This window comes from Streptomyces cellostaticus (genome assembly GCF_001513965.1).
GTDB classification, from domain to species: Bacteria; Actinomycetota; Actinomycetes; order Streptomycetales; family Streptomycetaceae; genus Streptomyces; species Streptomyces cellostaticus.
In genome coordinates this window covers 167,210-223,410 of sequence record NZ_KQ948027.1, presented here as the reverse complement: position 1 = coordinate 223,410, position 56,201 = coordinate 167,210, and the positions used below count along the sequence as shown (strand labels likewise).

The following is a 56,201-nucleotide window of genomic DNA, read 5'->3' as shown; positions in this document are numbered from 1 at the left end:
TGATGGGCGAGTTGGACTCGGAGCGGGGCTTCACTCAGGCCCTTCGCTCCCAGGCGCACGAGGCGGCGAACCGCCTCCACACGGTGGTCTCGCTGATCGAGCTGGGCCGGGCCGGGGAGGCCGTGGAGTTCGCGACGGCGGAACTGGAGCTGGCCCAGGCGCTGACCGACCAGGTGGTGGCGGCGGTGAGCGAGCCGGTGCTGGCCGCTCTGCTGCTGGGCAAGACGGCACAGGCCAATGAGCGGGGCGTCGAGCTGGTGGTGTCGGCCGACAGCCGGCTGGACGACGGCGTGCTCCCGCCCGAGCTGTCGGCGAGGGACCTGGTGACCGTCCTCGGCAATCTGATCGACAACGCGGTGGATGCGGCGCAGGGCAGTGTCGGAGCGCGGGTCACCGTGACGGCGTACACCTCGGCGTCCGAACTGGTGCTGCGCGTGTCGGACACCGGGCCCGGTGTCGACCCCGCCCATGCCGACCTGGTATTCCAGCGGGGGTTCTCGACGAAGCCGGCGGGGCCCGGCGGGCGGGGCCTGGGCCTGGCCCTGGTCCGGCAGGCGGTCACCCGGCTCGACGGGACCTTGACGGTGGCGGAGTCCGAACAGGACGGTGCGGGCGGAGCGGTGTTCGAGGTGCGGTTGCCGTTGCGCACGGTGGTCGGGCCCGCCGCGGGGCCGGGAGGCGACGTATGACGGGTTCTGATGCGCAGCCCATCCGGGTCCTCGTGGTGGAGGACGATCCGGTGGCGGCCGCCGCGCATGTGATGTACGTCGGACGGGTGCCGGGCTTCGTGCCGGTCGGCAAGGCGCACACGGGCGCGGAGGCACGCCGCATCCTGGACCGTACGGCCGTGGATCTCCTCTTGCTGGACCTGCACCTGCCGGATGTGCACGGGCTGCAGTTCGCGCGGTCGCTGCGGGCAGCGGGGTATCACGCGGACGTGATAGCGGTGACGTCGGCCCGGGACCTGGCGGTGGTGCGTGAAGGGGTCTCCCTGGGGGTCGTCCAGTACGTGCTGAAGCCGTTCACTTTCGCGACGCTGCGCGATCGGCTGGTGCGGTACGCCGAGTTCCATGCGGCGGTGGGGGAGGCGAGCGGCCAGGACGAGGTGGACCGGGCGCTGGCTTCACTGCGTGCGCCGGGGCCTGCGGCGCTTCCGAAGGGGTTGAGCGCGCCGACGCTGGAGCGGGTTACGGGGACGCTTCGGGAGGCGTCGGAGGGGCTCACGGCGGCAGGGGTGGCTGAGGCGGTGGGGATTTCCCGGATTACGGCCCGGCGGTATCTGGAGCATCTGGTGGAGGCGGGGCGGGCTGAGCGGAAGCCGGTGTACGGGCAGGTGGGGAGGCCGGAGTTGGTCTATCGGTGGGTTCGGGGGGTGGAGCGGGGGCGGTGATCTCGTCGGCCAGAGCGCGGGCCTCGGCGGCTTCGGTGTGGGCGTTGCCATGAGCGTAGGCGTCGGCGGCCTCCAGCCAGCAGGCACGGGCCTCGGCGAGGCGGTCGGCCTGCTTGTGGGCGAAGGCCACGGTGACGAGAGCCTCCCCGAATCCGTACCAGTCCTCGAACTCACGGAAGATCTCCAAGGCCTGGCCGCACGCCTCGATCGCCTCCTGCCCCCGGAGGGTCAGGAGCAGGGCGACGCCGAGTCTGCTCCACGCACTGGCTTCGCGATGGCGATTCCCGGCGGCCTGGCACACGTCGCGGGCACGGCTGACGACCTCGATCGCCTCCTCCGCCCGGCCCGCCATGATCAGGAGATGGCCGATGTTGTGCAACGCCACGGCCTCATTGACGTGGTCCCCGACAGCCTGGAAGAGATCGCAGGCTCGGCTGTGAGCATCGAACGCCTCCGCGATCTGCCCCACGCTCAGCAGGGCGACGCCGAGGCTGTTCAGGGCCGAGGCTTCGCCGTCGCGATTCCCGGCGGCCCGGCACACGTCGCGGGCGCGGCTGCTGACCTCGATCGCCTCCTCCATGTGGCCCGCCTCCAGCAGGACAACGCTGAGGTTGGTCCACGCGTGGGCCTCTCGGGCACCGTCCCCGGCAAGGTGCGCGGCCTCCAGAGCGGCCCGGGCAACGGTGAGCCAGTCGTCGAAGTACCGCCGCTGCGAGAAATACACCGCCAGACGCAGCGAAAGCCGCACCGCCATGTCCGCGTACCGCTTCTCCCGCCCCCACAGCACCGCCGCCACCAGCCCCGCCCGCTCCCCGTCCAGCCACGCCAGGGCCTGCCCGCGGTCCGCGAGCTGTTCCGTCTCCGGCAGCCCCGGCAGCCGCTGCACCCGCTTGTCGGCGGCATACGCCCAGTGGCAGTAGAACCGCAGCACCCGTTCCCGCGCTGCTTCCCCCTCCTCCCGCAAGCCCGCGTCCAGAGCCACCACACCCGAACCGAACGCCCGCACCAGATCATGCATACGCCACCGTCCACGCCCGCTGCCCCGCTCGACGAGGTGGGTGCGGGCCAGCGCCCTCAGGTCCCGCAGCGGAGGGACCTCGGACCCGGCCAGAGCGGCAGCCACCTCGTCGCTCACCTCGGGCCCCGGCACGAGGGCGAGCAGACACAGCAACCGGGCCTGTTCCGCGGGAAGGCGACGGTAGGAGAGGTCGAAGGCGGCACGAACACTGCGCTCACCGTCGTTGAGGGAGGCGAGGCGGTCGTGCGACGCAGCGAGCTCGGCGACGAGTTCTGCCACCGGCTGATCCGGGTCCTCCGCCAACAGCGCCGCCGCGATCTGCAAGGCCAGCGGCAGGTGCCCGCACAGGGCCGCAAGCCGCCCGGCTCCCCCGGGATCGTCGGTGACGCGAGTGTCGCCGGGAGCGGCGATTCTCAGGGCGCGGTCGAGGAGGGCGCAGGAGGCCTCGGGGGTGAGCTGCTCCAAGGGCACGAGCCGGGCGCCGAGCTGGGGGAGACGATCCCGGGACGTGACGAGGACCCGGTGCCGTGTGCCGCCCGGGAGCAGGGGACGTACCTGATCCGGTGACGACGCGTTGTCAGCCAGGATCAGGACCGGATCTCGCTCGGCCAGCGTCGACCGGTAGAGCACCGCCCGCTCGTCCGCTGTGTCCGGGATGTGCTTCGGTTCGACTCCGAGCGCCCGGAGCAGCGACTGGAGCGCCTGGTCGGCGGTAACGGGAGCATCGTCGTAACCGTGGAGGTCCACGAAGAGCTCCCCACCCGGGAACCACCCTTTCTTCCGGGCGGCATAGGACGCCTCGACCGCCAGCGCGGTCTTGCCGATGCCGCCCAGCCCCGACACAGCGGTGACGAGCACGGCCTGCGGCTCGCCGGAGCCACCCGCCGGGTCGAGAGCATCCCGCAACCGCGCCAACTCGTCGTCCCGGCCGGTGAATCCCGCCGTCTTCGCGGGCAGCGCGTTCAGAGCCGTCGGCGCGGGCGCCTGCCGGTGGTACTCCACCTTCTTCCCGATGACCGGTCCCCTGAACTCACCGTCCGGGAAGTGGATGTGGTCGTTCACCCCGCATCGTTCCCCGATCCGAAGGGCACCGCGTACAGCACGATGTGCACCCCCAGGCCCGCCACCGTGAGCGCCTCTGCCACGGAGAGAAACAGCAGCCCCGCCGAGGTGTCGCCCCCGCCCCAGTACACGACGAGCGCACTCAACGGCACGACACAGAACGCAAGCAGGTCGACCAGACACTGCACGACCTTCCGCGAGACCCGTCGCGCATCTCCCCGATGCGCGACCTCCCACCGGAAGACCTCGGCCCCCTCCACCTGCACCATCGTGGCGAGCCGCGGCCCCAGCTCCCGCCGCACGTAGGCTCCGATGGCCGAGATCTTCTGATCGTTGACCAGATACGTCCACCCGAGCACGACACACACCGGCGGCAACGCCAGCAGCATCTCCGTCTGCTTGGCCTGCGCAGCGGCGGCGATCACCGCGGCCACGACAGTGAGTGTGACGTACAGCAGATTGTCCCGGAACCCGATCCGGGTCTTCTGCTCGTCCTTGATCGTCTGGTACTCGGCGAGCAGCAACTGCCCCACCGTTACGTCGCGTTCCGCCACTACGCCCCCTTCCCCCGGCAGTACCTTATGAGTGTGCCGGAGACGAAGCCCACTGTTCTGGTCCTGACCGCACTTGCGCTGGAATATGCGGCGGTGCGTGCGCACATCGAGGAGCGGGAGGAGCGATCCCACCCCGACAACGGGACCATCGTGGAGGTGGGGCGTCTGCGGGGTACGTCGTGGCGGGTCGCCGCGGCCGAGCTGGGCGAGGGCGCCAGGAACACCGCGGCCCTCACTTCATCGCTCATCGGCTGGCTGCGGCCTCAGGCCGTCCTCTTCGTGGGGATCGCCGGCAGTCTGAAGGACGACATCGGAATCGGTGACGTCGTGGTGGGCACGAAGGTGTACGGCATCCACGGCGGCAAGCAGACTCCGCAGGGGCTGCTGGTGCGCCCCGAGGCGTGGTTCGGCTCCAACGCGCTGGTACAGGCGGCACGTTCGGCGGTACGGGACATGCCGGACGTACGGGTGCACTTCAAGCCGATCGCCACGGGGGACGTGGTCCTCGCCGACGCCGAGTCCGAGATCGCACGGCATGTCCGCGAGCACTACAACGATGCTGCGGCCTTCGAGATGGAGGGGTCCGGGGCCGCCCACGCGGCACATCTGGAGGGGCGGGAGGCCCTCGTCGTACGGGGCATCAGCGACCGTGCGAACGCCGAGAAGGCGGTGGCCGACGCGGGCGGTTCTCAGCAACGGGCGGCTGCACAGGCGGCAGCGGTGGCGGTGGCCGCGCTGCACAAGTACCGGCCCCGGGGCAGGAGTTCCGACGACTCCGAGGAGGGGCCCCAAGGACGGTACGGGGGCGACCACATCGACTTCCGGGGCGGGATCTTCCATGGGCCCGTCATCGGGAAGCAGACCGGAAACCGGTAAAGGCCCGGTCCCCCGCGCCAGTGCCACGCTGCCACCCCGGCCCATCGGCTTCACGGGCCGGACGGAGGAACTACGCCGCCTGCTCCCCTGCCTGGCCCGTTCCTCGGACGACACGGCACCGCCCATCCTGATCTCGGCGCTCACCGGCATGGGCGGTATCGGCAAGACCGCTCTGGCGCTGGAGGCGGCACACCAGGCGTGCGGGAAGGGCTGGTTCCCGGGCGGGACGCTCTTCGTGGACCTGCGAGGGTACGACGACGATCCGGTCACCGCGGACCAGGCGGTCCTGGCGCTGCTGGACGCGCTCGGCGTGCAAGGCCCGGAACTGCCGTCCACGCCTGCCCGCCAGTACGACGCCTACCGCGGGCTTCTGGCCGAGCGACAGGACCGCACGCTGCTGATCCTGGACAATGCCTCGGACGCCACGCAGTTCGTACCGCTTCTTCCGGGCACGGATCACCATCGGGTCCTGATCACGTCACGAGACCGCCCGGACGCCCTTCCTGTCCGGCTCATCGACCTCGAAACGATGGACCCCGCCGACTCCGTCGAGCTCCTGACCCAAGCGCTGCGAGACGCCGACGACCGCGACGAGCGGCCGGCGCGGGAGCCGGAGGCACTGTGCGAACTCGCCCGGCTCTGCGGGCATCTGCCCTTGGCGCTCCAGATCGCCGCCGCGATGCTCCGCCGCCGGCGGCACAGAGGCATCGCCTCGCTGGTGACCGACATCGAGCAGGCAGGGGACACGACCGCCGTCCTTGACAACGGCAGTCCCTGCACGGATCTCTACGGCCGTTCGCTCGTCCTGCGCGCCGTCCTGGAGACGTCGTACCGCCGTCTGCCGCCCGATCAGGCCCGCGTCCTGCGCCTGCTCACGTTCGCTCCAGGCCCGGACATCGGCACGGAAGCCGTGGCCGCGCTGATCGACCGGAGGCCGGAGACGGCCGTGGAACTCCTGGAGGACCTGGCTGCCGCGAGCCTCGTGTCGCCCATGGGGGCGAACCGCGCGCTGCGGTGGCGGTTGCACGACCTGGTGCGAGCGTTCGGGGCGCAGGTCGTGGCCGAAGACGCGCGGCTGCTGGAGGAGGGGAAGGCGGCGCGGGAGCGAGTTCTGGCGTACTACGCGGTGTTCACCTGGGCGGCCGACCACCGCTTGCGGTGGATGCCGAGGATGCAGGCACCGCCGCTGCGAGCGGAGGCGTTGGCGTGGTTGGACAAGGAGCGGGCAGGGCTGGTGGCGGCCGCGCAATGGGCGCGGGACGAACGGTACGCGCCCGTGGCAGGGAAGCTGGCGTTGTACTTGGCGGTATACCTGGAGTGGCGGCGCCATTTCGACGACTGGGTCACCGTCGCCCGGAGCGCCCAGCAGGCCGCATGCCACATCGGCGACCACAGCGACGAGGCCACCTCGTACCGATACCTTGGCATTGCCCTGCGGGAGACGGGCCAGGCCGAGGAGGCGATCGAGGCCCTCACCCGGGCCCGTGACCTGTCCCGGGTCTCGGGTGACAGCCGCTCTGAGGCCAACGCGCCGAATGACCTGGGGAACGCTCTGCGGGATCGGGGCCGGTTGGCGGAGGCGGTCGACGCCCTCGACCGTGCCCGCGTCCTCTATGAGGCCGACGGGGTACGCGACGGCGAGGCCATGGCGTTGAACAACCTCAGCGGCGCCCTGCTGGACGAGGGCCGGGCGCAGGAGGCCGTCGACGCCCTCACGCGAGCCCGCGACTTGTACCAGGCCGCCGGGGACGGTCACCGCGTAGGCACTGCTTGGCACAATCTCGGCGTTGCCCTGTGGAAGGTGGGCCGTGCGCAGGAGGCGATCGATGCGTACGGCAAGTCGCTGGAGATCTGCCGGGAGTTCGAGGACTGGTACGGGGCAGGCCTGAGTCTCGAAAACCTGGCCAACGCCCATCAGGATGCCCAGCGTCCCGCCGAAGCCCGCACCGCCTATCTTCAAGCCGCCGAAGCCTTCACCCGAGCCGAAGCCCCGGACAAAGCCGCAAGCGCTCAATCCCGCGCAGACTCATTGACCTGACTAGACCACTCCTCCTACGTTCACACGGCAGCCATCTCCACGCCACGCCACAACGAAGTGCGCCCGCAGGAGGTCATGCCCGTGCGCCCCACCGCCGCCACGCTCGTCGCCCTCACTCTCGCCGCAACGACCCTCACCGCCTGCGGCAACGGCTCCGGCAGCAGTCCGAACACCCTCAAGGTCTCCTACAAGGAGTCGACCGACAACTCCGTCAAGGTGATGGACAGCTACCTCGCCGGCATCAAGAAGCAGTTCGAGAAGAAGTACCCCGGCAAGAAGGTGGAGCTCGTCCCCATCAAGGCCCCGGACTCGGAGTACTACACCAAGCTCCAGCAGATGCTCCGCTCTCCCAGGACCGCCCCGGACCTGGTCTACGAGGACACCTTCCTGATCAACTCGGACATCACGAGCGGGTACTTGAAGCCCCTCGACCCGTATCTCGCCAAGTGGCCGGACTGGCAGCAGTTCATCGACACCGCCAAGAACGCCGCGAAGGGCGAGGACGGGAAGACGTACGGCGTCCCGGACGGCACCGACACCCGGGGCCTGTGGTTCGACAGGCGCGTCTTCGAGAAGGCCGGTCTGCCCGCCGACTGGCAGCCCAGGACCTGGGACGACATCCTCGCCGCCGCCCGGACCATCAAGCAGAAGGTCCCCGGCGTCACCCCCCTGAACGTCTACACCGGCAAACCCGTCGGCGAGGGCGCCACCATGCAGGGCTTCGAGATGCTGCTGTACGGCACGAACGACGGGAGGACGGACCCGCTCTACGACGCCGCCACCAAGAAGTGGGTCAGCGGGAGCCAGGCCTTCAAGGACTCCCTCTCCTTCGTGGAGACCGTCTACCGGGAGAAGCTCGGCCCGGACGTCTCCGACGCCCTCGACCCCAACTTCAGCACCGCCATCCGCGGCGAACTGCTCCCGAAGGGCAAGCTCGGCATCGACCTCGACGGCTCCTGGCTGCCGCAGGACTGGCTGTCGGGCAGCGGGCACGAGTGGAAGGACTGGTCCAAGCAGCTCGGGCTGGCCTACATGCCCACCCAGCACGGCCAGGCCCCGGGCAAGGTCAGCATGTCCGGCGGCTGGACCTGGTCCGTCCCGGCCAAGGCGGCCCACCCCGACCTCGCCTTCGACTTCATCAGGACCATGCAGACGAAGGACAACGCCCGGAAGTGGTATATCGCCAACTCCGGGATCGCCGTACGGAAGGACGTGGCGGCAGACCCCGCCTATGCCACCGCCCAGCCCGGCATCAAGTTCTTCACCGATCTGGTCGCCAGTACGCACTACCGGCCCGCCTACCCCGCGTACCCGAAGGTGTCGACCGCCATCCAGGAGGCCATGGAGGGCGTGACCACCGGTGACCAGTCCGCCGAGAAGGCGGCGAGCGGCTACGACGCCACGCTCAAGGACGTCACCGACAACCATGTGATCCAGAAGTGAGGCTCCCTCGGCTCCATCGGCGGATCACCAGGGCCCTTCCTCTCACCCCCGCCCTGGTCCTCCTGCTCCTCTTCCTCGCCGGCCCCATCGCCTACTGTGTCTACATCGCCTTCACCGACCTCCAGCTCACCGGCCAGGCGCACTCCTCCTTCGTCGGCTTCGACAATTTCCGCAGGGCCTTCCGGGACGACGCGTTCCTGAACGCCGTCTGGCTGACCCTGGTGTTCACCGTGCTGTCCTCGCTCGTCGGGCAGAACACCCTGGGGCTGGCCCTCGCGGCGCTGATGAAGCGGGCCTCCAAGCCCGTGCGTACCGTCACCGGCGGAGTCGTCATCACCGCCTGGGTGCTGCCCGAAGTCGTCGCCGGCTTTCTGCTCTACGCCTTCTTCCGGCGCGAGGGGACGCTGAACGCCATCCTGGAGCGACTCCATCTGCCCGCCCAGAACTGGCTGTTCACCCTCCCCGTCCTCGCCGTCTCCTTCGCCAACGTCTGGCGGGGTACGGCGTTCTCGATGCTCGTCTACTCCGCCGCGCTGGACGAGATACCGAGCGAGATCACGGAGGCCGCCGAGGTGGACGGGGCGGGCGGGTGGCGGCGGATGTGGCACATCACCCTGCCGATGATCCGCCGGTCCATCGGCACCAACCTCATGCTCAACACCCTGCAGACGCTCTCCGTGTTCGGGCTGATCTGGGTGATGACCAGGGGCGGGCCCGGCGACAAGAGCCAGACCCTGCCGCTGTTCATGTATGAACAGGCCTTCCAGAACAGCATGATCGGGTACGGCACCGCCGTCGCCCTGCTCCTGCTGCTCGTCGGCTCCCTGTTCTCCGTCGTCTATCTGCGTCTGCTGCGGACGGAGGTGTAGGAGCAGCCATGCCCCGAGAACGTGCCTCGCGTCGCCTCGCCGCCGATGCCGGGCTGATCGCCGTGGCCCTCGCCTTCGCGCTGCCCCTCGCGTGGGTGCTGCTGTCCTCCGTGGACGCGCACCCCGACCTGAAGGTCAAGGTGCCCGACGGGTTCACCTTCGGCAACTTCGACGCGGTCCTCACCCCGGACATCGTCTACACCCCGCTGCTCAACAGCCTGATCCTGTGCGGGGGAGCCACCGCGCTGACCGTCGTCTGTGCGGCCCTCGCCGCCTATCCCCTGTCCCGGTTCCGGTCCCGGCTCAACCGGCCGTTCCTGCTGACGATCCTGTTCGCGACGAGTCTGCCGATCACCGCGATCATGGTGCCGGTGTACGCGCTGTTCGTGCGGGTGAACCTGATCGACACCCTGCAGGGGACGTTCTTCTTCTTCGCCGCGTCCCAACTGCCCTTCGCCATCTGGCTGATGAAGAACTTCATGGACGGGGTGCCGAAGGAGCTGGAGGAGGCGGCCTGGACGGACGGGGCATCCTCCTTCCAGTCCCTCGTCCGGATCGTGCTGCCGCTGATGGGGCCGGGCCTCGCCGTCGTCACCGTGTTCTCGTTCGTGATGATGTGGGGGAACTTCTTCGTCCCCTTCATGCTCCTGCTCACGCCGGACCAGATGCCGGCCTCGGTCAGCATCAACGAGTTCTTCGGCAACCGGGGCATGGTGGCGTACGGGCAGCTCGCCGCGTTCTCCGTGATCTACTCGACGCCGGTGATCCTTTTGTATGTGCTCGTGGCGCGGCGGCTGGGGGGTGGGTTCGCGCTGGGTGGCGCGGTCAAGGGATGACGGACGGGGGTGATCTGTCCGTTACCTACCGAACGGCCGGAACGTACCGAACGGCCGGAACCGTACGTTCCTACAATTAGTGATCCTGTCAGAACGGCCCGTAGTCATCCCCCCGGCGCACCCCTAGCTTGTGCGGAGTGCGCCAACCCTCAGCCCAGCCGAACCCCTCGGCTCCCCCGTTCAACGCCCCGGCCGCCCGCAGGCTCCGCGCCGCGCTCGGCATGGGGCCCGAGCACGTCGCCTACGGGCTGCGTGCCTCGTACGGGATGCCGTATGTCACCCCCGATCTCGTGACCGCCTGGGAGCGCGGTACCGCCGCGCCCAGCAACCCCGAGCTCACCGCGCTCGCGGGTGTGCTGTGGTGTTCGCCGGGCGAGCTCATCGGCCGGCCGAGGACCCTGCGCGAGCACCGGATCGCCCGTGCGCTCGCGCCCGAGGACGTCGCCCGTGCCCTCGGGATCGATCTGCGCAGCTATCTGCGCATGGAGGAGAGCGGCGACTGGCGCGGCAACGACCGGCAGGCGGCCTCGCTCGCGGAGATCCTGGATCTGCGGCTGCCCGACTTCGTCGCCGTCACCGGCCGCGAGGAGCGGCTCGCCGAGCTGCTGCGCAGCGCCGTCACCACCCGCTGGCAGGCCTATGTGCGGCCGGTCGCGAAGATCGCGCCGGTGGAGCGGGAGCGGCTGGAGCAGGTGCTCCAGGAGCTGCACCAGGACTACCAGGGGCAGATGGTGGCCAGCCTCAGTTGGGGCGGGAACAGCGCGGCCAGCGCCGCCGGTGACGCCGGCCGCGACTTCCTCGACCAGATCGTCGAGTACTTCTGGGAGAGGCTGGAGGAGGACAGGCCCTAGAAGACCGACTCCGCCTCGTCCATCCGGTCCTTCGGGACCGTCTTCAGCTCGGTGACCGCTTCCGCGAGCGGCACCATCTGGACGTCGGTGCCGCGCAGCGCGGTCATCTTGCCGAAGTCGCCGCGGTGCGCGGCCTCGACGGCGTGCCAGCCGAAGCGGGTGGCGAGGACGCGGTCGTAGGCGGTCGGGACGCCGCCGCGCTGGACGTGGCCGAGGATGACCGGCTTGGCCTCCTTGCCGAGGCGCCGCTCCAGCTCGTAGGCGAGCGCGGTGCCGATGCCCTGGAAGCGCTCGTGGCCGTACTGGTCGATCGCGCCCTTGCCGTAGTCCATGGTGCCCTCGGCGGGGTGGGCGCCCTCGGCGACGCAGACGACCGCGAACTTCTTGCCCCGGGAGAACCGCTCCTCGACCATCTTGACCAGGTCGGCGGGGTCGAAGGGGCGCTCGGGCAGGCAGATGCCGTGGGCGCCGGCGGCCATGCCGGACTCCAGGGCGATCCAGCCGGCGTGCCGGCCCATGACCTCGACGACCATCACGCGCTGGTGGGACTCGGCCGTGGTCTTCAGGCGGTCCATCGCCTCGGTGGCGACGCCGACCGCGGTGTCGAAACCGAAGGTGCGGTCCGTGGAGGAGATGTCGTTGTCGATGGTCTTGGGGACGCCGACGACCGGCAGACCCGCGTCGGAGAGCATGCGGGCAGCCGTCAGGGTGCCCTCGCCGCCGATCGGGATCAGCGCGTCGATGCCGAACTCCTCGACCATGTCGGCGGCGCCTTCACAGGCCTCGCGCAGCCGGTCGCGCTCCAGGCGGGAGGAGCCGAGGATGGTGCCGCCGCGGGCGAGGATGCCGCTGACCGCGTCCAGGTCGAGGGAGCGGTAGTGGCGGTCGAGCAGACCCCGGTAGCCGTCCTCGAAACCGATGACCTCGTCGCCGTACTGCGCCACCGCCCGGTGCACGACCGACCGGATCACGGCGTTCAGGCCGGGGCAGTCGCCGCCTGCGGTGAGAACTCCGATGCGCATCGTGCTGTGTCTCCTGCTCGCTGTCGGTGCCGGTGAGCCAGTGCGATTGTTTCACGTCCGCCGGGGCGGTGAAGTCCTGACGGGCGCCTTATCCGGCACCAGGGGTATTGTCAAGAGGGTTCTGCTCACCTTGGTGGGCGATTTTTATGCCGCAGACGAGACATCGCAGTCGAGACATCGATGACGAGACACAGGGAACGGAGTGCACACGTGACGCGCAGCGTGTACGTGACCGGGATCGACCGCGGCGACGGCCGTCAGGTCGTCGAGCTGGGAGTCATGGAGCTCCTGACCCGGCAGGTCGACCGGGTGGGCGTGTTCCGTCCGCTCGTGCACCACGCGCCCGATCGGCTGTTCGAGCTGTTGCGGGCCCGGTACCGCCTCTCCCAGGATCCGGCGACCGTCTACGGCATGGACTACCACGAGGCGTCCGCGCTCCAGGCCGAGCAGGGCACGGACGAGCTGGTCTCCACGCTGGTCGACCGGTTCCACCTGGTGGCCCGGGACTACGACGTCGTCCTCGTCCTCGGCACGGACTTCGCCGACACCCAGCTGCCCGACGAGCTGTCCCTGAACGCGCGCCTCGCCAACGAGTTCGGCGCCTCCGTGATCCCGGTGGTGGGCGGCCGTAAGCAGACGGCCGAGTCCGTGCTGGCCGAGACGCGCAACGCCTACCGGGCGTACGACGGGCTGGGCTGCGACGTGCTGGCCATGGTCGCCAACCGGGTGGCCCGCGAGGACCGCGACGAGATCGCCGAGCGGCTCGGCAACCGCCTGCCGGTGCCCACGTACGTGCTGCCCGACGAGCCGGCGCTGTCCGCGCCGACGGTCGCCCAGATCGCCCAGACCCTCGACGCCAAGGTGCTGCTCGGCGACGACTCCGGGCTCGCCCGGGACGCGCTGGGCTTCGTCTTCGGCGGTGCGATGCTGCCGAACTTCCTGGGCGCCCTGACCCCGGGCTGCCTGGTCGTGACCCCGGGCGACCGCGCCGACCTGGTCGTCGGCTCGCTGGCCGCGCACAGTGCCGGCACCCCGCCGATAGCCGGCGTGCTGCTGACCCTGAACGAGGTGCCGCGCGAGGAGATCCTCACGCTGGCCGCCCGGCTCGCACCGGGCACCCCGGTGATCTCGGTGTCCGGCACCAGCTTCCCCACCGCCGAGCAGCTCTTCGCCCTGGAGGGGAAGATGACGGCGGCCACCCCGCGCAAGGCGGAGACCGCGCTCGGTCTGTTCGAGCGGTACACCGACACCGCCGACCTGGCCCGCCGGGTCTCGGCACCGAGCAGTGACCGGGTCACCCCGATGATGTTCGAGCACAAGCTCCTCGAGCAGGCCCGCTCGGACCGGCGAAGGGTCGTTCTCCCGGAGGGCACCGAGGAGCGGGTGCTGCACGCGGCCGAGGTGCTGCTGCGCCGCGGGGTGTGCGACCTGACCCTGCTCGGCCCGGTCGACCAGATCCGCAAGAAGGCCGCCGACCTGGGCATCGACCTCGGCGACAGCCAGCTGATCGACCCGGCCACCAGCGAGCTGCGGGACGCCTTCGCCGAGCAGTACGCCCGGCTGCGCGCCCACAAGGGCGTGACGGTGGAGCTGGCCTACGACGTCGTCTCCGACGTGAACTACTTCGGCACGCTGATGGTCCAGGAGGGTCTGGCCGACGGCATGGTGTCGGGCTCGGTGCACTCGACCGCGGCCACCATCCGGCCCGCCTTCGAGATCATCAAGACGAAGCCGGACTCCTCGATCGTCTCCTCCGTCTTCTTCATGTGCCTGGCCGACAAGGTGCTGGTCTACGGCGACTGCGCGGTCAACCCGGACCCGAACGCCCAGCAGCTGGCGGACATCGCCATCCAGTCGGCGGGCACGGCGGCGCAGTTCGGCGTGGAGCCGCGGATCGCGATGCTGTCCTACTCCACCGGTACGTCGGGCTCGGGCGCCGACGTCGACAAGGTGCGCGAGGCCACCGAGCTGGCGCGCTCGCGCCGGCCGGACCTGAAGATCGAGGGGCCGATCCAGTACGACGCCGCCGTCGAGCCGTCCATCGCCGCGACCAAGCTGCCGGACTCCGATGTCGCCGGGCAGGCCAGCGTGCTGATCTTCCCCGACCTCAACACCGGCAACAACACCTACAAGGCCGTGCAGCGCTCGGCCGGCGCGATCGCCGTCGGGCCGGTCCTGCAGGGGTTGCGCAAGCCGGTCAACGACCTGTCCCGGGGCGCACTCGTCCAGGACATCGTCTCCACCGTCGCCATCACGGCGATCCAGGCCCAGAACCCGAGCGAGAAGGCGTCCGAGCAGTGACCTCCCCCACCCGTGTCCTCGTCCTCAACTCCGGCTCCTCGTCGGTGAAGTACCAGCTGCTGGACATGCGGGACAGCAGCCGGCTGGCCGTGGGTCTGGTCGAGCGCATCGGCGAGCAGACCTCCCGGCTCAAGCACACCTGCGTCGGCACGGGCGACACCCGTGAGCACACCGGTCCGATCGCCGACCACGACGCGGCCCTCAAGGCGGTCGCCGAGGAGCTGGCCCGCGACGGCCTCGGCCTGGACTCGCCGGCACTGGCCGCGATCGGGCACCGGGTGGTGCACGGCGGCATGTTCTTCACCGAGCCCACCGTCATCGACGACGAGGTGCTCGCCGAGATCGAGCGGCTGATCCCGGTCGCGCCGCTGCACAACCCGGCCAACCTCACCGGCATCCGCACCGCGCAGGCGCTGCGCCCCGATCTGCCGCAGGTCGCGGTCTTCGACACGGCGTTCCACACGACCATGCCGGAGTCCGCGGCGCGCTACGCGATCGACCCGAAGATCGCGGACCGGCACCGCATCCGCCGCTACGGTTTCCACGGCACCTCGCACGCGTACGTCTCCCGCGAGACCGCGCGGCTGCTGGGCAAGGACCCCTCGGAGGTGAACGTGATCGTGCTGCACCTCGGCAACGGCGCCTCGGCGTCGGCGGTCGAGGGCGGCCGGTGCGTGGACACCTCCATGGGACTGACGCCGTTGGAGGGACTGGTGATGGGAACACGGTCCGGCGACCTGGATCCCGCCGTCATCTTCCATTTGGCGCGTGTTGGCGGAATGTCCATGGACGAGATCGACACTCTTCTCAACAAGAGGAGCGGTCTGTTCGGCCTGTGCGGGGACAATGACATGCGGGAGATCCGCCGCCGGATCGACGAGGGCGACGAAGAGGCCGAGCTCGCCTTCGGCATTTACATTCACCGGCTCAAGAAGTACATCGGCGCCTATTACGCGGTGCTCGGCCGGGTGGACGCGGTCGCGTTCACGGCCGGGGTCGGCGAGAACGCGGCGCCGGTGCGCCAGGCGGCGATCGCGGGCCTGGAGGGGCTGGGCCTGGCGGTCGACGGCGAGCTGAACGCCGTACGCGGCGAGAAGCCGCGGCTGATCTCGCCCGCGTCCGCGCGGGTGGCGGTCGCCGTGGTGCCGACCGATGAGGAACTGGAGATCGCCACACAGACGTACGCGCTGGTCGGGCAGTAACAATATGCGGCTCCGCCACGTGGCAGCTGAAGCAATACACGGCAGTAACACGCTTGAGCGCATGTCCGCCCATTTGTATCTTCCGCCAGACGGAATATTCCGCAGCGAAACAAACCGATAGGATCGCCCCATGCGCCGTTCGAAAATCGTCTGTACTCTCGGCCCCGCGGTCGACTCCCACGAGATGCTCGTCGCCATGCTCGACGCGGGCATGAATGTGGCCCGGTTCAACTTCAGCCACGGCACCCACGCCGAGCACCAGGCGCGGTACGACCGCGTCCGGGCCGCCGCCAAGGAGACCGGCCGGGCCATCGGTGTCCTCGCCGACCTGCAGGGCCCGAAGATCCGTCTGGAGACCTTCGCCGAGGGTCCCGTCGAGCTGGAGCGCGGTGACGAGTTCGTCATCACGACCGAGGACGTACCGGGCGACAAGCAGATCTGCGGTACGACGTACAAGGGGCTGCCGGGCGATGTCTCGCGCGGCGACCAGATCCTGATCAACGACGGCAACGTCGAGCTGAAGGTCCTGGACGTCGAGGGCCCGCGGGTGAAGACGATCGTCATCGAGGGCGGTGTCGTCTCCGACCACAAGGGCATCAACCTGCCCGGCGCGGCCGTGAACGTGCCCGCGCTGTCCGAGAAGGACATCGAGGACCTGCGCTTCGCCCTCCGCATGGGCTGCGACATGGTCGCGCTGTCCTTCGTCCGGGACGCCAAGGACGTGCAGGACGTCCACCGCGTGATGGACGAGGAGGGCCGCCGGGTCCCGGTGATCGCCAAGGTGGAGAAGCCGCAGGCGGTCGAGAACATGGAGGAAGTCGTCGCGGCGTTCGACGCCGTCATGGTGGCCCGCGGTGACCTCGCCGTCGAGTACCCGCTGGAGAAGGTCCCCATGGTGCAGAAGCGCCTGGTGGAGATGTGCCGGCGCAACGCCAAGCCGGTGATCGTGGCGACCCAGATGATGGAGTCGATGATCACCAACTCCCGCCCGACCCGCGCCGAGGCCTCCGACGTGGCCAACGCGATCCTGGACGGCGCCGACGCGGTCATGCTGTCGGCCGAGTCGAGCGTGGGCGCCTACCCGGTCGAGACGGTCAAGACGATGTCGAAGATCGTCACCGCGGCCGAGCAGGAGCTGCTCTCCAAGGGCCTGCAGCCGCTCGTGCCGGGCAAGAAGCCGCGCACGCAGGGTGGTTCGGTGGCCCGCGCGGCCTGCGAGATCGCCGACTTCCTCGGCGGCCGGGGCCTGATCGCCTTCACCCAGTCCGGTGACACCGCGCGCCGCCTGTCCCGCTACCGCGCGACCCAGCCGATCATCGCCTTCACCACGGACGAGGGCACCCGCAACCAGCTCACCCTCAGCTGGGGTGTGGAGTCGCACATCGTGCCGTTCGTGAACACCACCGACGAGATGGTCGACCTGGTGGACCAGGAGATCGCCAAGCTGGGCCGCTTCGAGGCGGGCGACACCGTCATCATCACCGCCGGCTCGCCCCCCGGGGTCCCCGGCACCACCAACATGCTCCGCGTCCACCACCTGGGTGGCGGCGACGGCAACTGACCGGCCCCACAAGGCCTTTGTACGGCGCTGAGGGCGCCCCCTGGAACCAGGGGGCGCCCTCAGTCTGTTGCGGCTCCCGAACGGGCTTGTGCGGCCGCTCAGTCGGTGGTGTACACGTGCATGCCGGGCACGTGCAGCGATCCGCCGAACTGGGCTGCCTGGACCACCTTCACGTGGGTGAAGTAGATCAGCGGGATGTTGAGCGGGGGCGGGCTGTCCGGGCTGAACGTCACCGGGATCAGGCCGAACAGGTTGCCCGAGATGCTCTGGGTGTACATCACGGTGTCGCCGTCGCGGATCGTGGACGTCGAGCCCTTGGACGCCTGCACGTGGTAGACCTTGCCGGACTGCTTGTCGTTGACCGTCTGGTGCAGGTCACCTATGTCGGTCCCGCCGGAGATGACGTACTTCAGCACCTTCTTCTTGGTGCCGTCGGCCGTCTTCACCTCGACGATGCCCTGGTAATCGGCGCCCTTCAGGGTCAGCGAGCTGGCGTTCAGGTACCAGGGGTCGTCCGCCACCGGCACCTTGTTGTCGACACCGCTCTCGTCGTCCGTGGCGGCCGGACAGTCGGCCGCGGACGTCGTGGAGCTCGCGGAGGGGCTGGGCGTGGCCGACCCGGCCGTGTCCTTGACCGTCTTGGTGGTGTCCTCGGCGGTCTTGGAAACCGTGTCGGTGGTGTCCTTCACGGTGTCCGTGGCCTTCTCGGCGGCCTTGGTGACGGTGTCCTTGACGGTGTCGGAGGATCCGGCCTTGCCGGTGGATCCGTCCTTGCCGGAGGAGGACGACGTACCCGACGAGGACGACGGGGACGCGGACGGCGTCGGACTCGCGGACGTGCCGGAGTCCTTGCTGCCGCCGGTGAGGATGTCACCGATCGTGGTCCCGATGGTGTCCAGCAGGCCGCCACCGCTGCTCTGGGTCGCCGACGGGGTCGGCGTGGCCGTGTCTCCGCTGCCGGAGTCCGACGAACCCGAGCCGGAGCCCGAGCCGGAGGACGGCGTCGGCTTGGGCGTGGCCTTGTCGCCGGAACCTGAATCCGGCGAAGAGGTCTTGCCCGAATCCGTCGTGGTGTCCTTGGCGTCCTTGCCGTCGGCCGAGGCCGTGGGGGTCGGCGTGGGCGTGCCGGTGGACTCGCTCGCGGACGGCGAGGGCGAGGCCGAGGCGTCCTTGGAGCCGTCCAGCGTCTTGACGCAGTCCTTGTACTCCGCGGCCTTCTGGCTGTTGGACGTCGACGTGCCACCGTTGTCGGCGAGGGCGAGGCTCGATGTGAAGCCCATGCCCATGAGGACCGCCGTGGGCATCGCCACGGAGGCTATCGCCTTGCCGGCCGGCATGTGGAACCTGGTGAACAGCGGCTTCTTGGGTGCCGCGTGGCGTGGCCCGGTTCTGATACGGGACCCGTCCACGTCGGTCCCGCAGGCCACCTCGTCAGCCGGCACTGTGCCTCCCGTTCGCCTCGTTGGCCGGGCTCGTTCCTGACAGGTCGTACGACTTGCTCACCCCGTCCGCGGCCTGCGGCGGCAGCGGTGCGGCTTCGGGGGCGGCGCCCTCACCCGGGCCGGGCCCGGCCGGCGGCTCCGGCTGCGGCGGCGCGCCCGGCACCCACGCCACGGCCATCGCTCCGCCGACGAGGGCGAGCAGGAAGCCCATGATGAAGCCGCCGAAGTTGGACACGGGGAGGGACACCAGCGCCAGCAGGATCGCGGCGACTCCCGCGAACGTGCGTACGTGCTTCTGGAACCAGAGGCTGATGCCCAGCACGATGAGCAGCACGCCGATGATCAGGGATCCCGCTCCCGCTGTGGTCGCCATCGCCAGGGTCAGGTGACCCACCTGGAGGTGGAAGTACGGGAAGTAGATGATCGGAAGGCCGCTGAGCAGGACGTACAGACCGGCCCAGAACGGACGGTCGCCCCGCCAGGCGCGGAACTGCTGCCTCCGGCGGGTGAACTGGCCGGATGCGGCGGCAGGGGTCTCGGCGCTCATCGAAAACAGCTCCCTGGTGCGGCGTTGCTGTGGTGGTGATGTGTGCCGCGCGTGAAGACGCGGCCGAAGTGGGGACGGGCGGGGGCGCCACCGGCTCCCCCGCCCGTCAGCGAGTGACTAGTAGCACTCGATTCCTGCGCCGCTGCCCTTGTGCAGCGACATGTGCAGACCGCTGAGCTTGAAGGTTCCGGCGGTGGTCGCCCACGCCGTCTGCTTCACATTGCTCAGGTCCGCCGAGTCCGCCTGCTGGGCGAAGCCGAACGGGTTGGCCTGCTCACCGTTGCCCTTCATGCCCGGACCCTTGCTGGCGTCCTTGGCGGCCACACCGATGTCGATGTTGTGGAAGGTGGCGTCGGCCTGCAGGTCCTCGACGTCGATGTACAGGTTGTCGGCGTGGACCTGCTTGTCCTGGTCGGAGCTGTCACCCGCCTCCAGCCGCAGCGTGACATCCCCGAGGATCGGGATGTCCGGGGTGACGACCGACTGGCACATCTTCTGGATCCGGGCCGACTTGAAGGCCGAGACCGCGACAGGGTGAAGCGCCTTGCCGCCGGACATGGTGTAGCCCTGGTCGATCGCCCCGTACTGCGAGAAGCCCTCGCCGTGGAGCGTCTGCGCCGTCACCTTGAACGACTGACCCGAAACACTGAACGAAGCGGCGAGAGCGCCCTGTGCGAGGGCCACACCTATACACGCCGTGGCGGCAACGCTGGGCACCATGACCACAGCGAACCGCTTCCATCTGGTCCCGCCACGCACCTGGGACTCCATATTTCCTCCTTCTCGGACGTACATCTCCTGGCCCGGACTCGCCCCAGTCGGCGGCTCAGCCAGGCAGGGATGGGAGAAGTGCTACGTCCTCGGGAAGGAGAGCGCCTGCACTCGGAGGCACGAACCGCGCCCGAATCACCGGCGATCACCCCCGAGCGACAACCACTGGTCGCGCCTGACACGCATCACGCACAACCTTCTGGACAGGCTTCGCCGTACGGCGAAGACCCCCCTGCCCTAGAGCCGGCGCCACTGCCGCCGGCTCTGCTCGGTGGGGACCCTGAGTCTCCCGTGACCCGACCGGTTGCCGGGGTGCGGGAATGGACCGAGCGTCGCCGATCGTGGTGCATTCTCGCGCCGGACACAAGGGGGTTCGTTACTCGCTAGTAACGGCCGGATAACCGAACAACGACCCAGCGGTCTCGGTGCAGCACACTCGGTGGCGTCCAGGGGCAGAGCAAAGCCGTTGATCCCTGGACGAAACCAGACAGATCAACGGCTCTGATTTACTCCGAGTAACAGCGACCGCGATTACCAAGATTTGGTAAAGCGCAGTCGCCCTGACGTCTCGTCGGCAAATCTTTCACCCCGGCAACACAAGCCGTGGCGTTTAGCGACTGGTCAGAACAACGCCCGCGCCAGCGCCCGGCGCGCCCCAACCACCCGCGGATCCTCGGGGCCCACGACCTCGAACAGCTCCAGCAGCCGGCGCCGCACCGTGTCCCGGTCGTCACCCGCCGTGCGCTGCACGGTCTCGATGAGCCGCCCGAAGGCGTCCTCGACATGACCGCCCACCAGGTCGAGGTCGGCGGCGGCGATCTGCGCGTCGACGTCGGCCGGCTTCTCGGCCGCCTCCTTGCGCACCTGCTGCGGGTCCGCGCCCTGCACCCGCTGGAGCAACTCCGCCTGCGCGAGACCCAGCTTGGCCTCCGTGTTGGCCGGGTCGTCACTCAGCACGTTCTGGTACGCCTGGACGGCACCGCCCAGGTCTCCCGCGTCCAGCGCCTGGACGGCGGCCTCCAGCAGGGCGTCGTACGGTCCGGCCGGCACCGCCTCCTGCACGTCGCCGCCCGGCTGCGCGTCCGGGTCGACGGTCAGGCCGGTCAGACCGAAACGCTCCTCGGCGACCTGCACCAGCTGGTCCAGGGTCTGCCGGATCTGCTGTTCGCCGGCGGCCCCCTGGAAGAGCGGCAGCGCCTGCCCGGCGACAACGGCGAAGACAGCCGGGATCCCCTGCACCCCGAACTGCTGCATCAACATCTGGTTGGCGTCGACGTCGATCTTGGCGAGCAGGAAGCGCCCGTTGTACTCGACGGCCAGCCGCTCCAGGACCGGGCTCAGCTGCTTGCAGGGCTGACACCACTCGGCCCAGAAGTCGATGACGACGGGCACTTCGGCGGAGCGCTGCAGGACATCGCGCTCGAATCCCGCCTCATCGACGTCGATGACGAGATCGGCCGGGGAGACGGCCCCCGCCCCGCCCTGCCGGGCGGTTTCGGCGCGCGTCTGCTCGGCCTTGGCCTTGGCGTCCTGGGCCGCCTTCACCGCGGCGAGGTCGACGACGCCGCTCATGGACATGTTCCGTGGCTGCATGCGTCTATCCTCCCCCGATCCCGCGCATGAAGGAAAAAGCGTGGATGGCGCCGGGTCCCCACCCCACGCCGGTGGTCGTCGCTCGCGTACGTCCCTCGCGAGCTTTCGCTACGACCCGTAGCGTAATGCCATGCGGGGTCCCCGCGACACCACACCCCGGTGATCTCCCTCACGACGCCACAGGAACGGCCGGTTTATGGTCATGGGATGCAGAGCCGCACCCCCGCCAGCCGTACCGGACGCCCGCGCAGCGCGGCCGCGGACGCCGCGATCCTGGCGGCCACGCGCCAGGCGCTGGTGGAGCTGGGCTGGTCCAGGCTCACGCTGGGAGACGTGGCGACACGGGCGGGGGTTGCAAAGACGACGCTCTACCGCCGCTGGGCCGGCAAGCACGAGCTGGTGGTGGACGCGGTCGCCGAACTCTTCGACGAGCTGGAACTGCCCGACCGCGGCAGCCTGGCCGCCGACATCGAGGGTGTGGTCCTGCAGTTCGCGGCGATCCTGGACCGCCCGGAGGCCCGCAGCGGCCTGATGGCCGTGGTCGCGGAGTCGACCCGGGACGACGCGCTGCGCGAGCGCATCCGCGCGTCGATCGTGGAGCGCCAGATGCGCCTGGTCCTGTTGGGCCGCGCACGGGCCCAGCGCCGCGGCGAACTCCCGCCGGAACCCGACCCCGCGGAGTCCGCCCGCACGGGGGACCTGATCTTCGACATGGTCGCGGGAGCGGTGGTCCACCGCACCCTGGTGAGCGGCAAGCCGGCGGACGAGGAGTGGGTACGGAGCTTCACCAGGGTGCTGCTGACGGGCCTGACATCGCCGTAGAGCCCACCGAGTCGGGATGGGGGTCCCCCCGCGCGAGCGCAGCCGAGCGTGGGGGAGGGGGGGCACAGGCCGGGGGTCCAGGGGGCGGAGCTCCTGGGAGGTCCGCCCCTGCCAACGGCGCCTAGAACCCCGCAGGCTCCGTGTACACCCCCCACTCGTCCCGCAGCACTCCACAGATCTCGCCCAGCGTCGCCTCGGCCCGCACAGCCTCCAGCATCGGCTCGATCATGTTGGAGCCGTCCCGCGCAGCGGCCAGCATCCTGTCCAGCGCGGAGCGCACCGCAGCCTCGTCACGCGCCGCCTTCCGCTCGGCGAGCACCCGGACCTGCTCCCGCTCCACTTCATGGCTGACCCGCAGGATCTCCAGATCCCCGGTGACCGACCCGGTGTGGACGTTGACGCCCACCACCCTCTTCTCACCCTTCTCCAAAGACTGCTGGTACCGGAAGGCCGACTCCGCGATCTCCCCGGTGAACCACCCGTCCTCGATCCCGCGCAGGATCCCGGAGGTGACCGGTCCGATCGGGTGCCGCCCGTCGGGGTGCGCCCTGAGCCCCCGCTCCTTGATCTGCTCGAAGATCTTCTCCGCGTCCGCCTCGATCCGGTCCGTCAGCTGCTCGACGTACCACGAACCGCCCAGCGGATCCGCCACGCCGGCGACCCCGGTCTCCTCCATCAGCACCTGCTGCGTGCGCAGCGCGATCTCCGCCGCCTGCTCACTCGGCAGCGCGAGGGTCTCGTCCAGGGCGTTGGTGTGCAGCGAGTTGGTCCCGCCGAGCACCGCGGCCAGCGCCTCCACGGCCGTACGCACCACGTTGTTGTACGGCTGCTGCGCGGTCAGCGACACACCCGCGGTCTGCGTGTGGAACCGCAGCCACTGCGCCTTCTCGCTCTTCGCGCCGTAGACGTCCCGCATCCAGCGGGCCCAGATGCGCCGCGCCGCACGGAACTTGGCGATCTCCTCGAAGAAGTCGACGTGAGCGTCGAAGAAGAAGGACAGGCCGGGCGCGAACACGTCCACGTCCAGCCCACGTGAGAGCCCCAGCTCGACGTACCCGAACCCGTCCGCGAGCGTGTACGCCAGCTCCTGCGCGGCCGTCGATCCCGCCTCCCGGATGTGGTAGCCGGAGACGGACAACGGCTTGTAAGCAGGGATGCCGGCCGCGCAGTGCTCCATGAGGTCGCCGATGAGGCGCAGGTGCGGCTCGGGCTGGAAGAGCCACTCCTTCTGGGCGATGTACTCCTTGAAGATGTCGGTCTGGAGGGTCCCGTTGAGCACCCCCGGATCCACACCCTGCCGCTCGGCGGCGACGAGATACATGCAGAAGACGGGAACGGCGGGCCCGCTGATCGTCATCGACGTCGTGACGTCCCCGAGCGGGATGTCCTTGAACAGGACCTCCATGTCGGCGGCGGAGTCGATGGCCACCCCGCAGTGCCCGACTTCGCCGAGCGAGCGCGGATCATCCGAGTCCCGCCCCATGAGCGTCGGCATGTCGAAGGCCACGGACAGACCCCCGCCGCCCGCGGCGAGGATCATCTTGTACCGCTCGTTGGTCTGCTCGGCGTTGCCGAACCCGGCGAACTGCCGGATCGTCCAGGTACGCCCGCGGTAGCCGGTCGGATAGAGCCCGCGCGTGAAGGGGTACTCCCCGGGCCAGCCGATCCGCTCGAATCCCTCGTACGTATCCCCCGGTCGGGGCCCGTACACCGGCTCCACGGGATCACCGGAGAGCGTGGTGAAGTCTGCGTCGCGCTTGCGCGCGGCGTCGTATCGGGCCTGCCAGCGTCGGCGGCCCTCCTCGATGGCGTGAGCGTCCATGCCATCAAATTTACTTGGACGTCCTAGTAAATGTCGATGGGCAACCGCCGTACGAGTGCCGTACGGCGGTGGAACCTATGCCTTGGCGACGGCCGGGGCCCGCTCGGCGGCCCTGGCCTCCAGCTCCCGGCTGACCTTGCGCTCGACGAAGAACGCAGCCGTCGGAATCGTTCCTGCGAGCAACACCCACAACTGCTTGCCGACCGGCCACTTCGCCTTGGAGCCCAGGTCGAAGGCGAAGACCAGGTAGACGACGTACAGCCAGCCGTGCGCAATACCGACGAAAGTGGTGAACTTGTCCGCTCCGTCGAGGTGAATCCCGTACTTGGCGATCACGCCCAGGGTCAGCAGGACCAGCAGCACACCGGTGGTGTAGGCCATGACGCGGTAGCGGGTCAGCACGCTCTTCTTCATGCCGTCGAGCGTAACCACCCGTTCCGGGAGATCTTGCCCCGGGTCACTCCTCGTCGAAATCGTGTGCCGAGATCCGCAGTGGGCGCAGCATCGCGAAGATCTCCGCGCACTCCTCGGCGTCGTAGACCCCGAGGCCGAAGTCCATCGCCATCAGGTCGCGGGTGGCCGCGTCGACCACCTCGCGGCCCTTGTCGGTGATGACGGCGAGGGTGCCGCGGCCGTCGTTGGGGTTGGGGCGCTTGGCCACCAGGCCGGACTTCACCAGCCGGTCGACGGTGTTCGTCACGGACGTGGGGTGCACCATCAGCCGCTCGCCGATCTTGGACATCGGCAGCTCGCCGGCCTTGGAGAAGGTGAGCAGCACCAGCGCCTCGTAGCGCGCGAAGGTCAGGCCGTACGGCTTGACCACCGCGTCGACCTCGGCCAACAGGATCTGCTGCGCCCGCATGATCGAGGTGATCGCGGCCATCGAGGGCACGTTTCCCCAGCGCTGCTTCCAGAGCTCGTCGGCACGGGCGATGGGGTCGAAGGGAAGGCTGAGAGGCTTCGGCACGTCATCAGACCCTACCCGCCGGTCATATCCCGTTCAGCCCTGTCTCGGGTTTCGGTCGCCCGGCAGGCCAGGGCGAGCCCGCCGCAGCACAGGACGCCGAGTACACCGGCCCCCGCGACGGCCGCCCGCACCCCCATGACCTGGGCCGCGACCCCCGCCAGCGCCATCCCGACGCCCTGGATCGTCATCAGCCCCGCGCTGAGCACGGTCATGGCCCGCCCGCGCAGTTCCTCGGGTACAGCCCGGACGAACCACTGGTCCAGGCCCAGGGTGTACGCCGATCCCGCCCCGGACAGCAGCAGGAGCAGCAGGGAGAGCGCGAGGCCGGGGTGGAGCGCGTAGCCGAGGTAGGGCAGCAGGGTCAGGCAGAGCAGCGGCAGCGCGATCCGCTCCCGGGTCCCGGGGCCGAGCCGCGCCCCGGCGTACAGCTCGCCGGCCACCGTGCCGACGGGCAGTGCGCACATCAGCAGCCCCAGGCCGGTGGATCCGGCGCCGAGCGTGTCGGCGTAGGGCGCGGCCAGCGCCTCGGGGACCACGGAGAACATCGCGGGCATCCAGAAGAGGAGGAGCAGGACCCGGATGCGCCGGTCGGCGAGCAGGCGGCGGGCACCGGGGAGGGGGGCTCCCGCCTGCCCCCCGCGGGCGGGGCGGCGGCGGGTGCCGAAGCGCAGCAGCGTGGCCGAGGTGAGGAAGGTGGCGACGGTGATCAGCAGCGCGTGCCGCGGGCTGACGACCGTGAGGAGCAGACCGCCGAGGCCGTATCCGACGAGCAGCGCGCTCTGCGCGACGATCCGCAGCAGGGAGCGGCCCAGCACGAACGGCTCGCCGTCGCCGAGGACGTCCGCGAGGGTCGCCATACGCGTGCCGGAGAACACCGGCGCGACGACGGCGAGGCAGCAGCGCAACGCGAGCAGGACGCCGATGTCCGTGCCCGGGGCCACCATCAGCGCCACGCACCCCGCACACACCAGGTCGCAGGTCACCAGCACCCGCCGGGCCGGGAAGCGGTCGGCGACCGAGGCGAGCAGGGTGCCGCCGACGGCGTAGGGCAGGAAACCGAGTGCGAAGGTGAGGGCGCTCATCAGGGGCGAGCGGGTGAGGTCGTAGACGAGGACGGACAGCGCGATCTCACTGACGATCAGGCCGAGCATGGACAGAATGTGGGCGGCGAAGACGGCCCGGAACTCGGGTATGGCGAGGACGCGGCCGTATCCGGCGCGCGCGGGCGCCGTGACCTCAGACGATGCGGACATGGCGGGCAGCGTGCCCGCACCGGCGCCGGGCGGCGTAGAGTTTCGGCTCAGGCCGAATGTTCCAGGTTCGATGGACCTCCTCCGTCCCGGCCGAGGGGATCGCCGTGGTCTCACGTCTCCGCTTCGGTGAGGACGACTTCCTGCGCTGCCGGTTCGCCGTGTCGCCGCTGTGGGAGACGCAGGAGGCGGTGCGTACGCTGAAGCGGCCCGACCGGCACGGCTATCACGTGCCCTGGCTGCGCCGGATCCGTACGGCCGCGGCGGGGCTGGACCTGACGCCGCTGTGGCTGCTGATGCCCCGGCGGGGGCACTCCCCCGACTGGCTCGGCCCGCCGCCGATCGGTCCTGCGGCCACCTTCGAGGAGGAGATCGCGGCCGTACGCGGGGCCGATCCCGATGCGGCCCGGGACGACACCGCCCGCTCGCTCGCCTGCACCCCGGGCGCCCTGGAGTCGGCGTACGGCCGGGCCTGGCTCGCGGATCCGGCGCGGATGGTGCGGGAGCTGGCGGACGCGATGCAGGAGGCCTGGCAGGTGCTGGTCGAGCCGGAGTGGCCGCGGCTGCGGGCGCTGCTGGAGGCGGATGTGGCCTTCCACTCGCGGCGGCTGGCCGAGGTGGGACTCGGCACCCTGCTGCCGGAACTCGACGCGCGGCTGTCCTGGACCGGCCGCACGCTGACGCTCGCGCGACAGAGCGAGTACGCGCGCGACCTCGGTGGCCAGGGCCTGGTGCTGATGCCGAGCGTGTTCTCCTGGCCCGACGTGATCACGGGCTTCGAGCCCCCGTGGCAGCCCACGGTCGTCTACCCCGCCCGGGGCATCGCCGGGCTGTGGGCCGAGCCCGCCGAGCGGACCCCGCAGGCGCTCGTACGGCTGCTCGGTCCCAACCGCGCCGCCGTACTGGCCGCACTCGGGGAACCCGCGACCACCACCGCCCTGGCCCACCGCCTGCGGCTCGCCCCCTCGTCGGTGTCGGCGCACCTGACGGTCCTGCGGGACGCGGGCCTGCTGACCGCACGACGCTACGGACACCAGGTGCTGTACGAACGGACACCGCTGGGGATGGCATTGGCGGCAGCGCCCTGAACGGGCGCGGGGAACTGCTTCAAGCGGAGCGCCTGCGCAAGTGGTGGCGGACCGCTCGCTGGGCGACCGGGCCCAGTTCCTCCAGGGCCGCGACCAGCGCGCCGAGGTGTTCGAGGGCGTCCAGGGCCGCGTGGGCGCCGGTTTCGTCGACACCCTCGTACAGCTCGATGCCGACGAAGGAGACGGCGACGGCGCGGGCGAGTCCGGCCGGGTCGGCGAACTCGGCTAAAGGGGTCGCCGCGAGGACCCGGCGCAGCACCTGCTCGATCTCGGCGATCCACAGGTCGAGCCCGGCGGCCGTGGCCGGGCCCAGCGCGGCATGGGTCTGGGCGCCGGCCAGGAGCTGGCCGAGCAGGGCCACATGGCCGCCGGCCCGTTCCTGCTCGTGGATCTCGCGGCCGACGGCGAGGAGTTCGGAGAGGCAGCCGACGGCGGCGAGCCGGGTGCGGTACCTGGCCACGGCCTGCTCGGCGCCGTAGCGGCAGGCGGCCGCGAGCAGCTCGTCCACAGATCCGAAGTGGTAGAAGACCAGCGCCTGGTTGACCCCGGCCGCCGACGCGACCGTACGGGCCGATGTCTTGGCGATGCCCTGCTCGGTGAGCGTGCGCAGGGCGCCCTCGAGGAGTTTGTTCTTCGTCTCCAGGGACTTCGCCGTCTCCGCGCTCATGCGCGCGCCTCCTCCCGCACCGGGCGCAGTCCGGGCCGTACCCCGCAGGAGCGGATGTTCCTGTACGACGCCGTGAAGGAGCCCTCGTAGCCGAAGAGCGGCCCGACGTAGCGGTTCACCACGCTCACCCGGATGCGGAAGCGGCCGGCCGTGTCGTCGTAGGACTCGCGCACCTCGGCCGTGGCACCGATGAGTGCGGGTACGCGGACGTCCACCGGGCCCTCCCGGAAGCGGTGCTCACCGGAGCGGATCAGCAGCGAGCCGTCGGGCTCGGCGCCGAAGTGGAGCTCGCTGGCGAGGTGCTGGTGGGTGCCCAGGTAGTCGAGGATGCGGTCGCCCTTGGGGCTGAGCACCATCTGGGCGTCGAAGCGGCGGGGCCGGCCGGGCAGGTCGAAGGTGCGCACGAAGGTCACCGTCTCACGGCCGTAGGTGTCGGCGTACGGCACGTTCTCGATGACGAAGGGGATGTCGCGGCCGGCCTGTGGAACGAGGATGTTGCGGGCGGCGCCGAGGGCCAGGAACGGCTTCACGAACGCCGGGCCGTGCCAGATCCGGTGCATGACGCCCCGGCCGGTGCAGGCCTCCCCGCTCGCCAGGCCCACCGAGAACCGGCGCTGGAGCTGGGGGTGGAGGCGGTCGAAGGCGTCGCCCATCACGGTGCGGAACATCGAGGGCGTGGCGGTCACGGGTGCTTCTCCAGGGTGCGCAGGACACGGGGTGTGCGCACCTGGGTGAGCGGGGCGCGCAGGCAGCGGCGGGCGGCCGGGGTGCAGGCGAGCGGGGCCTTGAGGAGGGCGAGCGACATCGCGACCATCAGCAGCAGCGGGCACAGGTAGGCCACGGTGGCCGCGAACCGGCCGAAGACGCGGATGACGGACTCCAGCCCCAGACCCGTGCAGCACACGGCGAGCACCAGCGCGCGGACCGCCAGTTCGGCCAGCCAGTTGGCCAGGGACCGCTCGGGGGTGATGCCCCGCTCCAGCCACAGCCGCAGCCGGTCGAAGGACCAGGCGGTCGCCCAGCCCATCAGCGGCCGGAACACCAGCCGGTCGGCGACCGCGCCGAAGGCGCCCCAGCGGGGACGGTAGTCGTAGCCGGTGAGGAAGCGGACGCCGTGCGCGTCGGGCACGTAGCGCCAGTAGCCGCTGCCCTCGGCGAGCAGGGAGAGCGGGTGCGGGGAGGCGAAGCGCAGGGCGGAGGTGCGGGTGCCGTCGGGGCGCTCCTTCTCGCCCGCGGCGACTCCGGTGCCGGAAACGGTGAGGAACGGCAGCACGCGCGCGGCGTACCGGAAGCGCTGCGTCTCGCCCTCCGCGCGCGGGAGGTAGTCGATCTCGGTGAACCGCAGGTCCCAGCGCTGGTGCTGGGAGGGGTCCTGGGTGCGCGCCCAGATGTCGTCCAGGTCGGCGCGGATATGTGTCTCTATGTAGAGACCCATGGTTTCCCCCACGTCAGAGTGGCGTTTGAGCGACGGCTCAAACTGTCTGCGAGGGAAAGTACATCTCTTTGAGCGACCGCTCAAAGAAAGGGCTTGAGGAAACCCCGGCCCTTCAGGACCGGGGTTCACCGCGAGGTGGCCGGCGCTACGGCGCCAGGTGCCGCTCGACGGTCTCGACCTTGGAGGTGAGCCCGTCGCTCACGCCGGGCCGGATGTCGGCCTTGAGGACGAGGGACACGCGCGGAGCACGCTCCTCGACGACGGCGACGGCGCGCTTGACGACGTCCATGACCTCGTCCCACTCCCCCTCGACGGAGGTGAACATGGCGTCGGTGCGGTGAGGCAGGCCCGACTCGCGGACGACCCGGACGGCGTCGGCGACGTACTCCCCCACGTCCTCGCCGACGCCCAGGGGCGTCACGGAGAAGGCGACGATCATGCGTTCACGACCCCTTCCTTGCGGGCGCGGGCCGCGATGACGGCGTCCTCGGCCTCGCGGCGCAGCGTGCGCTCGATGATGAAGCCGCCGCCGGGAATGATCGAGTAGGAGAAGTAGAGGGCGGCCTTGCCCTTGGCCCACTTGGTGCGGTTCCAGGCGTCCGCCCAGAAGATCACGTAGAGGATGAACAGCACGCCGTGGATCGGGCCCAGCACCGGAGCGACGTCGAAGCCCGAGGCGACCGTGTACTTGATGATCGTGCAGGTCGCCAGAATGATCCAGGAGATGCCCTCCGGCACGGAGATCAGACGGAGGCGGCGGATGGCGGATGCTGTCTTGAGGTCCACGGGTCACCTTCGGTGGGAGTCGCTGAGGGCGCGGTCGCTTCGTGATCGCCGGTGATCCGCTTTGTGAACGGAAGCACAAGCGTTGCCCATTGTGGCAAACGGCGCCCGTAGGGGTCCGCTCAGGGTCGCTCTCCACCCGTGGGGCCTGTTCCGTCCACCCGCGTCGCCGCTACTTTCGCTGCGTGGCGATGTTCCGACTCCAAGGGAGCAAGGTGCTCGCCGTCGACATGACCGGGGACGCCGTGAAGGCGAAGAACGGCTCGATGGTCGCGTACGACGGGCAGATGGCCTTCAAGAAGCTGAGTGGTGGCGGCGAGGGGCTGCGCGGGATGGTGACCCGGCGGCTCACCGGCGAGCAGATGACGGTGATGGAGGTGAGAGGGCAGGGGACCTGCTGGTTCGCGGACCGCGCCTCGGAGATCAATCTCGTGCAGCTCCAGGGGGACAAGCTCTTCGTGGAGTCGAGCAATCTCCTCGCGACCGACGCGGGGCTGAGGACGGGCACGACGTTCACGGGGCTGCGCGGCGCCTCGCAGGGCAACGGACTGTTCACCACGACCGTCGAGGGGCACGGGCAGGCCGCCATCATGTCGGACGGCCCGGCCGTGGTGCTCCGGGTCAGCCCGCAGTACCCGCTGATCGTCGACCCGGGCGCGTACATCGCCCACCAGGGAAACGTACGGCAGTCCTTCCAGTCCGGTGTGACGTTCCGCACGTTCTTCGGGGAGGGCGGCGGCGAGGCCTTCCAGATCCGCTTCGAGGGCGACGGGCTGGTCTATGTGCAGCCGAGCGAGCGGAACACGATCGCGGGGGACCTGTGAGATGAGCTTCCGGGAGATCAACTCCAAGATGGTCGAGGCGACCGTGCTGCCCGGGCAGCGGCTGTTCAGCCAGCGCGGGGCGATGCTCGCCTACAACGGGGACGTGTCCTTCACGCCCAGCCTCCAGGGCGGCCAGGGCGGCCTGATGTCCATGCTCGGGCGGCGGGTGGCCGGCGAGGCGACCCCGCTGATGACCGTCGAGGGCAGCGGCACCGTCTTCTTCGGACACGGCGGCCACCACGTGCACGTCATCCACCTCTCCGGCGACACCCTGTACGTCGAGGCCGACCGGCTGCTCGCCTTCGAGGGCACCCTGCGGCAGGGCACGATGTTCATGGGCTCGCAGGGCGGCGTCATGGGCCTGGTGCGGGGGCAGGTCACCGGGCAGGGACTGTTCACCACCACCCTCCAGGGACAGGGGGCCGTGGCCGTGATGGCGCACGGCGGCGTCTTCGAGATCCCGATCACACCGCAGCGCCCGGTCCATGTGGACCCGCAGGCGTACGTCGCCCACCACGGCGAGGTCCGCAACAAGCTGTCCAGCGCGCTCGGCTGGCGCGACATGGTGGGCCGCGGCTCCGGCGAGGCGTTCCAGCTGGAGCTCAGCGGCAGCGGCACGGTGTACGTCCAGGCCTCGGAGGAGAAGCTGTGAGCGCGTACGGAACCCCCGGCGGCCCGGTGGTGTACGACCCGATGACGCTGCCCGCCGACGACAACGTGAACAAGTACACGTTCTGCGTCGAGCTCAAGAGCGGGCAGTGGTTCCTGCAGAAGGGGAAGATGATCGCCTACTACGGGGCGATCGAGTTCAACGGCATCGGACACGGGCGACTCGACCGACTTGTCCGTACGTCGTTCCATTCGCCTCTGCACGCGAGCGACTGGGTCGTGGCGGAGGGCTCGGGCAAGATGCTGCTGGCCGACCGGGCCTTCGACGTCAACTCCTACGACCTGGACGACGGGAACTTGACCATTCGCGCGGGCAATCTGCTTGCTTTTCAGCCAAGTCTCGCGCTCAAGCAGTCGATCGTGCCGGGTTTTCTGACCCTTATCGGAACCGGAAAGTTTGTGGCTGCATCTAACGGTCCGGTGGTGTTCATGGAACCTCCGATCCGGGTGGACCCGCAGGCACTGGTGGGGTGGGCCGACTGCCCGTCACCCTGTCATCACTACGACCACGGGTACCTGACGGGTGTCATGGGCGGTCTACGTGCAATGACGGGCCTCGGCGGGGTCTCCGGCGAGGAGCATCAGTTCGAGTTCGTGGGCGCCGGGACGGTCCTGCTGCAGTCCAGCGAGACCCTCATGGCCGAACCGGACACGGGGGCGATTCCGGCGGAGCCGGGAGTGCCCGGCGGTGGCGGAGCGGCACCGGGCGGACACGGTCCGCAATCGTCGGGCGCACCGCGCCTTCCCGGACAGCTGGGGGACCTCCAGCGTCGCTTCGGGCTGTGAGCGGTAGTCTGCGGAGTGTGACGTCGAACGCGTGCGCACTGTCACACCACCCGAAGTAGTTCATCATTCAACTTCTTAGGTAGACTTCATTCATGGAGACCGAGACGGCCACGCGCTGGCTGACCGATGCGGAGCAGTGCGCCTGGCGCACCCACCTGGAGGTCAACAGGCTGTTGACGTACCAGCTCGAAAAGGATCTGCAGCCGTTCAACCTGACAATGAACGACTACGAGATCCTCGTAAATCTGTCCGAGTCGGACGACGTACGGATGCGGATGAGCGATCTGGCCTCGGCGACCCTCCAGTCCAAGAGCCGGCTCTCGCACCAGATCACGCGGATGGAGAACGCGAATCTGGTGCGCCGGGAGAACTGCGAGTCCGACCGGCGGGGGCTGTACGCGGTGCTGACCGAGCACGGCCTGGAGACGATGAAGAAGGTGGCGCCGCACCATGTCGCATCGGTGCGGCGGCACTTCATCGATCTGCTGTCGCCCGAGGCGCTGACGGAGCTGGACAAAGGGCTGAAGCCCATTGCTGAGCACCTCAGGGGGCAGCGGGGGCGTCCCTGAGGCTCGCTGAGAACCTCAGGGAGTCGCAGCTGGGCGGGGGTGGGTCGCGCAGCCCGGCGTTAACGGGGTGCCGCTGCGAGTGCGGTCCCAGCGGCACGACTGCCCGCAGCTGCGGCCGCTGCGAGTGCGGTCCCACCCGCCAGCAGGAAGCACACTCCCAGCGGTAGTCGGCCGATCAGCAGACCCGTGGCGAGGGCGCCGGTCGAACCGCCCGCGTTGACCGCGGCGTTCACCCAGGCTCCGGCCTGGGTGCGGGAGTCCTGCGGCGCCGTCTCGTCGGCCAGCAGGTACGCCGTCGTCAGCGCCGGGGCGATGAACGCTCCCGCGCAGGCCATGGCCGCCGTGAGCGTCCACAGGCCGGGGGCGAGGCCCGCCGCGGCGATCACCAGGCCGAGACCCGCCGCGAACCCGGCCAGCCGTACGCGGGCGGGCCGGCGCCAGTCGATCGCCCCGTTGGCCAGGCCGCCCACCGCGCTGCCCGCCGAGAGCGCGCCCAGGACCCACGGCACCAGCGCCGCGTCGTAGGAGCGCTCGGCGACGAAGGCGAGCACCAGCAGGTCGATGCCGCTGAGGGCCAGACCGACGCCCGCGGCGACGGCGACCGGGGGCAGGAGGCCACGGACACCGGAGCGCTTCTCCCTGCGAGGCACGGGGCGCGGGCCGGGCATCGCCGGCGAGGTGACGAAGGCACCCGTACCGGAGACGATCAGCAGCGCGCTGAGCAGGATGCCCGAGGCCAGCGGCGCGAAGCCCACGAGCACGCCGATCAGGGCCGGACCGGAGACGTACAGCAGTTCCTCGGCGACGCCGTCCAGGCTGTAGGCGCGCGACAACAGGCGCCGGTCAGCGACCAGTTCGGACCACAGGGCGCGCATGGTGGGGCCCAGCGGGGGCGCGCAGGCGCCCGCGAGGGCCGCCGCCGTGGCGATGGCCGCCGCCGGTGCCCCGGGTCGCCAGGTCAGGGCGGCCAGGGCGCACAGCAGGGTGCCGTAGAGCCCCGCCATGGGGAGCAGGGCACGGCGCGGGCCGTACCGGTCGATGAAGGACGCCCGCAGGGGCATCAGGAAGACCGTCGTGGCGCCGAACAGGGACATCACGGCCCCGGAGACGGCGTAGGACCCGGTGGCCCGGGTGACGGACAGCATCACCGCGAGCGAGACCGTCCCGTAGGACAGGCGTGCCGTCAGCGCGGCGGCGAAGGTGCGGCGCGCGTGCGGGACGCGCAGGACGGCGGCGTACGAGGGCCGCGTGGGCAGGGCAGCGCGCGGCGAAGTGGGCGCGGACATCATCGAGTTCCTCACCTGAAGGCACGAAGAGGGGACACCGGAGCGCCGCGTCGGCCGACGGGCGTGCGTCGGCTGCGTACGCGGGCGCGGGTGTGCGCTCTATGCCAAGGAGAGGAACATGCGGATCAAGCTAGCAGGGGGCGGCCGGGGTTGACCACGGAGTTTTCCGGCACGGCCGGATCAGCTCTCGGTCAGCCCCGCCACCAGCTCGTCCGCGGCCTGGTAGGGGTCCAGTTCGCCCGCCACGATGCGTTCCGCGAGTGCGCCGAGGTGGCGGTCGCCGTGCAGGTCGCCGATGCGTTCGCGCAGGGCCGTGACCGCGATGGTCTCCACCTCGCGGGAGGCGCGGGCCAGACGGCGCTCGGCGAGGACGCCGTGCTCCTCCATCCACGCGCGGTGTTTCTCCAGGGCTTCGACGACCTCGTCGATGCCCTCGGCGCGGGCCGCGACCGTCTTGACGATGGGCGGACGCCAGTCCCCGGGGCCGCGGGCCTCTCCGAAGCCCAGCATGTGGTTCAGCTCGCGGGCGGTGGCGTCGGCTCCGTCCCGGTCCGCCTTGTTGACGACGTACACGTCGCCGATCTCCAGGATTCCGGCCTTCGCCGCCTGGATGCCGTCGCCCATGCCCGGGGCCAGGAGGACCACCGACGTGTCGGCCTGGGAGGCGATCTCCACCTCCGACTGGCCGACGCCGACCGTCTCGACCAGGATCACGTCGCAGCCCGCCGCGTCCAGGACGCGGATCGCCTGGGGCGCGGACCAGGCCAGGCCGCCGAGGTGGCCGCGCGTGGCCATGGAGCGGATGTAGACGCCGGGGTCGGAGGCGTGGTCCGACATGCGGACCCGGTCGCCGAGCAGGGCGCCGCCGGAGAACGGCGAGGACGGGTCGACGGCCAGGACGCCGACCCGCTTGCCCTGTTTGCGGTAGGCCGTGACGAGGGCGGAGGTGGAGGTGGACTTGCCGACGCCGGGCGAGCCGGTCAGGCCGACCACGTAGGCGTTGCCGGTCAGCGGGGCCAGCGCCGCCATGACCTCCCTGAGCTGTGGGGACGCCCCCTCCACCAGGGAGATCAGCCGGGCGACGGCCCGCGGCCGGCCTTCCCTCGCCTGGGCCACCAGAGAGGAGACGTCCTGCATCAAACAGCTCCGTTCATTTCACAGACGTACGGGAGAACTCAGGCCTTCGGTACCCGGACGATGAGCGCGTCACCCTGGCCGCCGCCACCGCACAGCGCGGCCGCGCCGACACCGCCGCCCCGGCGCTTGAGCTCCAGCGCCAAGTGGAGCACGAGACGGGCGCCGGACATACCGATCGGGTGACCCAGGGCGATGGCGCCACCGTTGACGTTCACCTTTTCCGTGGATACGCCGAGGTCCTTCATTGACTGCACGGCAACCGCGGCGAAGGCCTCGTTGATCTCGATGAGGTCGAGGTCGGCAGCCTCCAGGCCCTCCTTCTTGAGGGCGTGCCGGATCGCGTTGGACGGCTGCGACTGCAGGGAGTTGTCCGGCCCGGCCACGTTGCCGTGCGCGCCGATCTCGGCGAGCCACTCCAGGCCCAGCTCCTCGGCCTTGGCCTTGCTCATCACGACCACGGCCGCCGCACCGTCCGAGATCTGCGAGGAGGTGCCGGCGGTGATCGTGCCGTCCTTGGTGAAGGCCGGGCGCAGCTTGCCCAGCGACTCCACGGTGGTGTCGCCGCGGATGCCCTCGTCCTTGCTGAAGACGACGGGCTCGCCCTTGCGCTGCGGGATCTCGATCGGGGTGATCTCGGCCTCGAAGATGCCGTTCTTCTGCGCGGCGGCGGCGCGCTGGTGGGACAGGGCGGCGATCTCGTCCTGCTCGGGGCGCTGGATGCCGAGGCGGGTGTTGTGCTTCTCCGTGGACTCGCCCATGGCGATGCCCTCGAAGGAGTCGGTCAGGCCGTCGTAGGCCATGGCGTCGAGCATCTCGACCGCCCCGTACTTGAAGCCCTCGCGGGACTTCGGCAGCAGGTGGGGGGCGTTGGTCATGGACTCCTGGCCGCCGGCGACGACGATGTCGAACTCGCCGGCGCGGATCAACTGGTCGGCCAGCGCGATCGCGTCCAGGCCGGACAGACACACCTTGTTGACGGTGAGCGCCGGGACGCTCATCGGGATGCCGGCCTTGACCGCGGCCTGGCGGGCCGGGATCTGCCCCGCCCCTGCCTGGAGCACCTGGCCCATGATCACGTACTGCACCTGGTCGCCGCCGATTCCCGCACGGTCGAGGGCGGCCTTGATCGCGAAGCCGCCCAGGTCGGCGCCGGAGAAGGACTTGAGGGAGCCCAGAAGTCGTCCCATGGGCGTGCGCGCGCCCGCGACGATCACCGAGCTGGTCGTTCCAGAAGGCATGAGCTGCGATCCCCTTACCGGCCTGCACAGCCGAGGAGTGAACGAGGGTTTACTTCGAATGTACTGAGCAGTACTTCGCCCGTCATCGGCCCTTCGGTGTGATCGCGCGCACGTTGCGTAACCACCTCCGGAGCGCTGCACTGAATCCATGCTGACGCGAATCGACCACATCGGGATCGCCTGCCGCGACCTGGACGCGACCATCGAGTTCTACCGGGCCACGTACGGCTTCGAGGTGTTCCACACCGAGGTCAACGAGGAGCAGGGCGTGCGCGAGGCCATGCTCAAGATCAACGAGACGTCCGACGGCGGCGCCTCCTACCTCCAGCTGCTGGAGCCGACCCGGGAGGACTCCGCGGTCGGCAAGTGGCTGGCGAAGAACGGGGAGGGCGTCCACCACATCGCCTTCGGTACGGCGGATGTGGACGGGGACTCCGAGGAGATCCGCGGCAAGGGCGTACGCGTTCTGTACGAGGAGCCACGGATCGGTTCCATGGGGTCGCGGATCACCTTCCTGCACCCGAAGGACTGCCATGGCGTCCTGACAGAACTGGTCACTTCGGCCCCTGTTGAGTCGCCCGAGCACTGACCCCCGTACATAAGGGCCGGTAGGGTGGGGGCGGTCGCCCTCGCAAGGCCGGGTGGCCGCATGCCGGGGTCCGGGTTTCGGGGGACGAGCGTCGGGGCAGCAGCCCGTGCTCCACCGTTGATCTGACACCATTCCCCGGGGGCCCCGTTCGGCGGATGGACGGAGCTCGTTGGAGAAGGTTGCGACCAGGGGACGGATGGGACCGCGCAGTGCGGGGCTACGAGAGCCAGGAGCGAGAGCCGGCGGCTGACGTCGACCACCTCTCTCGGTTCGAGGCCGAGATGAAGCGGCTGAAGACCGAGCGGGAAAAGGCGATCCAGCACGCCGAGGATCTCGGCTACCAGGTCGAGGTGCTGCGCGCCAAGCTGCACGAGGCGCGCCGCACCCTGATGACCCGGCCCGCCTACGACGGCGGTGACATCGGCTATCAGGCCGAGCAGTTGCTGCGCAATGCCCAGATCCAGGCCGACCAGCTGCGCCAGGACGCGGAGCGGATGGCCGCGGAGGCTCGCGCGCAGACCCAGCGCATCCTCCAGGAGCACGCCGAGCAGGCCGCCCGGCTCCAGGCCGAGCTGCACCAGGAGGCGGTCACCCGCCGCCAGCAGCTGGACCAGGAGCTGGCCGAGCGTCGGCAGACCGTCGAGTCGCACGTCAACGAGAACGTGGCGTGGGCCGAGCAGCTGCGCGCCCGCACCGAGTCGCAGGCCCGCAGGCTCCTCGACGAGTCCCGCGCCGAGGCCGAGCAGGCCATGACCACCGCCCGCACGGAGGCCGAGCGGCTGACCCGGCAGGCCCGGGAGCGGCTGCAGAGCGACGCCGAGGCGGCCCGCGCGGAGGCCGAGCAGATCCTGCGCCGCGCCCGCACGGACGCCGAGCGGCTGCTGAACGCCGCCTCCACCCAGGCCCAGGAGGCCACCGACCACGCCGAGCAGCTGCGCACCAGCACCGCCTCGGAGTCGGATGCCGCCCGCCGCCAGTCGGCCGAGCTGAGCCGGGCCGCCGAGGAGCGCATGACGCAGGCCGAGGAGGCGCTGCGCAAGGCGCAGTCCGAGGCCGAGAAGCTGGTCACCGAGGCCCAGCAGGCCGCCGCCAAGGCGCTGTCGAGCGCCGAGGCCGCCAACGAGACCCGTACCCGCACGGCCAAGGAGCAGGTCGCCCGGCTGGTCGAAGAGGCCACCAAGGAGGCCGAGAACACCAAGTCCGAGGCCGAGCAGCTGGTCGCCGACGCGCGCGCCGAGGCCGAGAAGATCGTCGCGGAGGCCTCCGAGAACGCCCGCAGCGCCACCGCCGAGGAGACGGCGACCCAGCTGTCGAAGGCGGCCAGGACCGCCGAGGACGTCCTCAACAAGGCGTCCGAGGACGCCAAGAAGACCACCAAGGCCGCCGCCGAGGAGGCCGAGCGGATCCGCACGGAGGCCGAGGCCGAGGCGGACCGGCTGCGCGCCGAGGCGCACGACATCGCCGAGCAGCTCAAGGGCGCGGCGAAGGACGACACCAAGGAGTACCGCGCCAAGACGGTCGAGCTGCAGGAGGAGGCCCGCCGGCTGCGCGGCGAGGCCGAGCAGCTGCGCGCCGACGCGGTCGCCGAGGGCGAGTCGATCCGGGCCGAGGCCCGCCGCGAGGCGGTCTCGCAGATCGAGGAGGCGGCCAAGTCCGCCGAGGAGCTGCTGGCCAAGGCCAAGGCGGACGCCGACGAGCTGCGCAAGACCGCGACGACGGACAGCGAGAAGGTTCGCACCGAGGCCATCGAGCGGGCCACCACGCTGCGCCGGCAGGCCGAGGAGACCCTGGAGCGCACCCGCAAGGAGGCCGAGCGGCACCGCGCGGAGGCCGCCGAGCAGGCCGAGGCGCTCAAGTCGGACGCCGAACAGGCCGCGCGCGAGCTGCGCGAGGAGTCCGAGCGGGCGGTCGAGGCGCGTCGTGCCGAGGCCGCCGAGGACCTGACCCGGCTGCAGACCGAGGCCCAGGAGCGGCTGGCCGCGGCCGAGCAGGCGCTCGCCGACGCCCGCGAGGAGGCGGCCCGGATCCGCCGGGAGGCCGCCGAGGAGACCGAGCGGCAGCGCGCCGAGGCCGCCGAGCGGATCCGTACGCTCCAGCAGCAGGCCGAGGACGAGGCCGACCGGCTGCGCACGGAGGCCGCGTCGGACGCGTCCGCCTCGCGGGCCGAGGGCGAGGCTCTCGCCGTACGGCTGCGTTCGGAGGCCGCGGCCGAGGCCGAGCGGCTCAAGGCGGAGGCCCAGGACACCGCCGACCGGGTACGCGCCGAGGCGCAGGCCGCCGCCGAGCGGCTCGGCGCCGAGGCCTCCGAGACGCTGGCCGCCGCCCAGGAGGAGGCGGCCCGGCGCCGCCGCGAGGCCGAGGAACTCCTCGGTGCCGCGCGGGCCGAGGCCGACCAGGAGCGCGAGCGGGCCCGCGAGCAGAGCGAGGAGCTGCTGGCCTCGGCGCGCAAGCGGGTCGAGGACGCGCAGGCGGAGGCGGTCCGGCTGGTCGAGGAGGCCGACCGGCGCGCCACCGAGATGGTGTCCGCCGCCGAGCTCCACGCCCAGCAGGTACGGGACTCGGTCGCCGGGCTGCACGAGCAGGCGCAGGAGGAGATCACCGGGCTGCGCTCGGCCGCCGAGCACGCGGCGGACCGTGCCCGCAGGGAGGCCGAGGAGGAGGCGGACCGGGTCCGCGCCGACGCCTACTCCGAGCGGGAGCGGGCGAGCGAGGACGCCGCGCGGATCCGGCGGGAGTCCAACGAGGAGTCCGAGGCCGCCAAGGCGCTCGCCGAGCGTACGGTCGCCGACGCGATCGCGGAGTCCGAGCGGCTGCGCACGGACACGGCCGAGTACGCCCAGCGGGTCCGCACGGAGGCGTCGGACGCGCTGGCCGAGGCCGACCAGGCCGCGGCGCGCACCCGGGCGGACGCCCGCGAGGACGCCAACCGCATCCGCTCGGACGCGGCGACCCAGGCGGACACGCTCATCACCGAGGCCCGGAGCGAGGCCGAGCGGCTGCAGAACGAGACGGTCGCGGAGGCCGAGCGGGTCCGTACGGAGGCGCTGGCCGAGGCGGAGCGGCTCCAGTCGGAGACCGTCGCCGAGGCCGACCGGGTCCGGGCCGAGGCGCGCGCGGGCGCCGAGCAGCTCATCTCGGACGCCACCGGCGAGGCCGAGCGGCTGCGCGCCGAGGCCGCCGAGACGGTCGGCTCCGCCCAGCAGCACGCCGAGCGGCTGCGCGCCGAGGCCGAGCAGACCAGGGCGGATGCGCAGGCGGAGGCCGAGCGGCTCGTCAACTCCGCGCGCGAGGAGGCCGAGCGGACCCTGGACGAGGCCCGCAAGGACGCCAATAAGCGGCGTTCGGAGGCGGCCGAGCAAGTCGACACGCTCATCACGGAGACCACGGCCGAGGCGGACAAGCTGCTCACCGAGGCCCAGCAGCAGGCGCTGAAGACCACCGCGGACGCGGAGTCGCAGGCCGACACGATGGTGGGTGCGGCCCGCAGCGAGGCCGAGCGGATCGTCTCCGAGTCGACCGTCGAGGGCAACTCGCTGGTGGAGAAGGCCCGGACCGACGCGGACGAACTGCTGGTCGGCGCCCGCCGGGACGCGACCGCCATAAGGGAGCGCGCGGAGGAGCTGCGTGACCGCATCACGACCGAGATCGAGGAGCTGCACGAGCGGGCCCGCCGCGAGGCCGCCGAGACGATGAAATCCACCGGCGACCGCTGCGACGCGCTCATCCGGGCCGCCGAGGAGCAGCTGGCCAAGGCGGAGGCGAAGGCCAAGGAGCTGGTGTCGGACGCCAACTCCGAGGCGGGCAAGGTCCGCATTGCCGCCGTCAAGAAGGCGGAGGGGCTGCTCAAGGAGGCCGAGCTGAAGAAGGCCACGCTGGTCAGGGAGGCCGAGGAGCTGAAGGCCGAGGCGATCCGCGAGGCCCGGCGCACGGTCGAGGAGGGCAAGCGCGAACTGGAGATCCTGGTGCGCCGGCGCGAGGACATCAACGCCGAGATCTCCCGTGTCCAGGACGTCCTGGAAGCGTTGGAGTCCTTCGAGGCCCCGTCGTCCAAGGACGGCGGAGTCAAGGCGGGCGCCACGGTGGGTGCACCCCGATCGGGTGGCAAGTCGTCAGACGGCTAGCGGGCGAAGCGGTTTCCGGTGTCTTCTGGGGGCTTTGCCCGAGTCTTTGGCAAGCCGTCCGGCGGTCAGCCACTCAAAAGAGGTGTCATTCTCCAGATCAAACACGTATCCGCTCGATGACACACCGCTTCGGCCCCTAGGATTCCACCTATCACCTCACCGGTCTCATTCGACAGGAACCCCATGAGCGACACTTCCCCCTACGGCTTCGAGCTTGTGCGGCGTGGATACGACCGCGCTCAGGTGGACGAACGGATCTCCAAGCTCGTCTCCGACCGTGACAGCGCTCTCGCCCGCATCACCGCTCTGGAAAAGCGCATCGAGGAGCTCCACCTAGAGACGCAGAACGCCCAGGCCCAGGTCACCGACGCCGAGCCGTCGTACGCCGGTCTCGGTGCGCGTGTCGAGAAGATCCTGCGCCTCGCCGAAGAAGAGGCCAAGGATCTGCGCGAAGAGGCCCGGCGCGCGGCCGAGCAGCACCGCGAGCTGGCCGAGTCGGCGGCCCAGCAGGTGCGCAACGACGCAGAATCGTTCGCTGCGGAGCGCAAGGCCAAGGCCGAGGACGAGGGCGTCCGGATCGTCGAGAAGGCCAAGAGCGACGCCGCCCAGCTGCGCTCCGAGGCACAGAAGGACGCGCAGTCCAAGCGCGAGGAGGCGGACGCCCTCTTCGAGGAGACCCGCGCCAAGGCCGCGCAGGCCGCCGCCGACTTCGAGACGAACCTGGCCAAGCGCCGCGAGCAGTCCGAGCGCGACCTGGCCTCGCGTCAGCAGAAGGCCGAGAAGCGCCTGGCCGAGATCGAGCACCGCGCCGAGCAGCTGCGCCTGGAGGCGGAGAAGCTGCGCACGGACGCCGAGCGCCGCGCCCGCCAGACGGTGGAGACGGCCCAGCGCCAGGCCGAGGACATCGTGGCCGACGCCAACGCCAAGGCCGACCGCATCCGCTCGGAATCCGAGCGCGAGCTCGCTGCGCTGACCAACCGTCGTGACTCGATCAACGCGCAGCTCACCAATGTGCGCGAGATGCTGGCGACGCTCACCGGTGCGGCGGTCGCTGCCGCGGGCTCGCCGGCCGAGGACGAGCCCATCTCTCGTGGGGTGCCGGCGCAGCAGACCCGGTAACCCCTCGACGTACGTTCGCCGACCGAGGCGAAGCCCCTTGCCGCTCCGGTGGCAGGGGGCTTCGTCCCGTCTTAGCGTGGCCGCATGATCGAGCTGGTGGGGCTGACCAAGCGGTACGGCGAGAAGGTGGCGGTCGACGGCCTCACCTTCTCGGTGCGGCCCGGCATCGTGACCGGGTTCCTCGGGCCCAACGGTGCCGGGAAGTCCACCACCATGCGGATGATCCTCGGGCTCGACCGGCCCACCGCCGGTGACGTCCGGATCGACGGCAGGCACTACGACCAGTTGAAGGACCCGCTGACGTACATCGGGGCCCTGCTGGATGCGAAGGCCGTGCACGGCGGGCGCAGCGCCTACCACCATCTGCTGTGCCTCGCGCAGAGCAACGGGATCCCGGACCGGCGGGTGGCCGAGGTGCTGGACACCGTCGGGCTCACCGCCGTGGCGAAGAAGAAGGCCAAGGGGTTCTCGTACGGCATGGGCCAGCGGCTCGGCATCGCGGCCGCGCTGCTCGGTGATCCGCAGATCCTGATGTTCGACGAGCCGGTCAACGGGCTCGACCCCGAGGGCATCCACTGGATCCGGAACCTGATGAAATCGCTGGCCGCGCAGGGGCGGACGGTGTTCGTGTCGAGCCATCTGATGAGCGAAATGGCGCTGACCGCCGATCACCTGGTGGTCATCGGACAGGGTCGGCTGCTGGCCGACACCTCAATGGCCGGCTTCATCCGGCAGAACTCGCGCAGTTATGTACGGATCCGTTCTCCGCAGCGCGAGCGGCTCGTGGACGTGCTGCACGAGGCCGGGATCACCGTGGTCGAGGCGGGCGGCGGCACACTGGAGGTGGAGGGCGGCAAGGCCGAGCGGATCGGGGAGCTGGCCGCGCGGTACGGGGTCGTCCTGCACGAGCTGAGCCCCCAGCAGGCCTCGCTGGAGGAGGCGTTCATGCAGCTGACGGCGGAGTCGGTGGAGTACCACGCGCACGCCGGGCCCATGGAAGTCCCGCAGGACTGGGGCGCCGGCTGGAAGGGGGCCTGAGTCATGGCGGCCGTACAGGTCATCCGGTCCGAGTGGACCAAGATCCGGTCCGTTGCGTCCACGGTGTGGACACTTTCGCTGACCGTGGTGGTCACCGTCGCCCTCGGAACGCTCATCTCCGCACTGTCGAGGAGTCAGTACGACCGGATGCCCGTCCGGGAGCGGCTCTCCTTCGACCCCACCGTGATCAGCTTCGCGGGCATGACCCTCGGCCAGCTCGCCATGATCGTGTTCGGGGTGCTGGTCGTGTCGAACGAGTACGGCACCGGCACGATCCGCGTCTCGCTGGCCGCCGTTCCGCAGCGCGGCACCTTCCTGTTCAGCAAGATCGCCGTGGCCGCCGCGCTCGCGCTGGCCGTCGGCATGGTGACCGGCTTCGCCGCGTTCTTCCTCGGCCAGGCGATGCTCGGCTCCCTGGGCACGAAGATCGGCGAGCCCGGGGTGCTGCGCGCGGTGATCGGCAGCGGCCTCTACATGGCCCTCATCGCGATGTTCTCCATGGGCGTCGCCGCGATGCTGCGTTCGGCGATGCTCTCGCTCGGCATCCTGATGCCGTTCTTCTTCCTCATCTCCAACATTCTCGGCAACGTCGACGCCACGAAGAAGATCGGCCGATATCTGCCGGACCAGGCCGGCAGCCGGATCATGCAGGTGGTGCCGAGGATCGGCGACGACACGCCCTACGGCCCCTGGGGCGGCCTCGGGATCATGGTGCTGTGGGTGATCGCGGCGCTCGCCGGCGGTTACGCACTGCTCAGGAAGCGGGACGCATAGCTTTACTCACTCTTGGGCGGAACCGTCAGCGCCCCGATAGGCTCCTAACCCTTACGGGGGCGTGTGCCCCGCTGTCCTGAACCATTCGATGGGTGCGGAGCATGATCGAGGCTGTAGGCCTGACGAAGCGGTACGGCGACAAGACCGCTGTGTACAACCTTTCCTTCCAGGTGCGACCTGGATCCGTGACCGGCTTCCTCGGGCCCAACGGCTCGGGCAAGTCGACGACCATGCGGATGATCCTCGGGCTGGACAACCCGACGTCCGGCACGGTGACCATCGGCGGCTACCCGTACCGCAAGCTGCCCAACGCACCCCGCCAGGTCGGCGCGCTGCTCGACGCCAAGGCGGTGCACGGCGGCCGGGCCGCCCGCAGCCACCTGCTGAGCCTCGCCCAGCTGTCGGGCATCCCGGCCCGGCGCGTGGACGAGGTGCTCCGGGTCGTCGGCCTCCAGGACGTGGCGAAGAAACGTTCCAAGGGCTTCTCGCTCGGCATGGGCCAGCGCCTCGGCATCGCCGCCGCGCTGCTCGGCGACCCCCAGGTGCTGCTGTTCGACGAGCCGGTCAACGGTCTCGACCCCGAGGGCATCCTCTGGGTCCGCAACCTGATGAAGGCCCTCGCGGCCGAGGGCCGTACGGTCTTCGTCTCCTCGCACCTGATGAGCGAGATGGCGCTGACCGCCGACCACCTCATCGTGATCGGGCGCGGCCAGCTGCTCGCCGACATGAGCGTGACGGACTTCATCTCGGCCAACTCCGCCGACTTCGCGCGCGTGCGCACTCCCGACTCCGAGCCCCAGCTGCGCGAGAAGCTGTCCTCCGCGCTCACCGAGGCGGGCGGCCATGTGCTGCCCGAGCAGGACGGTGCGCTGCGCGTGACCGGGCTGCCGCTGCCCCGCATCAGCGACCTGGCGCACGAGGCGGACGTACGGCTGTGGGAGCTGTCGCCGCACCAGGCCTCGCTGGAGGAGGCGTACATGCGGATGACGCAGGGCGCCGTCGACTACCGCTCGACCATCGACCAGAAGGCGGGCCTCCAGCAGCCCCTGCCGCCGGGCGCCCAGCCGCCCATGCCGGTCCCCGGCCAGGGCCAGCCGGGCTGGTACGCCCCGCCGCCGCCCCAGCAGGCCGGCCAGCCGTTCACGGCGCCGACACCGCCCTCGGGGCCGTACGGCGGTGCTCCGGCGGGCGCGTACGGCGCACCGGGCGCGCCTGGCGCTCCCAGCGCGGGCGCCCCCAACCCGTACGCCGCGCCCGCCCCGCAGGGTCAGCCTCCCGTGGCCCCGGCGCAGCCGCCGGCCGCCGCTCCGGCTCCCGCCGCCTCCGCCCCTGCCCCCGCCGACCCGACCCAGCCCAAGGACGCCCGATGAGCACCCACCAGCCCCCGATGCCGCAGGCCCCCGCAGCCGCGCCCGACTGGCAGGCGGCGCCCGGCGGGACGTACTCCGGCTACAGCTCGCCGATCCCGATCGTGCGCACCCACCTCGGACACGCGCTGGCCTCCGAGTGGACGAAGATCAAGTCGGTGCGTTCGACGATGTGGACGCTCGGCGTGTTCATCCTGCTCGTAGTCGGCATCGGCCTGCTGGCCGGCGTGGCGGTCCGCAGCAGCTCCAGCGACCTGTCCGGCCAGAACCCGCTGTCCCTCGGCTTCTTCGGCCTGCTGCTCGGCAACATGTGCATCATCACGCTCGGCGTGCTGACCACGGCCTCCGAGTACGGCACCGGCATGATCCGTACGACGATGACCGCGTGCCCGAGCCGGGGCCGGGTGCTGGCCGCCAAGGCGATCGTGTTCTTCGCCCTCGCCTTCGTGGTGACCCTGGCCGCCGCCTCCTTCGTGGCGATGATCCAGGCGTCCCTGCTGGAGGGCCACGGCGCGCGCACCCCGTCCACCGGGGAGTGGCTGAAGGGCACGGTCGGCGTCAGCCTCTACGTCGCGCTGCTCGGGCTGCTCTCGCTGCTCGTCGGCTCGATCATCCGGCACTCGGCGGGCGCCATCACCATCATGATCGCCGCGGTGCTCGCCCCGCTCGTGATCGCCATGTTCATGTTCGCCTCGTCGATGGAGAAGATCCGCCAGGTGCTCTTCGAGTACTCGATCCCGAACCAGATGAGCGTCTTCTACGCCAACTCCCTCAGCGACTCCGGCCCGTCCGGCTGGGACCCGCTGTGGATCATGCTGGGCGTGACGGCCGCCGCGTTCGCGGGTGCCTACGCACTGCTGCAGAGCCGGGACGTGTAACTCAGAACTTCGGCGCGTTACGGGACCGCTGCACCCGGATGGTGCGGCGGTCCTTCGCGTTCCAGCACGCCTTGTGCCAGTGGCGGCGGTCGTCGACGCCCGCGTGCTCCGGCCAGGCCACCACGTGCGGGACGGCGGAGGGGATCAGCTGGTCGCAGCCGGGGCAGCGGTAGGTCTTGCCCTCGGCGCTCGCCCCGGCGACATGGCGCACGCTCCACTCCTCGCCCTGCCAGCTCTCCGTGGACTGCCAGCCGCCGTACCGGCCGGTCCGGTCGTCCTCGGCGCTCGGGCCGGACGATCCGGCTGCCTTCGGTCGGTTGCGGCGCGGGGACACGGGACACCTCTCGGAGCTATACAGGGAAGCACGGGTCGCATCCAGCGTACGCGGCGCCCACAGGGGTACGCGTAGCGCACCAACCCGCACAAGTCCCCCCTCGGGGCGGCCCATTCTGCAGACAATCCGCAAATCTCCCCGCCAGGCCGTGTCCTCGGCACGTGTCAGACGGTTATGCGGGTGGGGGAGCTCCGGGTCGGAGCCAAGGAAGCAGGAAATGCGATGCACGTAGGAAGTTTTGTGCTGGCGGCCCAGTTCCCGGGCCAGGGCCCCGGGGAGGCCCTGTACCGGGCGGTCCGTTCGGCAGAGGTCGCCGAGGAGGCCGGGCTGGACACAGTGTGGCTGGCCGAGCACCACTTCGTGCCGTACGGCACATGCCCGTCCGCGGTCACCCTGGCCGCTTTACTGCTCGGCCGCACCCGGCGCATCCGCGTCGGTACGGCGGTCAGCGTGCTGCCCACCGCGCACCCGGTCGCCCTCGGTGAACAGGCCGCGCTGCTGCACCTGACGAGCGGCGGACGGTTCACGCTGGGCGTCGGCCGCGGCGGACCGTGGGTGGACCTGGAGGTGTTCGGCGCGGGCATCGGGGCGTACGAGCACGGATTCCCGGAATCACTCGATCTGCTGGTGCGCTGGCTGCGCGAACCGTCCGTTTCGGCCTCGGGTGAACGGTTCTCCTTCCGTGAGGTACCCGTCGTACCCCGCCCCTCGGAGGCGCTGACGGAAACCCCCGGCCCCGAGGTCGTCGTCGCCTGCACCTCCCCGGCGAGCGTGCGGCTGGCCGCCGAGCGCGGACTGCCGATGCTGCTCGGCATGCACGTCGGGGACGAGGAAAAGGCCGAGATGGTCGCCCTATGGCGGCAGTTCGCGCGGGCCGCGGGCAGGCCGGCAGCGGAGATCGCGGGCGCGGCCCATGTCTCCGCCGGGGTCTGCCAGATCGCGGACCGGCGCACCGACGCGGCGGAGACGCTGCTGAAAGCGATGCCCGGCTGGCTGAAACAGGGCCTGGAGGCCCATGTGACCGTCGACGGCCGGGAGCGGGCGATGCGCGACCCGCTCGCCTACACCGAACTGCTCTGCGGCCTGCACCCGGTGGGCACCCCGCGGCTGTGCGCCGACCGGCTCGCGGCCACGTCGGAGCGCACCGGCATCTCCCGCTTCGCGCTGCTCGTCGAGGGCTCGGGCGACCTCGCGGCGACGGAGGAGAACCTGCGGCGCCTGGGTGCCGAGGTGCTGCCCCAGCTGCGCTGACCGGCTGCCGACTCCCTTTCTGCATGAGGGGCTTGCCGCCCCAGCACTGGATGCACCTCCCGCGGGGTGGAGCGGCAAGCAAGCGGCCCGCTGCCCGGGCAGCGTCGATGCCGCGCGTCAGCAGTCCCGAAGCTCCGGCGACTGGTTCAGCAACTGATTGCGCATCGAGGTGAAGCGGGCCAACGTCTCGTCCACCGAGGCGTCCAGGGGGAACACCGCCACCCGGTGGCAGTTCTGGAAGGCCAGCCGCACACCGAAGTGCCGCTGCAGCGCGCCGCGGATGGCGTCACTCGCGAGCGCGCGCAGCAGCTGACCGCGTGCCTGCTCGTCCGGCGGGGGCGTCTGGTTGTCGGCGAAGGGTCCGCCGTCCACCTTCAGCTGGGCCACCAGGGAGCTGATCATCTCCCACGCATAGGGCAGGGAGGTCCGGACGCAGTCGACGAATGCTGCTTCGTCGACCTCGCCTCGCTCGGCCTGTTCGAGTAGGGCCGGTGAGACGTCGAGCGACATGGGTTCTCCTCTCGCACCCCCGATGAGCAGGGGTTGCCGGACAGATAAGAGGTTCGCGATATCGAACACGCTCAGTACACGCATCGCGACCTCCCGTTCTCTACGGTAGGCAACCGTCGGTGACCGCACCAGCAGAATACGTATATGGAACGGTCCGGTTAGGCGCACAATCGGCCAGGGATGAACAAGAGTTTCCAGGGATAAATGGGGTGCCCCAGCGATCGCCGGTGGTCGGCGGGGACGGACGGGACGAGGGCGAATCGCGCCCACCCGTGTGTGTCGAGTAGCGTTGCCGACCATGCGTCTCGTCATTGCCCGGTGCTCGGTCGACTACGCCGGCCGGCTCACCGCCCACCTGCCCTCGGCGCCCCGACTGATCCTGGTCAAGGCGGACGGCAGCGTCTCCATCCACGCGGACGACCGGGCCTACAAGCCCCTCAACTGGATGTCGCCGCCCTGCACGCTGAAGGAGGGCGCGGGCGAGGACGAGGGCGTCTGGACCGTCGTCAACAAGGCGGGCGAGAAACTGATCATCACGATGGAGGAGATCCTCCACGACTCCTCGCACGAACTCGGCGTGGACCCCGGCCTGATCAAGGACGGCGTGGAAGCACACCTCCAGGAGCTCCTGGCCGACCGCATCGAGACGCTGGGCGAGGGCTACACGCTCATCCGCCGCGAGTACATGACGGCGATCGGCCCGGTGGACATCCTGTGCCGGGACGCGGAGGGCCGGACCGTCGCCATCGAGATCAAGCGACGCGGCGAGATCGACGGCGTGGAGCAGCTCACCCGCTACCTCGAACTCCTCAACCGCGACCCGCATCTCGCCCCGGTCCGCGGCATCTTCGCCGCCCAGGAGATCAAGCCCCAGGCCCGAGTCCTCGCCACGGACCGCGGCATCAACTGCCAGATCCTGGACTACGACGCCCTGCGCGGCATCGAGGACGACAAGCTGCGGCTGTTCTGAACAGCTTCCCTGCACGAGCGTGAGGGCGGGCCCGGGAGAGGACCCGCCCTCTTGCTGTGAGCGGAAGAGGTCAGATCGCGGAACCCGGGCTGCCGCTCTTCGATGTGCCGGCCGAGCTGCTCGACGCCGCCGGGCCGCTGGCCGTGTCGGTGGTGGACGGAGTGGTGGTTCCCGGCTGGCTCGGGGTCGGCGTGGGGGTGACCGAGGGCGAGGATGAGGGTGAGGATGAGTGGGACGGGGGGCTGGACGGGCTCGACTTGCTCGGGGACGGTGAGCCGCCCGGCCTCGTCGTCTGGGACCTCGACGGTGTCGGAGTCGTACCCCCGCCGCCCGTGCCCTTCGTGCCGCTCGGGCTCGCCGAAGGCGTCGCCGCCGACGGCGTCGGGTCGTCCGTCGTGCCGTACGTGCCGTCGGGGCCCGGGTCCGTCGGGGTGCCTGCGGGTGTGCCGGTGCGGCCGGGCGAGCCGTTGTCGTTCTTCGGGTCCGCGCCCAGGCTGCCGTCGTTCAGGCCCTGGCTGGCGGACGGATTGACGTCGACCTTGCCGGCCGGGTTCTTGTCCGCGTTCTCGTTGGACGTCATGCCGAGGGTGACGACCGTGCCGAGGACGGCGGCGAGCAGGGCCCCGGAGCCGGCCGCGACCATGTTGCGGCGGGCCAGGCGGCGGATGCCGCCCAGCGGCTTGGCGGCCGGTGGCTGGTGGGTGACCAGGGTGTCGTCGGCGGTGCCGTACAGCGGCGGATAGGGCGCCGGCACCCCGCCGAACGGCGGCGCCGACTCCTCCTGGCGGGCGTCCGGCATCTCCTCGCCCGCCATCGGTCCGGGCACATCGCCCGAGAGGTCGGCGACCAGCGCCAGGGCGCGGCGTCCGGCGACGGTGCCCCGCTTGTCGGCGAGCGCCCCGCGCAGGCCGCCCGACGCCTCCAGCTCGGCACGGGCCCGGTCGAGCCGGCCGCCGCAGAGCGCGAGGATGCCCAACTCGTGGTGGAAGTAGGCTTGTTCGGAGACCTCGCCGGACAGCCGGGAGGCTTCCGCGCCGGAGCGCAGCGCGCGCTCCCAGGCGCTCCAGTGCAGCCCGGCGGCGAAGGCGGGCGCGGCCGTGCGGGCGAGCCGTACGGCACAGCTCTCCTCGCCCTCGACGGGTGGTGTCGTGGCCGGCACCACCACCGCGAGCGCGGCGAGGACCGCGTCGGCCTCGGCGCACACCCGCTCGGGGGCGACCGAGGGGTGGCCGGCCCACCAGGCGTAGTGCTCGGCGGCGGTGAGGGCCTCGGCGGGGGCGTCGGCGTCGTAGCCGGCGGCCTCCAGCTGGGCCGGCACGCCGGACGCGAGGCGGTAGCGGCAGCCGACCGGGGAGACCAGTCCGCAGCCCGCGAGTTCGCCGAGCGCGGCATCCGCGTGGGTGTCGCCGACCAGCGCGGGCAGATGTGCCTGGTGCGGCACCTCGCCGCCGAGGGCGACCGCGAAGCGCAGCGTCGCGCGGGCCGAGGAGCTGAGCCGGGAGGCCAGCAGCGGCGCGGGCGCGGCCGCCTCCCCGAGGGAGGGCAGCGGAACGTCCTCCGGCTCCGCCGGGTCCAGGGGCTCCTCGACGGGCGGGCGTACGTCCTCGAAGACGCCGTACTCGTCCACCGCCCCGGTGCTGGCCCGCAGCTGGTCGCGCTGCCGGAGCAGGGCGCCGGCCTGCACGAACCGCAGGGGCAGCCCCTCGGACTCGAACCACAGGTCGCCCGCCCAGTTGGCCTCCTCCTCGGTGAGGACACGGCCGACGGCCCGCTCCAGGATCTCCACGCCGGCCGCGCGGTCGAGGCCGGTGAGGAAGACCTCCTCGACCTCGCAGTCGGCGGAGGGCGCGGGGACGTCCGGGGTGGTGCCGAGCAGGAAGGCGCACTCGGGGGTGGCGTCGAGCAGTTCGTCCAGGGCGGCGCCGCCGAGCTCCAGGTCGTCCACGACCACGACCGCACCGATCTCACGGACCAGTTCGAGCAGTTGGTCCCGTTCGGGCCGGTACAGGGGGGCCTCGTAGACGGCGTGGAAGAGGTCGTGGAGGAGGTCGTCGGCCGTGCGGCGGAAGCCGGTGAGCCGGACCACGCCGTCGGGGGCGAGGTCGAAGCAGTCCTCGGCGACGAGGTCGAGCAGGGCGGTGCGGCCGGAGCCGCCGGGGCCGGTGAGCCGCACGGAGCGGCCGCGGGCGAGGAGGCGGACCAGGCGTTCGCGCTCGTCCTGGCGTTCGAGGAGGGCGGGCGTCGGCTGCGCCGGGCCGGGCGGTACGGGCGGCCGGGCGGCGCGCTCGGTCTCGGCGCGCTCGGCGACGGTGCGCTTGCGGGGCCGCCCCGGCCGTTCGTGCGGCGGGCAGGGTTCTATCTCGCTGCCGTCGACCGGGTTGACGGTCAGCAGGAAGTCGCCGGAGACGAGCTGCGCCGTCCGCGCGAGCGCGGGTGCGCTCTGGAAGTCGGAGGTGAGGGATTCCCGGGGCGGGCGGCGGCTCTGAGCCTGGCCGTGCTCCTCGGGTCCCGGAGTGATCGGGTCCATAGGTCCAAGCCCCCCAAAAGCGTCGTGTGCCCTTAAATACCGGCCCCTCCCGGCCTGCTGCACACCGCGCTGTCGCTTCTGGTCCGGGCCCGCTCGAGGGTTCATGAGGCAGCGGGCGACCGAACCCTAAACCTTTGCACAGTATCTACGACAGGGCGGGGTGCCGGGCGGTCCGAGACGTCACAGTCCGGTGAGGATTGCCCCCGAGGTACGGTTCGGCGGCTGCGTCCGGGTCTCACCCGTCGCCCGGTGCACACCCGGCCGTCGCCTCACACGCGGGGCAGCGAGTCCACCCCGATGCCGCCCTCGATGGCGAGGATGCGGTGCAGCCGGGTGGCCACCAGCAGGCGCTGCATCTGCGGCGGGACGCAGCGCAGCACCAGGCGGCGACCGCAGCGTCCGGCCCGCCGGTGGGCTCCCATGATCACCCCGAGTCCGGTGGCGTCCCAGGAGTCCAGTTCGGACAGGTCGAGCACCAGGTCGCCGACCCCGTCGTCGACCGCCGAGTGCAGGGCCGTACGGGCGTCCGCCGCGCTGCGGACATCGAGGCGGCCCCCGACGACCAGCTCGGCGTGGTCGCCCCTGATGTACATATGCGCTCCCGTTGAGTGCGGTGGCGTACTCCGTGACGGTGCTGTGCAACGTCTGACTGCCTGGGCGGCAGTGCGGTTGCTGTTTGTAAGCGAACCGATACCGAATTCACCCCGGGGAGTGTCCCGGGGTGTCTCCGCTCGTGGACGGATCAGTAACGGATCAGTACTTGTAGAAGCCCTGCCCGCTCTTGCGCCCGATGTCACCGGCATCCACCATCCGGCGCATCAGCTCCGGCGGGGCGAACTTCTCGTCCTGGGACTCGGTGTAGATGTTGCCGGTGGCGTGCAGCAGGATGTCCACGCCGGTCAGGTCCGCGGTGGCCAGCGGGCCCATGGCGTGGCCGAAGCCCAGCTTGCAGGCGAGGTCGATGTCCTCGGCCGTGGCGACGCCGGACTCGTACAGCTTGGTCGCCTCGACCACCAGGGCCGAGATGAGACGGGTCGTGACGAAGCCGGCCACGTCGCGGTTGACGACGATGCAGGTCTTGCCGACGGACTCGGCGAACTCCCGTGCGGTGGCGAGGGTTTCGTCGCTGGTCTTGTAGCCGCGGACGAGCTCGACCAGCTGCATCATCGGCACCGGCGAGAAGAAGTGCACACCGACGACCCGCTCGGGGCGCTCGGTGGCCGCCGCGATCTTGGTGATCGGGATGGCGGAGGTGTTGGAGGCGAGCACGGTGTCCGGGCGCACGATCTTGTCGAGCGCGCGGAAGATCTCGTGCTTGACCTCCAGCTTCTCGAAGACGGCCTCCACGACGATGTCGGCGTCGGCGGCCGCGTCCAGGTCGGTGGTGGCGGTGATGCGGCCGAGGGCGGCTTCGGCGGCGTGCGCCTCCAGCTTGCCCTTGCTGACGAACTTGTCGTACGAGCTCTTGATGCCGTCGGTGCCACGCTTCAGAGCCTCGTCGGTGACGTCGCGCAGAACGACGTCCCAGCCCGCCTGTGCGGCGACCTGGGCGATACCGGATCCCATGAGACCGGCCCCGATGACGGCGAGCTTCCCTGCCACTCCGACTCCCTGAACGCTGTTGACGTCTGCCTCTTCGGCGGACCATAGCGCTCCGGAGCCGCTGTGTGACCGGTAAGTAACGCGCGTCACGTCTCAATTGACGGACATCACACCGGCAGGGGTCAGGACGCGCCACGGACGGCGTAGTTGAGGACCTTTTCGCTCAACACGTCCTCGATGTCGTCCAGCAGGACGAGTACCTCTCGTGATACTTCGCGCGGTTCGCGCCCCTTGACCATCTCGCGCCCGATGACCGCCATGACCGTACTGTGCGCCCAGCCGATCTGACCGGCCATCAGGTTCGGCAGCTCGTCGTCGTCCGCCGCGCCGGTCTCCTCGCGCAGGGCCTGTTCCAGGCCGGCCTGCACTTCCTGGGCGACGGCCCACAGCCGGGAGCGCAGCGCGGGGGCCTCCTCGATGACCCGCATGAAGCTCGCGTACCCGGGGAACAGGCCGACCCGGGGCGAGACCGCCTCGACCTCTTCGCGCAGCTCGCGCAGGACGGCCACGGCGGCGGACTCGCCCGTGCTGCGCCCGCGCACCCAGCGGGCGAGCCGGTCGACCACGCCGGCGGACCGGTCGAAGAAGAGGTCCTCCTTGGCGGGGAAGTAGTTGTAGACGGTGTTGACCGAGACGTTCGCCGCCTCCGCGATCTCCGCGACCGTCACCGCGTCGAAGCCGCGTTCGAGGAACAGCCCCGTGGCGACGTCCGAGATGTACTGCCTGGTCTGCCGCTTCTTCCGCTCCCTGAGCCCCTCAGCCATGCCCGCATCCTAACTTCGCTGGGCCTGCTGAAAACTTGGTGTCATTGCAAAATTTCAGCGTCTCTGTTTTTCTGTGGGCATGGCAGCAGTCATCAGCGCGGCCGGACTGGCCCGCACTTTCCAGACCAGACACGGCCCCGTCGAGGCCGTGCGCGGCATCGACCTCACCGTCCGCGAGGGCGAGATTCTCGGCTTCCTCGGCCCCAACGGCGCCGGCAAGACGACCACCCTGCGGATGCTCACCACCCTGCTGAAGCCCACCGGCGGCGCGGCCACCGTCGCCGGTCACGACCTGGCGGCCGACCCGGCCGCCGTGCGCCGGGCCTGCGGCTATGTGGCCCAGTCCGGCGGGGTGGACCCGCAGATCACCGTCCGGGAGGAGCTGGTCACCCAGGGCCGGATGTACCGCCTGCCGAAGGCCGGGGCCGTCCGGCGCACCGCGGAACTCGCCCGCGACCTCGGCCTCACCGAGCTGCTCGACCGGAAGACGGCCGCCCTCTCCGGCGGCCAGCGCCGCCGCCTGGACATCGCGATGGCGCTCACCCACCGCCCGAAGGTGCTGTTCCTGGACGAGCCGACGACCGGCCTGGACCCGGGCAGCCGCGCCGACCTGTGGGACCTGGTCCGCAGGCTGCGCGACGAGTACGGCACGACGGTCTTCCTGACCACCCACTACCTGGACGAGGCCGACGCCCTCGCCGACCGCCTGGTGATCGTCGACAAGGGCGTGGTCGCGGCGGAGGGCACGCCGAGCGCGCTCAAGCTGGCGCACGGCGGCTCGATCGACGCGACGCTCCAGGACACGTTCCTCGCCATCACCGGCCGCGGTCCCGCCGCGGCCGACCCCGCCCCCGTCGCCGTATAGGACCGCCCGCATGCTGCTTCACGACACGGCCCTCGTCTACGGCCGCTACCTCCGTCAGTCCCTGCGCTCCCGCTTCGCCCTGCTCTTCGGCGTACTGACCCCGCTCCTGTATCTCCTCTTCTTCGGCCCGCTGCTCACCGGCCTGCCCCTCGGCGAGCAGGGCAGCTCGTGGCAGGTGCTCGTCCCCGGACTACTGCTCCAACTCGGCCTTTTCGGCGCCTTGTTCGCGGGCTTCACCGTCATCATGGAGAACGCCCAGGGGGTGGTGGAACGGATGCGCGTCACCCCCGTCAGCCGCCTCGCCCTGCTCCTGGGCCGGGTGCTGCGGGACGCCACGGTCTTCGTCTTCCAGGCGGTGCTGCTGGTGCTCTCGGCGGTGGTGATGGGGCTGCGCGCGCCCCTGCCCGGCATCCTCATCGGGTTCGTGTTCGTCGCCCTGCTCACCCTCTCGCTGGCCTCGCTGTCGTACGCGATCGCGATGAAGGTCCGCACGCCGCAGGAGTTCGGCCCGCTGATCAACGCGGTGTCGATGCCGTCGATGCTGCTGTCCGGCCTGATGCTCCCGATGTCCCTCGCACCCGGCTGGCTGGACGTGCTCTCGCACTTCGTCCCGTTCCGCTATCTGGTGGACGCGGTGCGCGATGCGTACGTCGGCCAGTACACGAGCGCGCACATGCTGTACGGCGTTCTCGTCGCCGTCGGCTTCACGGGACTCACCGTGACAGTGGGCACACGCGTGTTCCGGACGGCGGGAGCGTAACTACGCTGGCCGT

Annotated in this window: 52 protein-coding genes and 1 pseudogene (1 of these 53 cut by a window edge); 28 read left to right on the top strand and 25 right to left on the bottom strand. The window is 70.6% G+C overall.

Annotation, left to right across the window (positions count from 1 at the left end; all coding sequences use genetic code 11):
• A protein-coding gene (locus tag AQI88_RS24665) for an ATP-binding protein (protein ID WP_067003134.1) crosses the window boundary here: on the top strand, positions 1 to 689 show its 3' portion. 958 nt of this gene lie to the left of the window's left edge; only the last 689 of its 1,647 coding nucleotides appear in the window; its start codon lies off the left edge, out of view; its stop codon occupies positions 687 to 689.
• On the top strand, positions 686 to 1,390 hold the full coding sequence (locus AQI88_RS43500; RefSeq protein ID WP_079057766.1) for a response regulator: 705 nt from the start codon (positions 686 to 688) through the stop codon (positions 1,388 to 1,390). The genes AQI88_RS24665 and AQI88_RS43500 overlap by 4 nt, the downstream gene beginning before the upstream one ends.
• Before the next feature lie 181 nt (positions 1,391 to 1,571).
• Here the strand turns inward: AQI88_RS43500 and AQI88_RS48860 are convergent.
• Both AQI88_RS48860 and AQI88_RS24655 read right to left on the bottom strand, forming a co-directional pair.
• Positions 1,572 to 2,144: pseudogene (locus AQI88_RS48860) on the bottom strand (tetratricopeptide repeat protein); the annotation flags it as partial.
• A 1,322-nt stretch (positions 2,145 to 3,466) separates the two neighbouring features.
• Positions 3,467 to 4,024, bottom strand: a complete 558-nt coding sequence (locus AQI88_RS24655; protein WP_067003130.1) for a hypothetical protein — start codon at positions 4,022 to 4,024, stop codon at positions 3,467 to 3,469.
• Between the two features lie 27 nt (positions 4,025 to 4,051).
• Between AQI88_RS24655 and AQI88_RS24650 the strand changes: the two genes are divergently transcribed.
• The 6 genes from AQI88_RS24650 (at position 4,052) to AQI88_RS24625 (ending at position 10,937) form a co-directional block, all read left to right on the top strand.
• Complete coding sequence (locus AQI88_RS24650) at positions 4,052 to 4,900, top strand: 5'-methylthioadenosine/S-adenosylhomocysteine nucleosidase (RefSeq protein WP_079057776.1); 849 nt, start codon at positions 4,052 to 4,054, stop codon at positions 4,898 to 4,900.
• A gap of 148 nt (positions 4,901 to 5,048) precedes the next feature.
• Entirely contained in the window at positions 5,049 to 6,938 is a 1,890-nt protein-coding gene (locus AQI88_RS24645; RefSeq protein ID WP_067003126.1) for an ATP-binding protein, read from the top strand.
• Positions 6,939 to 7,013: 75 nt separating this feature from the next.
• Positions 7,014 to 8,381, top strand: a complete 1,368-nt coding sequence (locus tag AQI88_RS24640) for an extracellular solute-binding protein (RefSeq protein ID WP_067003124.1) — start codon at positions 7,014 to 7,016, stop codon at positions 8,379 to 8,381.
• Positions 8,378 to 9,250 (top strand): carbohydrate ABC transporter permease, encoded by an 873-nt coding sequence (locus tag AQI88_RS24635; RefSeq protein WP_208615887.1) that lies wholly within the window; start codon positions 8,378 to 8,380, stop codon positions 9,248 to 9,250. The genes AQI88_RS24640 and AQI88_RS24635 overlap by 4 nt, the downstream gene beginning before the upstream one ends.
• An 8-nt stretch (positions 9,251 to 9,258) precedes the next feature.
• Positions 9,259 to 10,086, top strand: coding sequence for a carbohydrate ABC transporter permease (locus AQI88_RS24630; RefSeq protein ID WP_067003122.1), 828 nt, complete (start codon positions 9,259 to 9,261; stop codon positions 10,084 to 10,086).
• 137 nt (positions 10,087 to 10,223) lie between these two features.
• Positions 10,224 to 10,937: a helix-turn-helix domain-containing protein gene (locus AQI88_RS24625; RefSeq protein ID WP_067003120.1), complete on the top strand. Its 714-nt coding sequence runs from the start codon at positions 10,224 to 10,226 to the stop codon at positions 10,935 to 10,937.
• On the opposite strand, the gene AQI88_RS24620 is transcribed toward AQI88_RS24625, so the two are convergent.
• Entirely contained in the window at positions 10,934 to 11,959 is a 1,026-nt protein-coding gene (locus tag AQI88_RS24620) for an ATP-dependent 6-phosphofructokinase (RefSeq protein ID WP_067003118.1), read from the bottom strand. The two genes, AQI88_RS24625 and AQI88_RS24620, sit on opposite strands and share 4 nt — an antisense overlap.
• A gap of 210 nt (positions 11,960 to 12,169) precedes the next feature.
• Between AQI88_RS24620 and pta the strand changes: the two genes are divergently transcribed.
• The 3 genes from pta (at position 12,170) to pyk (ending at position 17,023) form a co-directional block, all read left to right on the top strand.
• Positions 12,170 to 14,260 (top strand): phosphate acetyltransferase, encoded by a 2,091-nt coding sequence (gene pta / locus AQI88_RS24615; RefSeq protein ID WP_067003115.1) that lies wholly within the window; start codon positions 12,170 to 12,172, stop codon positions 14,258 to 14,260.
• Positions 14,257 to 15,462, top strand: a complete 1,206-nt coding sequence (locus tag AQI88_RS24610; protein ID WP_067003113.1) for an acetate kinase — start codon at positions 14,257 to 14,259, stop codon at positions 15,460 to 15,462. The genes pta and AQI88_RS24610 overlap by 4 nt, the downstream gene beginning before the upstream one ends.
• 130 nt (positions 15,463 to 15,592) lie before the next feature.
• Complete coding sequence (pyk, locus tag AQI88_RS24605; protein ID WP_067003111.1) at positions 15,593 to 17,023, top strand: pyruvate kinase; 1,431 nt, start codon at positions 15,593 to 15,595, stop codon at positions 17,021 to 17,023.
• A 98-nt stretch (positions 17,024 to 17,121) separates the two neighbouring features.
• On the opposite strand, the gene AQI88_RS24600 is transcribed toward pyk, so the two are convergent.
• The 4 genes from AQI88_RS24600 to AQI88_RS24585 form a co-directional block, all read right to left on the bottom strand.
• Positions 17,122 to 18,465: a hypothetical protein gene (locus AQI88_RS24600; RefSeq protein ID WP_208615886.1), complete on the bottom strand. Its 1,344-nt coding sequence runs from the start codon at positions 18,463 to 18,465 to the stop codon at positions 17,122 to 17,124.
• Positions 18,455 to 19,012 (bottom strand): DUF6114 domain-containing protein, encoded by a 558-nt coding sequence (locus AQI88_RS24595; protein ID WP_067003108.1) that lies wholly within the window; start codon positions 19,010 to 19,012, stop codon positions 18,455 to 18,457. The genes AQI88_RS24600 and AQI88_RS24595 overlap by 11 nt, the downstream gene beginning before the upstream one ends.
• 117 nt (positions 19,013 to 19,129) lie before the next feature.
• Positions 19,130 to 19,783, bottom strand: coding sequence for a DUF6230 family protein (locus tag AQI88_RS24590; protein WP_067003106.1), 654 nt, complete (start codon positions 19,781 to 19,783; stop codon positions 19,130 to 19,132).
• A 621-nt stretch (positions 19,784 to 20,404) separates the two neighbouring features.
• Entirely contained in the window at positions 20,405 to 21,376 is a 972-nt protein-coding gene (locus tag AQI88_RS24585) for a tetratricopeptide repeat protein (protein WP_067003104.1), read from the bottom strand.
• A 207-nt stretch (positions 21,377 to 21,583) separates the two neighbouring features.
• Here AQI88_RS24585 and AQI88_RS24580 point away from each other — a divergent pair, with 207 nt between their 5' ends.
• On the top strand, positions 21,584 to 22,198 hold the full coding sequence (locus AQI88_RS24580) for a TetR/AcrR family transcriptional regulator (protein ID WP_067003102.1): 615 nt from the start codon (positions 21,584 to 21,586) through the stop codon (positions 22,196 to 22,198).
• Positions 22,199 to 22,319: 121 nt separating this feature from the next.
• Here the strand turns inward: AQI88_RS24580 and icmA are convergent, their stop codons facing one another.
• From icmA to AQI88_RS24560, 4 genes are all read right to left on the bottom strand, one after another.
• Positions 22,320 to 24,020 (bottom strand): coenzyme B12-dependent isobutyryl-CoA mutase large subunit, encoded by a 1,701-nt coding sequence (icmA, locus tag AQI88_RS24575; RefSeq protein ID WP_067003100.1) that lies wholly within the window; start codon positions 24,018 to 24,020, stop codon positions 22,320 to 22,322.
• 75 nt (positions 24,021 to 24,095) lie between these two features.
• A complete protein-coding gene (locus AQI88_RS24570; RefSeq protein ID WP_067003210.1) occupies positions 24,096 to 24,434 on the bottom strand; it encodes a DUF3817 domain-containing protein in 339 nt (112 codons plus the stop codon).
• 43 nt (positions 24,435 to 24,477) lie between these two features.
• Positions 24,478 to 24,987 (bottom strand): MarR family winged helix-turn-helix transcriptional regulator, encoded by a 510-nt coding sequence (locus AQI88_RS24565; RefSeq protein ID WP_067003098.1) that lies wholly within the window; start codon positions 24,985 to 24,987, stop codon positions 24,478 to 24,480.
• Positions 24,988 to 24,998: 11 nt separating this feature from the next.
• A complete protein-coding gene (locus AQI88_RS24560; protein ID WP_067003095.1) occupies positions 24,999 to 26,240 on the bottom strand; it encodes an MFS transporter in 1,242 nt (413 codons plus the stop codon).
• Between the two features lie 104 nt (positions 26,241 to 26,344).
• On the opposite strand from AQI88_RS24560, the gene AQI88_RS24555 reads away from it, so the two are divergent.
• Positions 26,345 to 27,325: an ArsR/SmtB family transcription factor gene (locus AQI88_RS24555; protein WP_067003208.1), complete on the top strand. Its 981-nt coding sequence runs from the start codon at positions 26,345 to 26,347 to the stop codon at positions 27,323 to 27,325.
• Between the two features lie 19 nt (positions 27,326 to 27,344).
• Here the strand turns inward: AQI88_RS24555 and AQI88_RS24550 are convergent, their stop codons facing one another.
• The 5 genes from AQI88_RS24550 to AQI88_RS24530 all read right to left on the bottom strand — a co-directional run bounded on the left by AQI88_RS24550 (position 27,345) and on the right by AQI88_RS24530 (position 30,213).
• Entirely contained in the window at positions 27,345 to 27,992 is a 648-nt protein-coding gene (locus AQI88_RS24550) for a TetR/AcrR family transcriptional regulator (RefSeq protein ID WP_067003093.1), read from the bottom strand.
• Positions 27,989 to 28,645 carry a DUF4166 domain-containing protein gene (locus AQI88_RS24545; RefSeq protein WP_208615890.1) on the bottom strand — a complete coding sequence of 219 codons (657 nt, stop codon included), beginning with the start codon at positions 28,643 to 28,645 and terminating at the stop codon, positions 27,989 to 27,991. Before AQI88_RS24545 ends, AQI88_RS24550 begins: the two co-directional genes overlap by 4 nt.
• 29 nt (positions 28,646 to 28,674) lie before the next feature.
• Positions 28,675 to 29,427, bottom strand: coding sequence for a hypothetical protein (locus tag AQI88_RS24540; protein WP_067003090.1), 753 nt, complete (start codon positions 29,425 to 29,427; stop codon positions 28,675 to 28,677).
• A 145-nt stretch (positions 29,428 to 29,572) separates the two neighbouring features.
• A complete protein-coding gene (locus AQI88_RS24535) occupies positions 29,573 to 29,866 on the bottom strand; it encodes an MTH1187 family thiamine-binding protein (protein WP_067003088.1) in 294 nt (97 codons plus the stop codon).
• Positions 29,863 to 30,213 carry a DUF3817 domain-containing protein gene (locus AQI88_RS24530; protein ID WP_067003086.1) on the bottom strand — a complete coding sequence of 117 codons (351 nt, stop codon included), beginning with the start codon at positions 30,211 to 30,213 and terminating at the stop codon, positions 29,863 to 29,865. The genes AQI88_RS24535 and AQI88_RS24530 overlap by 4 nt, the downstream gene beginning before the upstream one ends.
• A 188-nt stretch (positions 30,214 to 30,401) precedes the next feature.
• Here AQI88_RS24530 and AQI88_RS24525 point away from each other — a divergent pair, with 188 nt between their 5' ends.
• The 4 genes from AQI88_RS24525 (at position 30,402) to AQI88_RS24510 (ending at position 33,058) form a co-directional block, all read left to right on the top strand.
• Positions 30,402 to 31,034 (top strand): AIM24 family protein, encoded by a 633-nt coding sequence (locus AQI88_RS24525; RefSeq protein WP_067003204.1) that lies wholly within the window; start codon positions 30,402 to 30,404, stop codon positions 31,032 to 31,034.
• Between the two features lies 1 nt (position 31,035).
• Complete coding sequence (locus tag AQI88_RS24520; RefSeq protein WP_067003084.1) at positions 31,036 to 31,686, top strand: AIM24 family protein; 651 nt, start codon at positions 31,036 to 31,038, stop codon at positions 31,684 to 31,686.
• Positions 31,683 to 32,489 (top strand): AIM24 family protein, encoded by an 807-nt coding sequence (locus AQI88_RS24515; protein WP_067003082.1) that lies wholly within the window; start codon positions 31,683 to 31,685, stop codon positions 32,487 to 32,489. Before AQI88_RS24520 ends, AQI88_RS24515 begins: the two co-directional genes overlap by 4 nt.
• 92 nt (positions 32,490 to 32,581) lie before the next feature.
• On the top strand, positions 32,582 to 33,058 hold the full coding sequence (locus tag AQI88_RS24510; protein ID WP_067003080.1) for a MarR family winged helix-turn-helix transcriptional regulator: 477 nt from the start codon (positions 32,582 to 32,584) through the stop codon (positions 33,056 to 33,058).
• A 59-nt stretch (positions 33,059 to 33,117) separates the two neighbouring features.
• Here the strand turns inward: AQI88_RS24510 and AQI88_RS24505 are convergent, their stop codons facing one another.
• The 3 genes from AQI88_RS24505 to AQI88_RS24495 all read right to left on the bottom strand — a co-directional run bounded on the left by AQI88_RS24505 (position 33,118) and on the right by AQI88_RS24495 (position 36,719).
• Complete coding sequence (locus AQI88_RS24505; RefSeq protein WP_067003202.1) at positions 33,118 to 34,344, bottom strand: MFS transporter; 1,227 nt, start codon at positions 34,342 to 34,344, stop codon at positions 33,118 to 33,120.
• A 180-nt stretch (positions 34,345 to 34,524) separates the two neighbouring features.
• Positions 34,525 to 35,481: a methylmalonyl Co-A mutase-associated GTPase MeaB gene (gene meaB, locus AQI88_RS24500; protein ID WP_067003078.1), complete on the bottom strand. Its 957-nt coding sequence runs from the start codon at positions 35,479 to 35,481 to the stop codon at positions 34,525 to 34,527.
• Between the two features lie 38 nt (positions 35,482 to 35,519).
• Positions 35,520 to 36,719 carry an acetyl-CoA C-acetyltransferase gene (locus AQI88_RS24495; RefSeq protein WP_067003076.1) on the bottom strand — a complete coding sequence of 400 codons (1,200 nt, stop codon included), beginning with the start codon at positions 36,717 to 36,719 and terminating at the stop codon, positions 35,520 to 35,522.
• A 148-nt stretch (positions 36,720 to 36,867) separates the two neighbouring features.
• Between AQI88_RS24495 and mce the strand changes: the two genes are divergently transcribed.
• The 7 genes from mce to AQI88_RS24460 all read left to right on the top strand — a co-directional run bounded on the left by mce (position 36,868) and on the right by AQI88_RS24460 (position 46,605).
• Complete coding sequence (gene mce / locus AQI88_RS24490; RefSeq protein WP_067003074.1) at positions 36,868 to 37,308, top strand: methylmalonyl-CoA epimerase; 441 nt, start codon at positions 36,868 to 36,870, stop codon at positions 37,306 to 37,308.
• 209 nt (positions 37,309 to 37,517) lie between these two features.
• Positions 37,518 to 41,429, top strand: coding sequence for a polarized growth protein Scy (scy, locus tag AQI88_RS24485; RefSeq protein ID WP_067003072.1), 3,912 nt, complete (start codon positions 37,518 to 37,520; stop codon positions 41,427 to 41,429).
• 183 nt (positions 41,430 to 41,612) lie between these two features.
• On the top strand, positions 41,613 to 42,548 hold the full coding sequence (locus AQI88_RS24480) for a coiled-coil domain-containing protein (protein ID WP_067003071.1): 936 nt from the start codon (positions 41,613 to 41,615) through the stop codon (positions 42,546 to 42,548).
• An 84-nt stretch (positions 42,549 to 42,632) separates the two neighbouring features.
• Entirely contained in the window at positions 42,633 to 43,586 is a 954-nt protein-coding gene (locus AQI88_RS24475) for an ABC transporter ATP-binding protein (protein WP_067003070.1), read from the top strand.
• A gap of 3 nt (positions 43,587 to 43,589) precedes the next feature.
• Positions 43,590 to 44,360: an ABC transporter permease subunit gene (locus AQI88_RS24470; RefSeq protein ID WP_067003069.1), complete on the top strand. Its 771-nt coding sequence runs from the start codon at positions 43,590 to 43,592 to the stop codon at positions 44,358 to 44,360.
• Between the two features lie 101 nt (positions 44,361 to 44,461).
• Positions 44,462 to 45,730 carry an ABC transporter ATP-binding protein gene (locus AQI88_RS24465; protein WP_067003067.1) on the top strand — a complete coding sequence of 423 codons (1,269 nt, stop codon included), beginning with the start codon at positions 44,462 to 44,464 and terminating at the stop codon, positions 45,728 to 45,730.
• Entirely contained in the window at positions 45,727 to 46,605 is an 879-nt protein-coding gene (locus AQI88_RS24460) for an ABC transporter permease (protein ID WP_067003065.1), read from the top strand. The genes AQI88_RS24465 and AQI88_RS24460 overlap by 4 nt, the downstream gene beginning before the upstream one ends.
• Before the next feature lies 1 nt (position 46,606).
• Here AQI88_RS24460 and AQI88_RS24455 read toward each other — a convergent pair whose 3' ends face one another.
• Positions 46,607 to 46,939, bottom strand: a complete 333-nt coding sequence (locus AQI88_RS24455) for an ATP/GTP-binding protein (RefSeq protein ID WP_067003063.1) — start codon at positions 46,937 to 46,939, stop codon at positions 46,607 to 46,609.
• A gap of 222 nt (positions 46,940 to 47,161) precedes the next feature.
• On the opposite strand from AQI88_RS24455, the gene AQI88_RS24450 reads away from it, so the two are divergent.
• Complete coding sequence (locus AQI88_RS24450) at positions 47,162 to 48,190, top strand: LLM class flavin-dependent oxidoreductase (protein WP_067003061.1); 1,029 nt, start codon at positions 47,162 to 47,164, stop codon at positions 48,188 to 48,190.
• 117 nt (positions 48,191 to 48,307) lie between these two features.
• Here AQI88_RS24450 and AQI88_RS24445 read toward each other — a convergent pair whose 3' ends face one another.
• Positions 48,308 to 48,700 carry an SCO5389 family protein gene (locus AQI88_RS24445; RefSeq protein WP_067003059.1) on the bottom strand — a complete coding sequence of 131 codons (393 nt, stop codon included), beginning with the start codon at positions 48,698 to 48,700 and terminating at the stop codon, positions 48,308 to 48,310.
• Between the two features lie 298 nt (positions 48,701 to 48,998).
• Between AQI88_RS24445 and nucS the strand changes: the two genes are divergently transcribed.
• Positions 48,999 to 49,670 (top strand): endonuclease NucS, encoded by a 672-nt coding sequence (nucS, locus tag AQI88_RS24440; RefSeq protein ID WP_067003057.1) that lies wholly within the window; start codon positions 48,999 to 49,001, stop codon positions 49,668 to 49,670.
• A 70-nt stretch (positions 49,671 to 49,740) separates the two neighbouring features.
• Here nucS and AQI88_RS24435 read toward each other — a convergent pair whose 3' ends face one another.
• The 4 genes from AQI88_RS24435 to AQI88_RS24420 all read right to left on the bottom strand — a co-directional run bounded on the left by AQI88_RS24435 (position 49,741) and on the right by AQI88_RS24420 (position 54,563).
• Complete coding sequence (locus tag AQI88_RS24435) at positions 49,741 to 52,197, bottom strand: ATP-binding protein (RefSeq protein WP_067003055.1); 2,457 nt, start codon at positions 52,195 to 52,197, stop codon at positions 49,741 to 49,743.
• A 269-nt stretch (positions 52,198 to 52,466) separates the two neighbouring features.
• Positions 52,467 to 52,790, bottom strand: a complete 324-nt coding sequence (locus AQI88_RS24430; RefSeq protein ID WP_067003053.1) for an STAS domain-containing protein — start codon at positions 52,788 to 52,790, stop codon at positions 52,467 to 52,469.
• A gap of 160 nt (positions 52,791 to 52,950) precedes the next feature.
• A complete protein-coding gene (locus tag AQI88_RS24425) occupies positions 52,951 to 53,799 on the bottom strand; it encodes a 3-hydroxyacyl-CoA dehydrogenase family protein (protein ID WP_067003050.1) in 849 nt (282 codons plus the stop codon).
• 122 nt (positions 53,800 to 53,921) lie between these two features.
• On the bottom strand, positions 53,922 to 54,563 hold the full coding sequence (locus tag AQI88_RS24420) for a TetR/AcrR family transcriptional regulator (protein ID WP_067003048.1): 642 nt from the start codon (positions 54,561 to 54,563) through the stop codon (positions 53,922 to 53,924).
• A gap of 79 nt (positions 54,564 to 54,642) precedes the next feature.
• On the opposite strand from AQI88_RS24420, the gene AQI88_RS24415 reads away from it, so the two are divergent.
• Both AQI88_RS24415 and AQI88_RS24410 read left to right on the top strand, forming a co-directional pair.
• Positions 54,643 to 55,428, top strand: coding sequence for an ABC transporter ATP-binding protein (locus AQI88_RS24415; RefSeq protein WP_067003200.1), 786 nt, complete (start codon positions 54,643 to 54,645; stop codon positions 55,426 to 55,428).
• Between the two features lie 10 nt (positions 55,429 to 55,438).
• The gene (locus AQI88_RS24410) at positions 55,439 to 56,188 is read left to right on the top strand and encodes an ABC transporter permease (RefSeq protein WP_067003047.1); all 750 of its coding nucleotides are present in this window, start codon (positions 55,439 to 55,441) and stop codon (positions 56,186 to 56,188) included.
• Positions 56,189 to 56,201 lie beyond the last annotated feature (13 nt).

Coding starts and splice junctions, on each gene's coding strand:
- AQI88_RS43500 (WP_079057766.1), top strand. CDS start 686: ATGACGGGTTCTGATGCGCAGCCCATCCGGGTCCTCGTGGTGGAGGAC.
- AQI88_RS24650 (WP_079057776.1), top strand. CDS start 4,052: ATGAGTGTGCCGGAGACGAAGCCCACTGTTCTGGTCCTGACCGCACTT.
- AQI88_RS24645 (WP_067003126.1), top strand. CDS start 5,049: ATGGGCGGTATCGGCAAGACCGCTCTGGCGCTGGAGGCGGCACACCAG.
- AQI88_RS24640 (WP_067003124.1), top strand. CDS start 7,014: ATGCCCGTGCGCCCCACCGCCGCCACGCTCGTCGCCCTCACTCTCGCC.
- AQI88_RS24630 (WP_067003122.1), top strand. CDS start 9,259: ATGCCCCGAGAACGTGCCTCGCGTCGCCTCGCCGCCGATGCCGGGCTG.
- AQI88_RS24620 (WP_067003118.1), bottom strand. CDS start 11,959: ATGCGCATCGGAGTTCTCACCGCAGGCGGCGACTGCCCCGGCCTGAAC.
- pyk (WP_067003111.1), top strand. CDS start 15,593: ATGCGCCGTTCGAAAATCGTCTGTACTCTCGGCCCCGCGGTCGACTCC.
- AQI88_RS24595 (WP_067003108.1), bottom strand. CDS start 19,012: ATGAGCGCCGAGACCCCTGCCGCCGCATCCGGCCAGTTCACCCGCCGG.
- AQI88_RS24590 (WP_067003106.1), bottom strand. CDS start 19,783: ATGGAGTCCCAGGTGCGTGGCGGGACCAGATGGAAGCGGTTCGCTGTG.
- AQI88_RS24585 (WP_067003104.1), bottom strand. CDS start 21,376: ATGCAGCCACGGAACATGTCCATGAGCGGCGTCGTCGACCTCGCCGCG.
- AQI88_RS24580 (WP_067003102.1), top strand. CDS start 21,584: ATGCAGAGCCGCACCCCCGCCAGCCGTACCGGACGCCCGCGCAGCGCG.
- icmA (WP_067003100.1), bottom strand. CDS start 24,020: ATGGACGCTCACGCCATCGAGGAGGGCCGCCGACGCTGGCAGGCCCGA.
- AQI88_RS24570 (WP_067003210.1), bottom strand. CDS start 24,434: ATGAAGAAGAGCGTGCTGACCCGCTACCGCGTCATGGCCTACACCACC.
- AQI88_RS24560 (WP_067003095.1), bottom strand. CDS start 26,240: ATGTCCGCATCGTCTGAGGTCACGGCGCCCGCGCGCGCCGGATACGGC.
- AQI88_RS24550 (WP_067003093.1), bottom strand. CDS start 27,992: ATGAGCGCGGAGACGGCGAAGTCCCTGGAGACGAAGAACAAACTCCTC.
- AQI88_RS24545 (WP_208615890.1), bottom strand. CDS start 28,645: ATGGGCGACGCCTTCGACCGCCTCCACCCCCAGCTCCAGCGCCGGTTC.
- AQI88_RS24540 (WP_067003090.1), bottom strand. CDS start 29,427: ATGGGTCTCTACATAGAGACACATATCCGCGCCGACCTGGACGACATC.
- AQI88_RS24535 (WP_067003088.1), bottom strand. CDS start 29,866: ATGATCGTCGCCTTCTCCGTGACGCCCCTGGGCGTCGGCGAGGACGTG.
- AQI88_RS24525 (WP_067003204.1), top strand. CDS start 30,402: ATGTTCCGACTCCAAGGGAGCAAGGTGCTCGCCGTCGACATGACCGGG.
- AQI88_RS24520 (WP_067003084.1), top strand. CDS start 31,036: ATGAGCTTCCGGGAGATCAACTCCAAGATGGTCGAGGCGACCGTGCTG.
- AQI88_RS24510 (WP_067003080.1), top strand. CDS start 32,582: ATGGAGACCGAGACGGCCACGCGCTGGCTGACCGATGCGGAGCAGTGC.
- AQI88_RS24505 (WP_067003202.1), bottom strand. CDS start 34,344: ATGTCCGCGCCCACTTCGCCGCGCGCTGCCCTGCCCACGCGGCCCTCG.
- meaB (WP_067003078.1), bottom strand. CDS start 35,481: ATGCAGGACGTCTCCTCTCTGGTGGCCCAGGCGAGGGAAGGCCGGCCG.
- AQI88_RS24495 (WP_067003076.1), bottom strand. CDS start 36,719: ATGCCTTCTGGAACGACCAGCTCGGTGATCGTCGCGGGCGCGCGCACG.
- mce (WP_067003074.1), top strand. CDS start 36,868: ATGCTGACGCGAATCGACCACATCGGGATCGCCTGCCGCGACCTGGAC.
- AQI88_RS24480 (WP_067003071.1), top strand. CDS start 41,613: ATGAGCGACACTTCCCCCTACGGCTTCGAGCTTGTGCGGCGTGGATAC.
- AQI88_RS24475 (WP_067003070.1), top strand. CDS start 42,633: ATGATCGAGCTGGTGGGGCTGACCAAGCGGTACGGCGAGAAGGTGGCG.
- AQI88_RS24470 (WP_067003069.1), top strand. CDS start 43,590: ATGGCGGCCGTACAGGTCATCCGGTCCGAGTGGACCAAGATCCGGTCC.
- AQI88_RS24465 (WP_067003067.1), top strand. CDS start 44,462: ATGATCGAGGCTGTAGGCCTGACGAAGCGGTACGGCGACAAGACCGCT.
- AQI88_RS24460 (WP_067003065.1), top strand. CDS start 45,727: ATGAGCACCCACCAGCCCCCGATGCCGCAGGCCCCCGCAGCCGCGCCC.
- AQI88_RS24450 (WP_067003061.1), top strand. CDS start 47,162: ATGCACGTAGGAAGTTTTGTGCTGGCGGCCCAGTTCCCGGGCCAGGGC.
- AQI88_RS24445 (WP_067003059.1), bottom strand. CDS start 48,700: ATGTCGCTCGACGTCTCACCGGCCCTACTCGAACAGGCCGAGCGAGGC.
- nucS (WP_067003057.1), top strand. CDS start 48,999: ATGCGTCTCGTCATTGCCCGGTGCTCGGTCGACTACGCCGGCCGGCTC.
- AQI88_RS24435 (WP_067003055.1), bottom strand. CDS start 52,197: ATGGACCCGATCACTCCGGGACCCGAGGAGCACGGCCAGGCTCAGAGC.
- AQI88_RS24430 (WP_067003053.1), bottom strand. CDS start 52,790: ATGTACATCAGGGGCGACCACGCCGAGCTGGTCGTCGGGGGCCGCCTC.
- AQI88_RS24420 (WP_067003048.1), bottom strand. CDS start 54,563: ATGGCTGAGGGGCTCAGGGAGCGGAAGAAGCGGCAGACCAGGCAGTAC.
- AQI88_RS24415 (WP_067003200.1), top strand. CDS start 54,643: ATGGCAGCAGTCATCAGCGCGGCCGGACTGGCCCGCACTTTCCAGACC.
- AQI88_RS24410 (WP_067003047.1), top strand. CDS start 55,439: ATGCTGCTTCACGACACGGCCCTCGTCTACGGCCGCTACCTCCGTCAG.